51 protein-coding genes and 1 tRNA gene are annotated in these 57671 nt (G+C 44.5%); 30 read left to right on the top strand and 22 right to left on the bottom strand.

Annotated elements, in window-relative coordinates; genetic code table 11:
* The 3 genes from BIZ39_RS06925 to galU all read left to right on the top strand — a co-directional run.
* Window positions 1-727: glycosyltransferase (locus BIZ39_RS06925; protein WP_187446664.1), on the top strand; the 727-nt coding region annotated here is incomplete at its 5' end.
* Window positions 724-1620 (top strand): glycosyltransferase family 2 protein, encoded by an 897-nt coding sequence (locus tag BIZ39_RS06930; protein ID WP_187446665.1) that lies wholly within the window; start codon window positions 724-726, stop codon window positions 1618-1620. The genes BIZ39_RS06925 and BIZ39_RS06930, both read left to right, overlap by 4 nt.
* Window positions 1621-1881: 261 nt before the next feature.
* Window positions 1882-2775 (top strand): UTP--glucose-1-phosphate uridylyltransferase GalU, encoded by an 894-nt coding sequence (gene galU, locus BIZ39_RS06935; RefSeq protein ID WP_014975843.1) that lies wholly within the window; start codon window positions 1882-1884, stop codon window positions 2773-2775.
* Between the two features lie 145 nt (window positions 2776-2920).
* Here the strand turns inward: galU and BIZ39_RS06940 are convergent, their stop codons facing one another.
* The 7 genes from BIZ39_RS06940 to queF form a co-directional block, all read right to left on the bottom strand.
* Window positions 2921-3235: a ComEA family DNA-binding protein gene (locus BIZ39_RS06940; RefSeq protein ID WP_061484972.1), complete on the bottom strand. Its 315-nt coding sequence runs from the start codon at window positions 3233-3235 to the stop codon at window positions 2921-2923.
* Between the two features lie 331 nt (window positions 3236-3566).
* Complete coding sequence (locus BIZ39_RS06945) at window positions 3567-4574, bottom strand: isocitrate dehydrogenase (RefSeq protein ID WP_014948534.1); 1008 nt, start codon at window positions 4572-4574, stop codon at window positions 3567-3569.
* Between the two features lie 230 nt (window positions 4575-4804).
* Window positions 4805-6415 (bottom strand): hypothetical protein, encoded by a 1611-nt coding sequence (locus tag BIZ39_RS06950; protein ID WP_049585971.1) that lies wholly within the window; start codon window positions 6413-6415, stop codon window positions 4805-4807.
* Between the two features lie 11 nt (window positions 6416-6426).
* Window positions 6427-6801, bottom strand: coding sequence for a DUF3192 domain-containing protein (locus BIZ39_RS06955; protein ID WP_014948536.1), 375 nt, complete (start codon window positions 6799-6801; stop codon window positions 6427-6429).
* A 199-nt stretch (window positions 6802-7000) separates the two neighbouring features.
* Complete coding sequence (gene ppnN, locus BIZ39_RS06960) at window positions 7001-8365, bottom strand: nucleotide 5'-monophosphate nucleosidase PpnN (RefSeq protein ID WP_187446666.1); 1365 nt, start codon at window positions 8363-8365, stop codon at window positions 7001-7003.
* A gap of 10 nt (window positions 8366-8375) precedes the next feature.
* On the bottom strand, window positions 8376-9932 hold the full coding sequence (locus tag BIZ39_RS06965) for a GGDEF domain-containing protein (RefSeq protein ID WP_168462598.1): 1557 nt from the start codon (window positions 9930-9932) through the stop codon (window positions 8376-8378).
* Window positions 9933-10005: 73 nt separating this feature from the next.
* Complete coding sequence (gene queF / locus BIZ39_RS06970; protein WP_049585974.1) at window positions 10006-10866, bottom strand: NADPH-dependent 7-cyano-7-deazaguanine reductase QueF; 861 nt, start codon at window positions 10864-10866, stop codon at window positions 10006-10008.
* A gap of 146 nt (window positions 10867-11012) precedes the next feature.
* Here queF and syd point away from each other — a divergent pair, with 146 nt between their 5' ends.
* Window positions 11013-11555, top strand: a complete 543-nt coding sequence (syd, locus tag BIZ39_RS06975; RefSeq protein ID WP_156086041.1) for a SecY-interacting protein — start codon at window positions 11013-11015, stop codon at window positions 11553-11555.
* Window positions 11556-11615: 60 nt separating this feature from the next.
* Here the strand turns inward: syd and BIZ39_RS06980 are convergent, their stop codons facing one another.
* Window positions 11616-11927 (bottom strand): hypothetical protein, encoded by a 312-nt coding sequence (locus BIZ39_RS06980; RefSeq protein ID WP_049585976.1) that lies wholly within the window; start codon window positions 11925-11927, stop codon window positions 11616-11618.
* A 301-nt stretch (window positions 11928-12228) separates the two neighbouring features.
* On the opposite strand from BIZ39_RS06980, the gene BIZ39_RS06985 reads away from it, so the two are divergent.
* The gene (locus BIZ39_RS06985) at window positions 12229-12594 is read left to right on the top strand and encodes a DUF3192 domain-containing protein (protein ID WP_014997556.1); all 366 of its coding nucleotides are present in this window, start codon (window positions 12229-12231) and stop codon (window positions 12592-12594) included.
* Window positions 12595-12815: 221 nt separating this feature from the next.
* On the top strand, window positions 12816-13469 hold the full coding sequence (locus BIZ39_RS06990; RefSeq protein ID WP_044556927.1) for a GNAT family N-acetyltransferase: 654 nt from the start codon (window positions 12816-12818) through the stop codon (window positions 13467-13469).
* An 86-nt stretch (window positions 13470-13555) separates the two neighbouring features.
* Here the strand turns inward: BIZ39_RS06990 and glgC are convergent, their stop codons facing one another.
* From glgC to BIZ39_RS07010, 4 genes are all read right to left on the bottom strand, one after another.
* Complete coding sequence (gene glgC, locus BIZ39_RS06995; RefSeq protein ID WP_168462595.1) at window positions 13556-14929, bottom strand: glucose-1-phosphate adenylyltransferase; 1374 nt, start codon at window positions 14927-14929, stop codon at window positions 13556-13558.
* A 40-nt stretch (window positions 14930-14969) separates the two neighbouring features.
* Window positions 14970-15467 (bottom strand): Hsp20/alpha crystallin family protein, encoded by a 498-nt coding sequence (locus BIZ39_RS07000; protein ID WP_187446667.1) that lies wholly within the window; start codon window positions 15465-15467, stop codon window positions 14970-14972.
* Between the two features lie 1321 nt (window positions 15468-16788).
* Window positions 16789-17091: a DUF3301 domain-containing protein gene (locus BIZ39_RS07005; protein WP_014948544.1), complete on the bottom strand. Its 303-nt coding sequence runs from the start codon at window positions 17089-17091 to the stop codon at window positions 16789-16791.
* Window positions 17092-18141 carry a DUF3549 family protein gene (locus BIZ39_RS07010; protein ID WP_187446668.1) on the bottom strand — a complete coding sequence of 350 codons (1050 nt, stop codon included), beginning with the start codon at window positions 18139-18141 and terminating at the stop codon, window positions 17092-17094.
* A gap of 210 nt (window positions 18142-18351) precedes the next feature.
* Here BIZ39_RS07010 and BIZ39_RS07015 point away from each other — a divergent pair, with 210 nt between their 5' ends.
* The 3 genes from BIZ39_RS07015 (at window position 18352) to BIZ39_RS07025 (ending at window position 20044) form a co-directional block, all read left to right on the top strand.
* The gene (locus tag BIZ39_RS07015) at window positions 18352-18696 is read left to right on the top strand and encodes a YqcC family protein (protein ID WP_316248237.1); all 345 of its coding nucleotides are present in this window, start codon (window positions 18352-18354) and stop codon (window positions 18694-18696) included.
* Window positions 18689-19528 (top strand): tRNA pseudouridine(65) synthase TruC, encoded by an 840-nt coding sequence (gene truC / locus BIZ39_RS07020; protein ID WP_187446680.1) that lies wholly within the window; start codon window positions 18689-18691, stop codon window positions 19526-19528. Before BIZ39_RS07015 ends, truC begins: the two co-directional genes overlap by 8 nt.
* Window positions 19529-19594: 66 nt before the next feature.
* On the top strand, window positions 19595-20044 hold the full coding sequence (locus BIZ39_RS07025) for a flavodoxin domain-containing protein (RefSeq protein WP_039223258.1): 450 nt from the start codon (window positions 19595-19597) through the stop codon (window positions 20042-20044).
* Between the two features lie 130 nt (window positions 20045-20174).
* Here BIZ39_RS07025 and dapD read toward each other — a convergent pair whose 3' ends face one another.
* From dapD to map, 3 genes are all read right to left on the bottom strand, one after another.
* A complete protein-coding gene (gene dapD, locus BIZ39_RS07030) occupies window positions 20175-20999 on the bottom strand; it encodes a 2,3,4,5-tetrahydropyridine-2,6-dicarboxylate N-succinyltransferase (RefSeq protein WP_014948549.1) in 825 nt (274 codons plus the stop codon).
* A complete protein-coding gene (gene glnD, locus BIZ39_RS07035) occupies window positions 20996-23647 on the bottom strand; it encodes a [protein-PII] uridylyltransferase (RefSeq protein WP_168532526.1) in 2652 nt (883 codons plus the stop codon). The genes dapD and glnD overlap by 4 nt, the downstream gene beginning before the upstream one ends.
* A gap of 321 nt (window positions 23648-23968) precedes the next feature.
* Window positions 23969-24763, bottom strand: a complete 795-nt coding sequence (map, locus tag BIZ39_RS07040; protein ID WP_014948551.1) for a type I methionyl aminopeptidase — start codon at window positions 24761-24763, stop codon at window positions 23969-23971.
* A 412-nt stretch (window positions 24764-25175) separates the two neighbouring features.
* Here map and rpsB point away from each other — a divergent pair, with 412 nt between their 5' ends.
* The 17 genes from rpsB to tilS all read left to right on the top strand — a co-directional run bounded on the left by rpsB (window position 25176) and on the right by tilS (window position 45051).
* Window positions 25176-25907, top strand: a complete 732-nt coding sequence (rpsB, locus tag BIZ39_RS07045; protein ID WP_014948552.1) for a 30S ribosomal protein S2 — start codon at window positions 25176-25178, stop codon at window positions 25905-25907.
* A 121-nt stretch (window positions 25908-26028) separates the two neighbouring features.
* Window positions 26029-26901 (top strand): translation elongation factor Ts, encoded by an 873-nt coding sequence (gene tsf / locus BIZ39_RS07050; protein ID WP_049585983.1) that lies wholly within the window; start codon window positions 26029-26031, stop codon window positions 26899-26901.
* 237 nt (window positions 26902-27138) lie between these two features.
* On the top strand, window positions 27139-27876 hold the full coding sequence (gene pyrH, locus BIZ39_RS07055) for a UMP kinase (protein WP_014948554.1): 738 nt from the start codon (window positions 27139-27141) through the stop codon (window positions 27874-27876).
* 23 nt (window positions 27877-27899) lie between these two features.
* The gene (frr, locus tag BIZ39_RS07060; RefSeq protein WP_014948555.1) at window positions 27900-28457 is read left to right on the top strand and encodes a ribosome recycling factor; all 558 of its coding nucleotides are present in this window, start codon (window positions 27900-27902) and stop codon (window positions 28455-28457) included.
* A 9-nt stretch (window positions 28458-28466) separates the two neighbouring features.
* On the top strand, window positions 28467-29249 hold the full coding sequence (gene uppS / locus BIZ39_RS07065) for a polyprenyl diphosphate synthase (RefSeq protein WP_080986374.1): 783 nt from the start codon (window positions 28467-28469) through the stop codon (window positions 29247-29249).
* Window positions 29250-29303: 54 nt separating this feature from the next.
* A complete protein-coding gene (locus tag BIZ39_RS07070) occupies window positions 29304-30167 on the top strand; it encodes a phosphatidate cytidylyltransferase (protein ID WP_014948557.1) in 864 nt (287 codons plus the stop codon).
* Window positions 30167-31354: a 1-deoxy-D-xylulose-5-phosphate reductoisomerase gene (gene ispC, locus BIZ39_RS07075; protein ID WP_187446669.1), complete on the top strand. Its 1188-nt coding sequence runs from the start codon at window positions 30167-30169 to the stop codon at window positions 31352-31354. The genes BIZ39_RS07070 and ispC overlap by 1 nt, the downstream gene beginning before the upstream one ends.
* Complete coding sequence (gene rseP, locus BIZ39_RS07080) at window positions 31348-32700, top strand: sigma E protease regulator RseP (RefSeq protein ID WP_187446670.1); 1353 nt, start codon at window positions 31348-31350, stop codon at window positions 32698-32700. The genes ispC and rseP overlap by 7 nt, the downstream gene beginning before the upstream one ends.
* Before the next feature lie 58 nt (window positions 32701-32758).
* A complete protein-coding gene (gene bamA / locus BIZ39_RS07085) occupies window positions 32759-35236 on the top strand; it encodes an outer membrane protein assembly factor BamA (protein WP_049585986.1) in 2478 nt (825 codons plus the stop codon).
* Window positions 35237-35298: 62 nt separating this feature from the next.
* Window positions 35299-35814 (top strand): OmpH family outer membrane protein, encoded by a 516-nt coding sequence (locus BIZ39_RS07090; protein WP_014948561.1) that lies wholly within the window; start codon window positions 35299-35301, stop codon window positions 35812-35814.
* Window positions 35815-36007: 193 nt separating this feature from the next.
* Window positions 36008-36457 carry a 3-hydroxyacyl-ACP dehydratase FabZ gene (gene fabZ, locus BIZ39_RS07095; protein WP_014948562.1) on the top strand — a complete coding sequence of 150 codons (450 nt, stop codon included), beginning with the start codon at window positions 36008-36010 and terminating at the stop codon, window positions 36455-36457.
* Between the two features lies 1 nt (window position 36458).
* Window positions 36459-37229: an acyl-ACP--UDP-N-acetylglucosamine O-acyltransferase gene (gene lpxA / locus BIZ39_RS07100; protein WP_015066413.1), complete on the top strand. Its 771-nt coding sequence runs from the start codon at window positions 36459-36461 to the stop codon at window positions 37227-37229.
* A gap of 2 nt (window positions 37230-37231) precedes the next feature.
* Entirely contained in the window at window positions 37232-38380 is a 1149-nt protein-coding gene (gene lpxB / locus BIZ39_RS07105) for a lipid-A-disaccharide synthase (RefSeq protein ID WP_049585987.1), read from the top strand.
* A complete protein-coding gene (gene rnhB / locus BIZ39_RS07110) occupies window positions 38373-38945 on the top strand; it encodes a ribonuclease HII (protein WP_080986375.1) in 573 nt (190 codons plus the stop codon). Before lpxB ends, rnhB begins: the two co-directional genes overlap by 8 nt.
* A gap of 4 nt (window positions 38946-38949) precedes the next feature.
* A complete protein-coding gene (dnaE, locus tag BIZ39_RS07115) occupies window positions 38950-42414 on the top strand; it encodes a DNA polymerase III subunit alpha (protein ID WP_075176114.1) in 3465 nt (1154 codons plus the stop codon).
* 68 nt (window positions 42415-42482) lie between these two features.
* Entirely contained in the window at window positions 42483-43439 is a 957-nt protein-coding gene (accA, locus tag BIZ39_RS07120) for an acetyl-CoA carboxylase carboxyl transferase subunit alpha (protein ID WP_049585989.1), read from the top strand.
* 286 nt (window positions 43440-43725) lie between these two features.
* Window positions 43726-45051 (top strand): tRNA lysidine(34) synthetase TilS, encoded by a 1326-nt coding sequence (gene tilS / locus BIZ39_RS22510; protein WP_187446671.1) that lies wholly within the window; start codon window positions 43726-43728, stop codon window positions 45049-45051.
* Window positions 45052-45176: 125 nt separating this feature from the next.
* Here the strand turns inward: tilS and BIZ39_RS22515 are convergent, their stop codons facing one another.
* Window positions 45177-46076, bottom strand: coding sequence for a GGDEF domain-containing protein (locus BIZ39_RS22515; RefSeq protein ID WP_014975856.1), 900 nt, complete (start codon window positions 46074-46076; stop codon window positions 45177-45179).
* Between the two features lie 263 nt (window positions 46077-46339).
* Between BIZ39_RS22515 and BIZ39_RS07135 the strand changes: the two genes are divergently transcribed.
* On the top strand, window positions 46340-48307 hold the full coding sequence (locus BIZ39_RS07135; RefSeq protein ID WP_080986376.1) for a cation:proton antiporter: 1968 nt from the start codon (window positions 46340-46342) through the stop codon (window positions 48305-48307).
* Window positions 48308-48382: 75 nt separating this feature from the next.
* Here BIZ39_RS07135 and BIZ39_RS07140 read toward each other — a convergent pair whose 3' ends face one another.
* Window positions 48383-48610, bottom strand: coding sequence for a hypothetical protein (locus tag BIZ39_RS07140; RefSeq protein ID WP_014975858.1), 228 nt, complete (start codon window positions 48608-48610; stop codon window positions 48383-48385).
* Window positions 48611-48933: 323 nt separating this feature from the next.
* On the opposite strand from BIZ39_RS07140, the gene tadA reads away from it, so the two are divergent.
* Window positions 48934-49557 carry a tRNA adenosine(34) deaminase TadA gene (gene tadA, locus BIZ39_RS07145; protein ID WP_049585992.1) on the top strand — a complete coding sequence of 208 codons (624 nt, stop codon included), beginning with the start codon at window positions 48934-48936 and terminating at the stop codon, window positions 49555-49557.
* Window positions 49558-49658: 101 nt separating this feature from the next.
* Here tadA and BIZ39_RS07150 read toward each other — a convergent pair whose 3' ends face one another.
* Window positions 49659-49814: a hypothetical protein gene (locus BIZ39_RS07150; protein ID WP_014997583.1), complete on the bottom strand. Its 156-nt coding sequence runs from the start codon at window positions 49812-49814 to the stop codon at window positions 49659-49661.
* A 267-nt stretch (window positions 49815-50081) separates the two neighbouring features.
* Complete coding sequence (gene mltF / locus BIZ39_RS07155; protein WP_049585994.1) at window positions 50082-51485, bottom strand: membrane-bound lytic murein transglycosylase MltF; 1404 nt, start codon at window positions 51483-51485, stop codon at window positions 50082-50084.
* 176 nt (window positions 51486-51661) lie between these two features.
* Between mltF and purL the strand changes: the two genes are divergently transcribed.
* Window positions 51662-55549, top strand: coding sequence for a phosphoribosylformylglycinamidine synthase (gene purL, locus BIZ39_RS07160; RefSeq protein ID WP_049585995.1), 3888 nt, complete (start codon window positions 51662-51664; stop codon window positions 55547-55549).
* Between the two features lie 259 nt (window positions 55550-55808).
* Entirely contained in the window at window positions 55809-55949 is a 141-nt protein-coding gene (locus tag BIZ39_RS07165) for a hypothetical protein (protein WP_162889815.1), read from the top strand.
* 169 nt (window positions 55950-56118) lie between these two features.
* On the opposite strand, the gene smrA is transcribed toward BIZ39_RS07165, so the two are convergent.
* The 3 genes from smrA to BIZ39_RS07175 all read right to left on the bottom strand — a co-directional run bounded on the left by smrA (window position 56119) and on the right by BIZ39_RS07175 (window position 57200).
* Window positions 56119-56706 (bottom strand): DNA endonuclease SmrA, encoded by a 588-nt coding sequence (smrA, locus tag BIZ39_RS07170; RefSeq protein WP_014948576.1) that lies wholly within the window; start codon window positions 56704-56706, stop codon window positions 56119-56121.
* Between the two features lie 161 nt (window positions 56707-56867).
* Complete coding sequence (locus BIZ39_RS22220) at window positions 56868-56993, bottom strand: hypothetical protein (RefSeq protein ID WP_262385737.1); 126 nt, start codon at window positions 56991-56993, stop codon at window positions 56868-56870.
* 132 nt (window positions 56994-57125) lie between these two features.
* Window positions 57126-57200: transfer RNA gene (locus BIZ39_RS07175), tRNA-Arg, on the bottom strand.
* Between the last annotated feature and the right edge of the window lie 471 nt (window positions 57201-57671).

Here is a 57671-nt window from a genome sequence, read left to right on the forward strand (position 1 = left end):
CGCCGACGGACCTGTACCTCAACAAATAACTCGCCTACTAGAGGATGTAGCAAGTAAAGACGACAGGGTAATAATAGCGTCGAATAGTCACAATGTGGGGCTAGCAAGTAGCATGAACTCAGTTGCTGACTTCGGTATGCAGTTTAACCCATCGTTTTTCATAAGAATGGATGCGGATGATATTTCTGAAGAAAACCGCCTTTTACGTCAAATCACCTACCTTAAAAAGCACAGCAATATTTCTGTATTAGGATCAGCGCTAACAGAAGTCAACGAAAGTGGTGTTAAAGTTGGCGCGCGAGTAATGCCCGCTTCGCACAGGCAGATCGTTCGTATCTTGCCGAGACGATGCTCGCTTAACCATCCAACAGTAGTTATTCGTTACAATGTATTTAATGATGGGCATCGTTACGACAGTGACTTGTTAAACACACAAGACTATTTTTTCTGGATAACCTTAGCGTCTAAGGGGTATATCTTTAGGAACTTAAAAGATCGACTTTTGAAGTTCAGACGAGTTAATAACTTTTATAAACGTCGAGGCTTAAGTAAGTCGCTCAACGAGTTCAGAGCACGTTTATATGCCATACGTAAATTAAAGCAACTTTCACCCTATAACTTTTTTTACGCTTGTGGTGTCTTAGCATTGAGGTTAATGCCTGGAAAAGTGGTTAAACTTGCCTATAAACTTGATAGACATTTACTGGAAAGGTTTGGTAAACATTGAGCGTCGGCGTTGTTGTTATACTATTTAATCCTGATGTTGAGCACGTGCGTAGTCTCATCGATGCGTTTTGTGCCCCTGACTGGAACGTCATCTTAGTTGATAATTCTCCAAGTCCTCAGCAGGCTCTTTTAACAACTGATGTTACTTATCTTCATTACCCCTCAAATATTGGTATCGCCCACGCTCAGAATGTCGGCTTGAAAGTACTCTTTAATGAGGGAAGCGACTACGCCTTTTTGCTTGATCAAGATAGCTTCTTCTCTCCCGATATTGCTGTTGAGTTAGTGAGGCAATTCCATGACCTTGAGCAACGTTCCCCAATTGCAGCCATAGGCCCTTCGATCTATTGCCAATTTTCAGAGTGTGTCGATCAGGGTGTTCTGCAAAAAGGGAAGCAGGTTTCCGAAAAGTTAAAAACAGTAAAGCAAATCATTGCCTCAGGCATGTTAATTTCCAAACGTGCTTTTGAACGCGTGGGTGAAAAAGAAAATGAGCTCTTTATCGATGGCGTTGATCACGAATGGTGCTGGCGTGCTCGAGCCAAGGGCATGGTTATCTATCAGTCGCTCAGTGCATGTATGCCTCATCGACAAGGCGATGATAGAGTGAAAGTTTGCGGTGTGACATTCAAGCAGGGCGCACCGATAAGGCTCTACTATCAGTTTCGTAACGTACTCATTTTAGCGCGCCGCCATTACGTTCCTCTTTATTGGAAACTTCGTCATGTTTGTGCAATACCTCTGAGGTATCTTGTAAACAGATATTGCTTTGAGCAAGGAAAAACGCGAGGCGCTTTCATGTGGGCAGGACTCAAAGATGGATTAAAACGCAAAACCGGCCCCATAGAGCATGCACTAATTCCAAAAAGTAGTGTGAAAAAAAGCGACACTTGATGTGTAGGAAAGGAAGGACAAATCATAAACGCTTTCACTATTATGGTGCATTAGATATTATTTATCCCTAATTTTGTGCTTTTATCGGTGGTTTTGAGCTGTTTTGCTCATTTTCAATACACAGACGCTCTAAAAAGGTAATTGGAACATCGATTGCATTAGTCTTGCGAACAACAGTGAATATATCTCAGCTTAAGGAATAACAAACGGCTGAAAGTCGTCTTAGGCGTGTATTTAGGATTTTAAAAAAGGATATTAACTATGAGTCAGGTTAAAAAAGCGGTAATCCCTGTAGCGGGCCTTGGGACGAGAATGCTCCCAGCAACGAAAGCTATTCCAAAAGAGATGTTGCCAGTGGTTGATAAGCCATTGATCCAATACGTGGTAAGCGAATGTGTTGCTGCAGGACTAAAAGAAATTATCCTAGTAACGCACGCGAGTAAAAACAGTATTGAAAACCACTTTGATACCTCTTTTGAGCTAGAAGCCACACTAGAAAAGCGTGTAAAACGCCAACTGTTAGAAGAAGTTCAGTCAATCTGTCCAAAAGATGTAACTATCATGCATATTCGCCAAGGCGTTGCGAATGGACTTGGTCACGCAGTACTTTGCGCTCGACCTCTGATTGGCGATGCGCCATTTGCGGTAGTACTACCTGACGTCATTATTGATGATGCAGCAAGTAATCCTAAAAAGGATAACCTTGCAGACATGGTTGCCAAATTTAACACCAGCCGAGTAAGCCAGGTCATGGTTGAGCAGGTTCCAGACGAAGATATCTCTAAATTTGGTATCGCAGACCTAGACGGCGCGGCAATTGCGCCAGGTGAGTCAGCGAAGATTCACAAAATGGTTGAGAAGCCGCCTCGCGACGAAGCACCTTCTGACCTTGCCGTTGTAGGCCGATACGTTCTGTCAGAAAAAATCTGGGATCTGTTAGAGTTCACGCCTCCAGGAGCCGGTGGTGAAGTTCAGCTTACTGATGCTATTGATGCATTGATGAAACTTGAACAAGTTGATGCTTACTACATGAAAGGTAAGAGTCACGATTGCGGTAGTAAGTTGGGTTACATGAAAGCTAACGTTGAATATGCGTTACGTCACCCATCGTTAGGCGACGAATTTAAAGAATACTTAGCTTCTGTTGTTAAATAGTCTTACTAGGGCTTGTTGATCTTTAGTGTAGATGAAAGAACAGCAGGCCTAAGGCAATTAAATAGCTTTAAACGATTAAAAATGCGCCCTTGCGGCGCATTTTTTGTGTGTGGAGCCAGCGTACCGCCTTTTCGCTTTAGTCCTTCTATCTTACCTGTACATAGCCTTCAATTTTATTAAGCATCTTTTCACCGATACCTTTCACTTGAGTTAATTGTGCGACCTCAAGAAACGGGCCTACTTCTTCACGATATTTAATAATAGCTTTCGCTTTAGATTGTCCAACGCCGGGTAGGGTAATTAATTGCTCTACGGTCGCCGAGTTTAAATCGATACGTTGTTGTTGGCTTGTACCTTCATTAGCTTGTGCATTTCCACTATCCGCTGGTTGAGCGTGAACCGCTGGCGTTTGAATGGCTAGTGCAGATAGTACGAGTAAACCTGAGATTAATTTTTTCATCATCTTTCCTTGTATGTTGCTAAGCGCGCCATAAAGCGTTATCGGCGCAATATTTAAGTAAATGGGTTTAAGTCATGTACCAAAGCGCGCTGACTTTTGTAACCTAGATGCAAGCGGAGCAGGCCTCTTCAAAAATTTCCTGTCTTCTGTTGTGACCAAGTTACAAAGCTCAGCACACTTCAACGTGTACAAAGGAAATAATAAAGGTGAACGAGAAAAGCGGTAGTCCAGTTTTAGTACAGTTTAAAGCAGGGGAGTGATTAATAGAGGCATAAAAAAAACGGGCTATTAAGCCCGTTTTGAAATAATTTAAAGGTGTAAGCTAAAATGCTTATAGGCGGTCAAGAAGCGCCTGAGTGAACTCGGTTGTACCTGCTTCACCACCAAGGTCACGTGTTGTGCGATCGCCAGATTCGATCACGTCTTTCAGTGCTGCGCGAATTTTCTCTGCTTTATCGCCCATGTTTAGGTACTCAAGCATTTGCGCTGCTGCCAAGATTACTGACGTCGGGTTAGCTAGGTTCTTACCAGCAATGTCTGGTGCAGAACCGTGAACGGCTTCGAAGATTGCACAATCTTCACCGATGTTTGCACCTGGTGCCATACCAAGACCACCGACAAGACCAGCACATAGGTCAGATAGAATGTCACCGAAAAGGTTAGTCGTAACGATAACGTCAAACTGATGCGGGTTCATCACAAGCTGCATACAGCAGTTATCAACGATCATTTCAGCTGACTCGATGTCAGGATAACGCTCACCAACTTCACGGGCTACTTTAAGGAAAAGACCTGATGTTGACTTAAGGATGTTAGCTTTGTGAACAGCTGTTACTTTCTTACGACCTTCACGGCGCGCTAATTCATAAGCAAAAACAACGATTTTTTCAGCGCCGTCACGAGTGATCTTACTCATTGCTTCAGCTTCGTTACCGTCTTCTGATACAACTTGGCCAAGACCAGAGTACATACCTTGCGTGTTTTCACGAACGGTAATGATATCGATGTCTTCGTAACGTGCTTTTGTGCCTTTGAATGACATCACAGGACGAAGGTTTGCGTACAGTTTGAACTGCTTGCGAAGACTAACGTTGATTGAAGTAAAACCTTCACCAACGGGGGTCGTTAAAGGACCTTTAAGCGCAACTTTGTTTTTTGCGATTAGGTCTAAAGTTTCTTGAGGTAGAAGCTCGCCATGTTCTTCCAGTGCGACTAGGCCAGCATCGGCATAGTCATAGGCAAAGTCACAGCCAACCTTATCTAAAATTTTTGTGGTTGCATCGATAATGTCCGGGCCAATGCCGTCACCGCGAATGACTGTAATACGTTGCTGAGTCATGTGGAGGGATCCTCTGGTAATTCTGTTGTCAAAATCGTTAGGTTTATTCAATTTGTAGCTTGGCGTTTATGAGCCAATTTCTGCCTGCTTACTTATTATAATGGAAAATGTAGGGAAAAAGGGTTAAGCACTGCAAAAGTTGCCGTATTTTATACGATACCTGGCGCAAGTTATAGCCATTCGTAAAGATTAATTAAATAGCCGAGTACGATGTATTGGAGTAAATGGCGTTACTGCGCAAGCGGACAGAACAAAAGTGACCCATTAGCGTCTAGTGCGTTTACCACATCATCTCGTCGAATACCTAGGATATTTAAAAGTGTTTTGATATTGATATCCTGAAGTAATGGATAAATATCCTGATTAAATAAGCATGCTTTGGCGAGAGCGAAGCTCAACACCAGAATTGCTTGTTCCTTTTGAAGTGATTTAGGAACGTCCGTACTTACTTTACTGCATTGGTGTATAACGGCACGCCACGTCGAGCTTTGATGCCAACTTCCAGCAAGTTCAGAAGCGATTGCTAGCCAAGGCGTGTCAGATTTGACCTTGAATGCGCTATTAATGGACACAGCTTTGCTGAGGTCGACGGGTAATGCTCGTGACACTTTAAACCCTGGTAGCGTGAACAAGGGAGTACAAACAAAGGTCATAGTCAATGCGGCAGATTGCGGCGAAAACTTCGAATCGGCGAGTTGTGCGAAATAGCTTGCAAATGAACAAGCCAATAAAGTTAATTGCTTGCACATGCCCATCAGTGGAAATTGGTTTTGCGTTAGCCGTTCTAACAGAGCAAATTGAATAAGCATGTCACCCACACGTTCAATGCCGTAGGTCAAAACCGCCTGTTTAATGCTTTTAACCGGAAGCTGAAGACGGTTGTCCTGACTCGCAGTGTGCATCAAAAAGTGATTAAACGTGGGCACGCTTTCAATTTTTTCGCAAAGTTGTTCAATATCTACATCGCGCTTTTGCAGCTCATCGATAATAGTTATAAGAGCTTTAGGGGGATGCTGAATTGCGAATGTAGAAGGTAAAAATGGTGTGCCGCCATGATTTACTCTCGCAGTGGCGGTATCAGTGTAAAGAGCAACAAAGTGCTCAAACGGCATTGATAGTGAAATGGGAGAGCGTATTGACGATAGAGGCAGCCACTTTCCATCTTCATCGTCTTGACTAAGCATAAATACGTAGCCGTGATTTTGCTGAATGTCGACTAGCGCGCCCGGTACGCCGTTTGCGTAAACCTTTGCGCCAGGTAGCACACCATTAAATAGGTTGATAAGTGGTGCAATAAGGTGACGATGATGTGCTGGAAGGCGTAAAACGATCTGAGTGAAAACCTCACGATAATCTGCTTTTTTTGTTTTAGTAGCGAAAACATTTGCTAGGAGACAAAGCCTTTGAACCATATTAAGCCGAATGTCTGCAACGTAGTTAATGGGCTTGTCTGACCGAAATGCTTTTTGAAGTTTAATGATATCCAGCCAAATCGAGAGATTGTGTTTACGCAAAAAGCGAATGATATTGGCCGTTTGGTCGCTTGGTGTTCCTTTACTTGAAAGCCAGAGGGATGCGAGTAAAGACGCAAGCACATGTTGTAAATAGTGGTCGTTTAATCGGCAAAGCTTGCCAAACAGCGCCAATAATAAAAGATGTTGAGTATCTTTGGGAAGGTCATTATCGATGTGTAACGTTGCTGCAGCAAGCGCTGGATTGGCGTTTACTAAGGTCAGGATCCGTTTAGCGATTTTCAACCAATGGTTTATACGCTGCTCGACAGAAAGTTCAGTGTTACCTAACTGAACCAGGCGTTTAAGTGTGGAAATGATGTCGCTCACTCCCCATCCTTCTAACTTTTTTGGTAACTGGAGTAAGCCCCTTCACCCCATGCAATAAGTTTGTCGTTTTCAAAAAGTAACGGTGTACATTCATCTTGCGTGGTTAAGCCGTCAGCGCGCACATGTTGTGTCCTGAAAAACATAACCTGTATCGCCGTTGCTCCTTGTCGCTTAGCTTCTGTAATGTCAGGTGAGCCTAACAAAGCCAAAACCTCTTCTCTTGTACTGCCCAACTTCAACTTGGTAATTTGCACACGGTTATATTCTTCACGGTCTTTCCAATCCATATTTTCTGGCTTATCGGGATAGAACGCGATAACCATAAAAACAAACACCGCATAAAGGGCGATGCCAGCTAAAATTAGACGAATAACCTTGGTATTCATGACCGTTACTTCTCGTTTTTCTTTACTTTAATGTTAGTGTTAATCACGAGTGGGACGCATTTCCATCACGTTGAGAGAAAGCTTGATGCTTTAATGCGTAAAACAATACTCTTTAGTAGTGTAACGCAAAACGTCTGCCAAGCATAAGTAGTAAACGTAAGCAAATGCGTCTTATCACGGTTATCGGTTATTCATTACCTTATTTTTCATTCTTCACAACGTAACACGGTTCATATGCCGTCCCCGGGAGCTTCATTCGGTGCTGTTTTACAAAGGATTCTAGCAGCGTATCGACTTTTTCCATCAGTGCACTGTCACCAGTAAGTTCAAACGGACCATGTTTTTTAATTTGGGCAATACCCTCTGCTTTAACGTTTCCTGCGACAATACCCGAAAACGCTTTTCGCAAATTAGCGGCAAGGTCACTTTTGCTTTGATCCAAATGAAGCTGAAGTGCAGCCATGCTTTCATGAGTTGGAATGAAGGGTTGTTGAAAATCTTGCTCTATCTTTAACGACCAGTTGAAGCTAAAAGCGTCACCCATGGCACATCTAAACTGCTTCACTTTTTCAAGCTGCTTCTTCATAGTGCGGGCAACTTCTTCCGGGTCGTTCACAATAATTTGATATTTTGATTGCGCTTGTGAACCAAGCGTTGCACCGACAAAGGCGTCAATAGCCTCGAAATACTCTTCGCTACCAGCAGGGCCAGTCAATATAAAAGGGAAGGGCTGCTGTGCATTTCGTTCATTCATCAAGATGCCAAGCAGGTAAAGCAGTTCTTCTGCTGTACCAACACCTCCTGGGAACACGACGATACCATGGCCCAATCTAACGAACGCTTCTAGGCGTTTTTCGATATCCGGCATGATAATGAGCTCGTTTACTATGGCATTCGGTGGCTCAGCAGCAATGATATTCGGCTCTGATATACCAATGTAACGCCCGGTTTTATGGCGCTGCTTAGCATGACCAATGGTAGCGCCTTTCATTGGGCCTTTCATTGCCCCAGGGCCGCATCCGGTACAAATATTCATATCACGTAAGCCAAGTTGATAGCCTACTTCTTTAGTGTATTTATACTCAACCTGATTTATAGAGTGGCCACCCCAGCAAACAATAGTGTTTACGCCGTCGTTACCCTCAAGTGCTTTGGCATGGCGTAGCATGTCAAAAACCATATCGGTAATGTCGTTACCTTCCGCTGGAGCGGTTTGGTGAAGAAATGCATACTTATTACCCATGTAAAGCAAGTCGCGCAGTACAGCGAAAAGATGTTCGTGTACACCACGTACGAGTTGCTCATCTACGAACGCTACCTCGGGCGGATTGACGAGCTCAATTTTTACGCCTCGTTCACGACGTATGAGCTTAATTTCAAAATTCTCATAGGGGGCGAATAGCGCTTCGAAATTGTCTTCATCAACGCCGCTGTTCAATACAGCAAGGCAGCAGTTTCTGAACATAGCGAAAAGCTCGCTATTAGTGGCATCTTGAAGGCGAGAAACTTCTACTTGCGACAGTTGGCTCATCCAGCCAACAGGGTTAAGCTGCACTTTCTTCATACTTTACTTCCTATAAGTCAGTGCTTAAATCAGTGACTACGAGATTGCGGCCGTTACGTTTCGCTTTATAAAGGTATTCATCGGCGCGCTCGAAAACCGTTTCTGTAGTATCATTTTCACCGAAACAGGTTGCGCCGAAAGAAGCGGTAATTTTTACTTTTTCTTGCTTAAATTTGAACGGCATAGCAGCGAGCTTTGTTCTAACTTCATTAAGCTTTTTATCAATATCTGCCATCTGCGTGTTAGGCAGCAGCATAACGAACTCTTCTCCCCCCCATCTGGCAACAAAATCATTTTCTGACAGGCTTTGTTTCAGAAACTTGCTCACCACTTGCAGAGTTTTGTCTCCTGCAGCGTGACCAAACCTATCGTTGATCGATTTAAAATGATCAATATCAACAACGGCAACTGCCAGAGTATCCCCACTAGATTTAAAGTGAGCATACGCTGCGTCTAATTTTTCGTTATATGCTTGTCTATTAGGAAGGCGTGTTAGCGGATCGGTTCGACTCTGCATTGCTTGCTCGGCGAGTTTCTTTTTATAAACGCTGGTTTGTTGCTGAAGCGTATCTATGCGCGACTGCATTGAAGACAGCAATGCCATTAGCGCTTCTTGGCCTTGCTGATCGTTGCTTTGCTGCTCGCTTAAGGTGCTTACAAGCTTTTCAACCCGAAACTGGGTCTGCTCTTTAAGGGCTTCTAAGGAGCTGCTTTCTGATACAGCTTCTTCTATGTGGCTAATCTCACGCTTAAGCTGTTCATTGCCCGCTTGGCGTTGCTCGAATTGGGCTTGACTCCCCTGAATGGTATTGTTTACATCGTTGCTTACTTCACCTAGCGAACGGTGTAGGCTCTGAATGACTTTCCCTGTCAGGCTAGCCTCTGACATGGCGTCTTGCACAATCATCCGCAAAATTACAACGCAGCTTTTCAGTAACTGGTCTTCATCCATGCCGTCATCGAGACGTTGCTTTATGTCATTGAGCTGAGGATCATTCGGTTTTTTCTGCGCGTATGAAGTAATCAAATGATTAAGTTCAACTAATATAGAGCGGTAGTGAGGATTGTCATCTTTAAGCGAGCGAGTGGTCGAATTTTCTTGCTTGTTCGATGGCGCCTCAACCGACCCGGTTGGTTCGAGGCCTACCATTTTCTTGTTAAGTGCAATGCGGTGAAGGGCAATGGCTTTTGCGTATAGTTTATAAATACTAAATATATCGCCCACAGGCTGATTCAATTTAATCAACTCTTGTGTTGTCAGCCCTTTCAACTCACTGTCTTGAAAAACAATTTTCTGCAGCTGTTTCATCGCATCTTCTAGCGAAGATACAGTATCAACGCTGTATTTTCTCAGAGTTATTTCTTGGTGCTGTAGAGATTTATTAAGCTTTTCAATACTGACCGCCGCTAGGCTGAAATTTGGTGTGCCAGATAGATGGCCACGCAATACCTTGAGTTCAGTATCTATTTTATCGGAGAAGCCCTCGTAAAATGCTGAGAGCTTCACAATAAACTGGCAAAGAAGCGCATTATTTTGTTTTAAAGTTTGTAGTTGTTTTGCTTCCATAATCTCGTCTTAGTTCTAATTCACTGTTACCGCCGCGGCTGTGTTAGCTTTAGGGGTGTACTTCACCGTAATATTACTGACGTGCTTGACGATGATTGGCATAAGGCGCTTCATAATTCGAACGGAAGGGGTTGATGTCTAAACCGCCTCTTCGTGTATAACGAGCGCACACCGTTAACTTATCTGGCTGACAATGTTGCATTATGTCGTTGTAGATGCGCTCAACACACTGCTCATGGAACTCATTGTGTTGCCTAAAGCTAATCAGATATTTCAAAAGCCCTTCATGTTCAATAGCTTTTCCTTCATACCTAATTTGAATACTAGCCCAATCTGGCTGACTTGTGATTAAACAATTAGATTTAAGTAAGTGGGAAATAAGCGTCTCTTTTACTTCTGCACCACTCTTAGCCAGAGCTAAAAACTGGGTGTTGGGGGAGTATTGTTCGATTTCTACATCAAGACTATCTAACAATGTCCCTTCAAATTCTTTAAATTGCAAAGAGGTAAACTGCTCGGGAAGAATTAGCTTTACCTCAACAGTCTCGCCTGCACATGCTGATAAATCAGCCTGTAGCACCTGTCGTACGTCCTCTGCCGAGGCAAACTTTGTCTGATTGAAGCTATTTAAATAGAGCTTAAATGATTTTGATTCAATTAAGTTTTCTGAGGTGATAGGGACATGGCATTCTAAAATAGCAACATTGGGCTTACCTTTTAAATTAAGCCAAGAAAGTTCGTATCCAGTCCAGGTATCTATACCGTCGAAAGGTAGACTAGAGTTAGCGAGATCCAATGTGTCGCGGCTTAAACTGCGCGGGACGCCTTGCAACAAGCCGGGGTTATATTCAAATTCGTAGTCAACCTGTTTACCCAAAGAGAGGTCATCAGGTGCAGTGATAGTAATTTTTTGAGGTGAATTGTCAGTCGACATGTGAACCTTTTATCCATCTACGTGGGGTTTGAATAAGAGAACCGCAGTGGCGAACTAATGTCGTGCAGTATAGTCGAAACAACCCCAGTATTGACTTAACTGTTTAGTTGTATAGTGTACCCCAAAAATACGCAGGTAACGTCATAATGGCTCTAACAATTTCCGCACAATTAGATAAATTTGTATCATCTTATGTCGAACACACCAAGGGAGAAGGGTTAAAGATCGTATATGATAGCGAGTGGCCCTCGCCGTGCTATGAAAAGACGGCGCAAGATGGGGAGTTTGTTAGATGGACACCAACACTGCAGTCGCCCCCGCAGTCTTTCAATAACGTTGAAGAGGCGCTATCGCTAAAGCTAAATCCAGAATACTGTGAATACTTCACTCGTTACTACAGCGATAATTTAAGGGCTGCCGCCCCTCAAGGTCGCTGCGAGCTTCTACAAGTTTTCAATAGCGAAGACTTTGAGCGACTACAACAGAACTTGATTGGCCATTTGCTAATGAAGCAGAGGCTGGGGCAAGCGCCAACGTTGTTCTTTGGGTTGACTGATGAAGAAGATTTTATCTTAACGGTTGTCAATGAAAGCGGTGAAGTTGCACTCGAGCAGGTAGGTAAAGAGCCTTCTCAAATTCTTGCTCCGTCTCTTGCGGCATTTTTGGAGCAACTTACGCCCACTATGTAAGCTGTTTATTTAATTACATTGTCTGGCAGGTATAAAGTAGCCTGCCGGCAAAAGTCATTACTACTTTGCGCTAATTACCTCATTTAGCACACGTTTTAGTTCTGCCACTTCTTTTTCTAACGTCTCTACTCGTGCTTGCAGACTACTAACTTGCCCCGCGCTATTAGTTGAATTTTGTTGCGAGTCTTCTTTTTCGCTTGGCACATCTAATTTAGGTTTATGCGCGTTAAATCGCTTAATTGCCTCAATGGCTTCGGTTACCGATACTTTAAAAGGAGCCCTAGCACGTAAAATCCCCACCGACGGTGTTTTACCTTCTTTATGCATTTGAAGGCATAAAATATGGAGCTGCTGTAAATTAGAATTACTCATAATTCGAAAATGATTCAATGTCGTCAAAGTTAGCAGTGTAGCTTGTGTGTATAGTCAATTTCACTAATAAGTTACTTATCTCACTACTTTTTTTTAAGAGTTCAATACTGGTGAAACTATAATTTATATAAATATCAGTATCTTATATTTTGGCCTTATTCTTGTTTATTCAGTCCTAAATTACGTTATCACTTGTGCATACAATGGTTACTTTTCTCGCGTATTTATGTCTATTCAGTGTCGGTTCACAAAGTAGACGTAGTATCAAATAAAAACAACACACATAATTTAAGGAATACACATGAAAACGGTTCTTCTTTCTTTAGCTTTAGCATCTTCAGTTTTACTTTCAGGCTGTGTGGTATCTGTAGGTGGAGGGTCAGATAGTCACTATGGTGCCGATTGGGAAGATAGAGAGTTTAATAATCGCAAACACATTGCGAATCTTGAGACAGGGACAAGCTACGAAACTGTGCTGAGAAAAATGGGTGTTGCTGACTTTAACGAATTGTTCGAAAAGCAAGACGGCACTTATCGCGTACTTTACTACCGTACTCAAAAAACAATGGGCGACGGTATAACTACAAAAGACGAGTGCACCCCATTAGTTTTCAGAAACGGCAATTTGGTAGGTTGGGGTGACAGCGCCTATAGCTTGATGCACTAAACACGCTTCAATTTTAGTGACTAAATATAAAAGCAGAATTTATCTTTACTTTTAAATGTTAATAAAAAGTTAACATGTGAGGGGTTTTCGAGTAGGCTAAAGTTTGAACAGCTTGTGAGGTGGTTGGCGCAATGTTAAATGCGGCCGCATTTTTATCCACCTTGCCCATCTTATTTGAATGGGCATTTGCAACTAACAACTTTGCGTACAAGGAGCCCCTGATGAATACCGATGCGATTAATAACGCAATAGCCCCCTTGCAAGATACGGTTAAAGCTATCTACTTATCTGTTGATGACCTGAAAGTTGCTGCCTCCATTCTTTACAATGCATACGTAGACGACCCCCTTTTCATCGACATTTTTCAAGCAGAGAAAGAAGGCTATGAAAGCCGCCTTCGTTCTGCGATTCGCGAAGAACTCAACGCATTCTGGGTTGCAGAACAACCCATGATAGGTCTGTTTGATGACGACAGGCTTATCGCTGTGGCGTGTTTAACCGCACCCGATGCGGCATTTGGTTCAGGACGTTACTGGCATTGGAGATTGCGAATGCTTTTGACGGCCGGATTATTTGGTACTAAGCAAATGTTAGAAAAAGAAGAAAAAGTACGCGCCTTAGTACCCGCCGACAATTTCCATATGTTGAGCTTTATCGCAGTACATCCTGATTATCAGCACCATGGTCTTGGACATATTTTATTAGGTGCAATTGACAGCGTTGTAGAAGAAGACGCCAAAAGCGAAGGCATCGCGGTTTTTGTCACCGTGCCTTCCCATCGTCACTTCTTTAACGACGACAATTATCAAATCGTTAGTCAACTTCATTTGTCACATATAGACGGCGATATAATGTTTAGGAAAAAACAAAACTAGTATATTGCCAGGACACCTATACTGAGGTTCTAAAATGGGTTCTAATTTAATGCGTTCAGAATTGAACGCATTAAACAAAACACTGTTTACCTTTCGGACAGTACGTAATCGCGGAACTCGTGACTTTTCGGAGTTACAATTCTCGCCGGTAAAGGGCCGGTATAACTCGATTTCATAAATCTTTGTATATTATCGATATCCGCTAACGAGCCGTTGATTCGATCGATAACTTTTTGAGTGACTAAAATGACACCTTCTCGGGTAACTGTGAAGCCTTGTTGTTTTGCTATAGCGGTATCAGCAATTACGAAGTTAGGCGGGATGTTTACCCCTTTATCAACAATTACATTAGCTAACCTGGCTTCACTGCCTACATTTACCTCGGGTAGCAACACGCTTTTATCTATTATTGACCCTGTGCCAATACTAACATTTGATGACAAAACTGACTGACTCACAGAGCAACTGTTTAACTTACAGCCTGAACCCACTAATACTTGTTTAAGTTCACAGCAGGTCGAGTGGCTACCATTAGTAATTTCGGTGGGCGCCCGTGAAAAAGAGCTTCCCCAAATAGGCCACGTGGGATCGGATAGGTTTAATAAACTTGAGTTATTCAGCAAGTCCATATGAGCTTGCCAATAGCTGTCCAAGGTGCCCACATCTCGCCAATAGGGAATTTGCGCACCATTGGGGCTACGAAAGCGATGAGCGAAAACTCGATGCTGAGCAATAATTGAAGGGATGACGTCTTTGCCGAAATCATGCTCAGAGTTAAGCGAGCCAGCATCTTCGGTGAGTAATTTGAACAATACATCAGCGTTAACTACATAATTACCCATGGAAGCCAAACAATAGTCAGGAGCATCGACCAGTGCATGGGGAACGCGGGGCTTCTCATCAAATGCGGTAATTTGACTATTGCAATCAACCTTTAACACCCCCAACTGATTCGCGGCTAACTCAGTAGGCACTTCGATGCATGACACTGTCATTTCAGCATTACTCTTCACATGGGTAGTTAAGAGTTTACGGTAGTCCATGTTATAGACATGATCTCCTGAAAGAATCAAAACGTATTTCGGAACCACCGACTTAATATAACCCATGTTCTGATAGCACGCGTCTGCCGTTCCCTGATACCAGCTTTCAGACCGTTGTTGTGATGCCGCTAAAATATCCAATCGACCGCCAAAGCTGTTGTTCAACGGGCTCCAATGCTGCATCAAATGGCGAATTAAACACTGTGACTTATACTGAGTCAGCACGGCAATTTGCTTTAGACCTGAATTAACACAGTTCGATAATGGAAAATCTATAATACGACAGTGGCTCCCAAACTCTAGTACAGGCTTAGCGCGCATTTTGGTTAATTCTTTCAACCTTGAGCCCTGGCCACCGGCCAAGACTAAAACTAAGGTATCTTTCATTATCTGGTAAATATCTGTTTCAGCATTCATATCAGGCTCCGAATTCAGCCGTCCCTGGCGCTATTTGTATCTAGTCTGTTATCTCAATCTTACGCTGTAATTCCTGTGCTTTAGCCGATTTAGGAAGAAGTATCTTGAGTACTTCTTTCTTAAAATTTGCGTTAATAGCATCTTGCTCTACGCTCACAGGTAACCTGAAACTACGCTGAAAACTGCCGTAACTACGTTCCATCACGTGTATGTTGTCTTCTTTATCTTCATCGCTTTCATACTTCTTCTCCCCGCTTATAGTGAGAATGTCGTCTGACAGCGATAGTTTTATGTCCTTACTCTCTAACCCCGGTAATTCCGCAGTCAATTCATAGCTTTTTTTACGCTCAACAATATCGACCTTGGGCGTAACGAAATCTAGTTTGGTGTCTATAAGACCGGAGGACTCTTTTGAAAAGGGAAAATGACTAGAAAAATCTTGAAAGAAGTTATCAAGGGCCTTTTGTCCAAAGAAGCTAGACAAGAAGCTGTTTGATTTACTGTCACTGGAACGATTAGTTATGGGTAAATTACTCATAATAAGTCTCCTATCGCAATAATAAGTAGATTATGGTGAGCCGAACTACCTAAGCTTTGACTTATCAGCTGCTAATAGTTAACAAGATTTAATCGCTAATGATATTGATCCCAGTCAATATAAGAATAGTTTATTTTTTTAATCGATAGTGGAAAAGGTATTGCAAATTTTCACCGCGCTTTAGACAAGCGTAAACGGAGCACGATTAGATATTCGCTCTTATATGCTTATAACTAATATGTCGTCTGCATTGCTATGCCATTGAGGAAAAGTACCGTCCATTAAACTTGTAGTCACAAGCTTAGCTTTCAAAGTAACTCAAGATGTAGGTAAACTTTGTTAACGCTTTCTTGGTTGTCCTCTCGTTTCCTAGCATATTTACAAAAATGCATTTTTGCCTCATTCGCTTGTAAGACATTTCCTACAAACTCTGTGAGTGATCTTACCTAAATTCTGAAAGAAAAAATTATACTAAAGTATAAAGTCTTTGATTCTATTGCATATTTTTAAAAGTAGTCGAAAGTCGTACAAAAAACTTTCTTAAATCCCTGTAATTCAATATGGCGGTAATAATTGGAAGGGATACTATGAACATGTCACAAGGAAACACGACGAGTCACGGATTGAGTAAGGAATCATCAACGGAATAAGTTAGGACAACTTAAGGATGAGACTCTCACAAGGCAGTGAGTAAAGGGAAGAGAAAGCAGATAGGATGCTGCATTAAACGGACGTTGAAAACGGATTTGATAGGGAATAAAGGAATTCAAGGACGAGAAACGTGATAGGACATCACAAACAGGACGTTGCAGGGATAAAGGGACTAAAGCTAGCAAGGAGCTAGAGGCAAGGAGCCAACGGCAGGAGAGCCATCAAGGAATTTCTAGTTTGCATGGACGAGCAAACCAAGGATGAAAGAAGGACATGCTAAAGGATTAGCAAAGCTGTAGCAGGATGTGCAGCGAAAAATGGAACGAAGGAAGGGATCGTCAGCGGAGCCTGACAAGGACAGCCTCAGGATGAGGAACACTGCATGTAGGATGTGCAGTAATTTAGGAAAAAAGGAAAGGGACCTACGCATGGAAGTGTAGCTCGCACAGGAAGGCGCGAGAGTAGATGGAAAGGGGCGTATACGGATTTTAATCGGGAAGATTTTAGTCGCAAAGGATCGCGGAGAAGGATACTCAAAATTCCAGGAAAAAGGGGAGCCGCTAGGTTCCCCTTTTTTTGCGTTGTTTATTACCAATCCGTATGCACTTGTTATGTAAAACCTGATCTGAATGGTGAATTAAGAACCGCTCACGCTCTTTGACATAGAAGCTTAAACCCTATGCGGCGGCACCTCTGTTCGCATAACCCTTACACCTATTAATTCAACTTCCCCAGTATATCGGTCCTCACCATTACTCGAGAACTCAAAGTTGAATACACTGTGCCAGTCTGGCTTACCATATTTAAACGAGAACCGAGTTTTTGCTCTTGCCACGCTCAACAACTGCAAACCATGTTTATCGCAGTATTGTTTTAGGTAAGCGTTTGTTCGTTCAGAAATAGCCCGTATGCGCCAAAACTGATAGCCAGTAAACCCAATAACCATCCACACCACTAACTCAAGTAACGTCATTTACTTTCTCGCTTGTGCAAACAATTGTTGAAATGCATTACTGAGAATCTGAGGGTTGGCTTTGGAATGCAGAAGTGTTAGCACTTGTCTGCGTAACTTCGGGATTTGAACTAAATCCGAAAAGAAGCCTGCGAATAAGGTGCCCTTATGACCCTCTTTTTCATCAACGTTTGCCGCCTGCTCTAAAAAGGCACTAAGCAGTAGTGGTTCCATTTGCTCGAAATGACGTGCTGCAATAACGCTTAAAATATCAAGTCTCTGCGACTTTTCGCTTTTTAATAGTTCGAGTAGTTTGTTGTTAATGGTCGGGTTAAAGGTACCCTCTGACGTGCCTCTTAACGCCGCTAAATTGATGTCGTCACTTTTATCTATCTCAATTAAATACGCCGCTAATAAATTTTCAGGCAGAGAAACGCTTTCACTCATTTCCATCAATGTGTTAAGGAAAACGTCCGAGTAAAGTGAGGTGTTGGTTTTAATTGCCTGCGCTAATACATCTTGTTTGGGGTGATGGCTTAGGCTATGTACAAAGTCGGCCACGCTCTGCATGGATATTTGCTGCCAATCAACAAGTTGCGGGGCTTGAACGTAGGCCTCAACTTTTTGCGCCTCTTCACTTAAAGGTTGGCTTAGGGTGCGTTTAACTAGTGCGTTAAATTGAGCAAGCTGCGATTGATTGGGAACAAACGAATAAGGATTGTCAGGCAGTGTTTGTGCGTTTTCAGTATCTTCAGCAACCGACTGACCTAATGCCTCAACAATAATCTCTAGAAAGTGATTCCTTGCAGCGGCCACCACTAAGCCTTGCTCATCAAGCGGCAGTTTCACAAACCAAATATAGTGTTGTGTGGAGGCATTTTTATTCCAAAAGACGATGCCGAACCACGCATGCTGCTGACGAGGGTAGGGCGCGTAAGCACTGCCGTTTTCTATTTCTAGAAAGGTTTGACTATCGGTGGGTTCAAGGCGACGACCTAAATCAAAAACCTGATATTCAGTGCCTGCATGTAACAAAAACTCGCTGATAGAATTAATACCGTTAGCGCTCATAACTCGTTCCAAAATACTGCTTTAATCAAAATTTGCCAGGCTGTCACATCTATTCAAAGGGGCACATCGATGAGATACCGCCAACAAAGACGGGTAATGGTATCACAGCAGAAGAAATTCAACGATAAGACACGCGGACTTATGTTGACCTTTAGCTCCTGATATACTGCGCGCTTCGAAATAGAAGCGTTTTTGAATTGCGGAGAGGATGTGATTAAAACGAATAGCACTCATCACATAGCATTAAGTAAAGCATTGATACAATTAGAAACAGACATGTATCAGGATGGTATTTGGCCAAATGAAGAGCCTTCGGAACAAGACCTAAATAATGCTATGGAAAGTGCAGTTCCTTTTGCGGTCGACTGTTTAGCGTTTGAGAGTTGGTTGGCTTTTATTTTCATTCCCAAAATGCGCGTTTTGTTGACGCAGGAAATGCCTCTGCCGCCTATGCAAATTGCGCCCGCAGCAGAAATATACCTGTCATCGGGGCATCAGCGCACTCTGTCCCAGCTTCAGGTTATTGATAACATTGCCAATGGAGACATTGATTGAGCAAACACAACGCATTACGAAGAACGATTTAAAAGGCCAATTAACTGTGCATTCAGATGAGCAAACAATAGGAAAGGTAGACGTTGGAGAGGAAGAGAGTGTTAATGCTCTTCATTTACCTGTGTTGTACCAAGATGAACACATCATCGCGATTGAGAAACCGCCAGGCCTACTAGTACACAGAAGCCCGATTGATAGACATGAAACGGTGTTCGCAGTACAGACACTTAGAGACCAAATAGGCCAGCACGTCTATCCTGCTCATCGTTTAGACCGACCCACTTCAGGTGTGCTGGTGTTTAGCTTTAGCTCAGATATTGCGGCAAAGCTTGGACAGCAGATGATGGATAAGCAGGTAGTAAAAACGTATCACGCTATAGTTCGCGGTTTCGTGCATCACACAGGGTATATCGATTACGCCCTAAAATACCGCTACGACAAAATAGCCGACAAGCATAAGCGCCCGCAGCAGCCGCCACAACCAGCATCAACTATGTATCAGTCAGTGGCAAAATTCGAAGTGCCTGAGCCTGTGGGCAAATACCAAAGTGCACGATATTCGCTAGTTAAGCTTTCTCCTAGTACCGGTCGTAAACATCAGCTTCGTCGGCACATGGTTCATATTCGTCACCCCATTATCGGCGATACTACCCATGGGGACGGCAAACAAAACAAATTCGCCAAGCAGCACTTTAAGTTTAACAATTTGGCCTTAAGTTGTACTCAAATGGGCTTTTCTCATCCTATCACTGGAAAGTGGGTAACGATTAATTCACAGATGCACGGTGAAATGCGACTATGGCTCGAAAAACTAGCGCCGTTTTGCGTTTAGGTTGATAAAATAGTAAGAATTTCCGCCTGTCGACAAAGGCGACGATCATTGGTTTATGAGGTAAAAATGGCAACATTGAAAATTATTGCGGGTACAGTTTACGGCAATGCGCAACACGTAGCTGAGCAGGTGGAAGAGAACTTAGCTGAACAGGGCGTGGATTGCTCACTAGAAAGCGACCCGTCGGTTGCAGATTTTACTGATGCTGACGCACTTTTGATCATTACCTCTACAACAGGGCAGGGCGATGTACCACCAAACCTTGAGTTTGTGTTTTCAGATCTGAAAGACGAATCGCCTATGCTAACCGGCAAGCCATTCGCGGTGGCAGCCCTAGGCGATAGCAGCTATGGCGAAAGTTTCTGTGGTGCAGGTAAACAGTTTCATGCGTTGCTTACCGAGCTACAAGGTAACGCAGTTGCCGATATGTTAGAGGTTGACGCGATTGAAACCCTAGAGCCCGAAAAAGACGTAGTTGAGTGGGTCAACACCATTAAAGACAAGCTGTTGGCTTAATTCTTAGAGATGTTCTGATTACGAAAAGAAAGAGGCGCATAAGCGCCTCTTTTAATTTGTGAGTCTTTCAGCATGTGGCTCGGCTAATTGAAATTAACCCGAGCCGTTAGCGATAAGCCAGAAGTACTGCTTATTCTACGCCGCGAAGTAGCGCGTTGATACCTACTTTCGCGCGGGTCTTCGCATCTACTTTCTTCACGATGATAGCGGCGTAAAGGCTGTATTTACCATCTGCGCTTGGCAGGTTGCCCGCCACTACTACTGAACCTGCTGGTACACGGCCATAGTGAACTTCACCGGTTTCGCGGTCATAAATACGAGTGCTCTGACCGATGTAAACGCCCATTGAGATAACAGAACCTTCTTCAACAATCACGCCTTCTACGATTTCAGAACGCGCGCCGATAAAGCAGTTATCTTCAATAATGGTGGGGTTAGCCTGAAGTGGTTCTAATACGCCGCCAATACCCACGCCACCTGAAAGGTGAACATTCTTACCAATTTGCGCGCACGAGCCTACTGTCGCCCATGTATCAACCATAGTACCTTCATCAACAAACGCACCAATGTTTACGTAAGAAGGCATAACAACCGCGTTCTTACCTACGAATGTACCCGTACGTACCGCTGCTGGTGGAACAATACGCGCGCCGTCAGCCGCAAACTGTTCAGCAGTATAGTTTGTATACTTAAGCGGTACTTTGTCATAAAATTTACTTTCGGCGCCTTCAATCACATCGTTGTTGTGAAGACGGAAGAAAAGTAGAACAGCTTTTTTAAGCCATTGATGTACTACCCATTCGCCAGCAATTTTTTCTGCAACGCGCGCTTTACCTGTGTTTAAAAGGTCAATAGCTTGTGCTACTGCATCTCTTACTTCATCAGGTGCAGATGAAGGGCTAATGCTATCGCGATTTTCGAAGGCGTCTTCAATGATGGCTTTCAATTCATTCATGGTATTGTGATATCTTCAAGTTGGTCGAGTTTGAACAGGATACGCTTTTTAAGGTTCACCTGTTGTTCTTGGGTTAATGCTTTGCCAGCCTCATTGCTGACGATAAAAATATCTTCGGCTCGCTCGCCAATGGTGGCAATTTTCGCAAGCTTAAGCGTCATATTAGTATCAACGAATGCGTGACCAATTTTAGCTAAAATGCCCGGAGCGTCTAGGGCTTCTAACTCAATAAGCGTGGCTTCATCGTTGATATTGAAAAAGCGTACCTTAGTAGGCACGTCAAGTTGTTTCATTTGCCGAGGCAATTTACGCTTATTTTCGTGCGAACGCCCCGGCTTTTCAAGTTGGGCAGAAATAGCATTTTCAATGGACGCAATGCGAGACTCTGAGCTTATACGACTGCCGTCATTTTCAAGAATAAGCATGCTATCGAACACATAGCCATCTCTGGTCACGGTAACGTGGGCGTCGTGAATTGAACAGTTGCGACTGTCCAGCACTGACGCGACTTGCGCAAACAATGCTTTTCTATCTTTGCCGTAAACAAACACCTCAGTGCCACCTTTCGCACTGTTGTCATTTGCTTTTACTAACAGGCCATCGTGCTCTGGTGTAAGCCATTCATTCTGAGCTTTAATAATTTCGTCAGTATGCCACGCGATTTGAGTAGGCTTAAAGCGAACAAAGTAATCGTCGTCCAGGCGGGCCCACAATGCATCAATAGCAACAGGCTCAATAGCGCGCTCTTGCAAAATTTGCCTTGCTTGGTGTTTGTGAGTAGTTACTCGCTCGTTCAATGTTACTTGACACTGTAGTCCATTATCCAATGCCTTTTGCGTCATTAAATATAATTCGCGAAGTAAAGATGCTTTCCAGTCGTTCCAAAGATTGTCATTGGTGGCACGAATATCGGCAAGGGTGAGCGTATAAAGCAAATTAAGGTGATTGTGGCTTCTTACCGCGCCAGCAAACTCGCTTATAACGTCAGGGTCATAAATATCGCGGCGTTGGGCTACCACTGACATCAGTAGGTGGTTTTCTACAAGCCATGCAATCATTTCAGCATCGTCGCTGGGAACATCGTGTTGCTGACAGAACTTTGCTACATCTTGGGCGCCTAATGTGGAATGATCGCCATTTCTACCTTTGGCGATATCGTGGAAAATAGCAGCGATGTAAAGCACTTCTGGTTTATCAAGGTTTCTGCAAATTCTGCCGCAGCGTGGGAAGTCTTTATTTGCCTTTGAGAAAAAGTAGTTAACATGCTTCACTAATCGGTGAGTGTGTTCGTCCACCGTGTAGGCGTGAAACAGGTCGAACTGCATCATACCAACAATGGCATCCCATTCAGGAAGGTAAGCTTGTAAAATGCCGTATTGATGCATGATGTCCCATGCTAAATCAAAGAACTCAGGCTGTTTCATTAAGCGCATGAATTTCTCGCGGCACAGCGGGCGCTCAACATAGTATTCTGCTTCAAAAGCGCGGTGAGCGTTGCGCAGCTGACGTATGCAAATCGTACTGAGGCCTTGTACTTCTGGCGTGTTAGCCACCAAATGCAGAAAGTCCAAGATTGCTTCGGGAGAGGAGAACACGGTTTCGTCTCGTGGCGATATCATGTTATCGAGCAGTTCGAAATCTTCGTTTATGATCACGCTTTTCTGAACGCTTTGGTTCAGCATGTCGTACTTGAAGCGCTGAAGCAGCATTTGGTTTAGCTCAGACACCCGCGCCACGGTACGGAAAAAGTCCCGCATCATTTTCTCGACAGATGATTTGCCTTCTTCACCATATCCCATCATTTTTGCGACGTCAGGTTGGTAATCAAACAGCAGTCGGTTTTCGCTTCTGCCTGCAATCAGATGCAGTGCACAGCGCATTTTCCAAAGGTGCATGCGACAAGCAATTAACTCACTGTGCTCTTGCTCGGTAAAGTAGCCGTGGCCAACTAAGTTCCAGCCGTCGTATTCTTTAAAATGCTTTTTCGCGACCCAGCCAATAGACTGAATATCTCGCAAACACCCTGGGTTTTCTTTGATGTTAGGTTCAAGGTTATAAGCGGTACCGTTGAATTTGGCGTGGCGTTTTTTTTGCTCGTCATACTTGGCTGAGAAAAACGCTTTGCTCGACCATGAGTTTCGACCGTTAACTTCATCCCACAATTTATCAAAGGTGGCTTCACTGCCGCAAAGTAATCGGCTTTCCACTAAATTGGTCGCAATCGTAATATCGTCTTTTGCTAGCTTAACCGTTTCTTTGATAGTGCGAACTGACTGGCCAACATCTAATTTGATATCCCATAAAAGGGTGATGAACATGCCAATTTTTTCTTGTACATCGGGCTTAAGTTTCTTTTTACTAACTATGAGTAAATCGATGTCTGAATGAGGTTGCAGATGACCACGGCCGTAACCACCAACGGCGCAAAGCGATAATTCATCGACGGTATCTAAACCATAAAGTTGCCAAAGATGACAAAGCAATGCATCGACGAACTGTGCACGACCGGTAACGAGTTGATTAACCGGCGTAGCGTCGAAGGACTCCGTTATCCAGGCATAACTGGCTTCCACGCACGATTTAATGGCGGGAATTTCATCAACAGAGCTAATTGTGTCGATATTCTTTATCAGTGATTGCAGCGTCAAAATACACCTTTGAAATAGCCTTCTTTTTAGACGCTAAGAACAATAGCATGAATTGCTAGTAGTTCGCAGTAGCAAATTAATGCATAAGTTAGGTTGAATTGTGAATATTTATGGTTTTTTGTTATAGGTGTGTAGCGCAGTAAATATGAGGGGAGTGGGCACACGATGCCGAACTTTGATAGTTGGAATTTGAGCTAACGAGCCAATAAAAAAGCAGCCGCGAATTCAACGGCTGCTTTGCATAATTCGATAGACTCAATCTTCTGAAATCATATTTTTAACGCGATTATTCAAAACGTTATCAATATTGTCGAAGTCGATTTATCCGTGAGAAATGATGCGTTCCAAGGTTTCTTCTTCGCGAAGCGTAAGAATCTCAACGCCGGTTTCAGTGACCAATAGGGTGTGCTCCCATTGGGCGCTTAAACTTCTGTCTTTAGTTACCACAGTCCATTGGTCTGGTAGCACTTTTGAGTAGCGCTTGCCTGCGTTTACCATAGGTTCGATGGTAAAGCACATGCCTGGCTCTAACACATCACCCGTCCCTGGCTTACCGTAGTGAACAATTTGTGGTTCTTCGTGGAAACTAGCGCCAATACCGTGGCCGCAGTATTCACGAACTATTGAATAGTTATGCGCTTCAGCATGGGTTTGACAAATATGACCGATATCGCCAAGACGCATGCCCGGTTTCACTTGCTCAATAGCTTTGTACAAGCATTCTTGGGTAACGCGAATTAGGCGTTCTGCAAGAATAGAAGGCTTACCCACCACAAACATTTTTGACGTATCGCCATGATAGCCATCTTTAATAACTGTGACGTCGATATTAATGATGTCGCCATCTTTCAGTTTCTTGTCAGAAGGAATACCGTGGCAAATACAGTGGTTTACCGACGTACAGATAGACTTTGGAAAAGGCGGGTGGCCGTAGTTTAAGGGCGCAGGTACCGCTTTTTGCTCATTTACAATGTAGTCGTGGCAAATAGTATTTAGCTCATCAGTGGTAACGCCTTTCTTTACGTAAGGCCCTATCATAGTAAGCACTTCGGCTGCCAATTTACCGGCTACGCGCATTTTTTCGATTTCTTCTGGGGTTTTGATAATAGCTGTCACAGCGCCTCTCAAATCGTTTGAAACTAGTTTGATGAAGAATTTTGATTACTTACGCATTATAACACTATTCAGGTCATTCTTAGTAAGGTGATGATATTGTTGGTTTTTATCTGCTAAAGGCAGAGGTGGAAAGCGAGCTCATTAAGGGTTCTATACTTTCTTTAACCTAGATACTTCAAATTGTCGCTTTTTACCCTCAAAACTTGAGGCTTAGGTGGTATTGTGGTATAAAGCGCGCGCCCTGACGGAAAGCTCATTTTGCCACGTGCATTTGGCACCGTTTTAGAGGGTAAATTTATTTTATTAAAACACACATATACCGACACTTCGTATCGGGGTGTTCAGTTCAATTTAGGTTGGTCTGAATCGATACAAGGGGTATATGGAGGCCTAACCCCAAGAGGAAAATAAAATGGCTAATGTTTCTATGCGTGACATGCTGAAAGCAGGTGTGCATTTCGGTCACCAAACTCGTTACTGGAACCCAAAGATGAAGCCTTTCATCTTCGGCGCTCGTAACAAAGTTCATATCATCAACCTTGAAAAAACGGTTCCACTTTTCAACAACGCACTTAACTACCTTTCAGGTGTTGCGTCTAAGAAAGGTAAAATCCTTTTCGTTGGTACTAAGCGCGCAGCTGGCGAAGCAGTTAAAGATGCTGCTCTTAAGTGCGACCAGTACTACGTAAACAAGCGTTGGTTAGGTGGTATGCTGACTAACTGGAAAACAGTACGTCAGTCAATCAAGCGTCTTAAAGATCTTGAGCAGCAAAGCCAAGACGGTACGTTTGAGAAGCTAACTAAGAAAGAAGCACTTATGCTTCAGCGCGAAATGGACAAGCTTGAAAACAGCCTTGGCGGTATCAAAGACATGGGCGGTCTTCCAGACGCGATCTTTGTTATCGACGCAGATCACGAGCACATTGCTGTAACAGAAGCTCGTAACCTAGGTATTCCTGTTGTTGGTGTTGTTGATACTAACTCTAACCCAGACGGTGTTGATTACATCATCCCTGGTAACGACGATGCTATCCGCGCTATCCAACTTTACTTGGATGCTGCTGCAAACGCTATCAACTCAGGTCGCGAAAGCAACCTTGAAGTACAAGCTGAGCAAGACGACTTCGTAGAAGCAGCAGAGTAATTCTGATTGCTTACTGTCATATCTTAATAATATGGCAGTACTACAATACGAAACGTATTGAGAGGGGCGACATCGCCCCTTTTACCTAACGAATTTATATTTAATGCTGAGGAATTGAAAAATGGCAGTGACTGCAGCACTAGTTAAAGAACTGCGCGAACGTACTGGCGCAGGTATGCTGGATTGTAAAAAAGCCCTGGTTGAAACGGATGGTGACATTGAGTTAGCCATTGAAAACATGCGTAAATCAGGCCAAGCGAAAGCGGCTAAAAAAGCAGGCCGTATCGCAGCTGAAGGTGTAATCCTTACTAAGGTTGAAGCGGGTCGCGCGACTATGCTTGAACTAAACTGTGAAACTGACTTCGTAGCACGTGACGAAGGTTTCCTTAAATTTGGTAACGAGCTTCTAGAAGTAGCAGCTGCTAACAACATCAACGACATCGAAGCGCTTAACGATGCAGAACTTAACGGTTCTAAAGTAAGCGAAGTTCGTGACGCACTTGTTGCTAAAATCGGCGAAAACATCTCTCCTCGTCGCGTTATCAACGTTGAAGGCGATACACTAGGCGCGTATGTACACGGCAGCCGTATTGGTGTTATCTCTATTCTTACTGGCGGTGACGAAGAGCTTGCGAAAGACGTTGCAATGCACGTTGCAGCTGCAAGCCCGCAGTTCGTTAAGCCTGAAAACGTTCCAGCAGAAGTTGTTGAGAAAGAGAAAGAAATCCAAATCGAAATCGCTATCCAGTCTGGTAAGCCAGCTGATATCGCTGAGAAAATGGTTGCAGGCCGCATGAAGAAGTTCACTGGCGAAGTGAGCTTGACTGGTCAGCCTTTCGTTAAAGATCCTTCAATCTCTGTTGCTGAGCTTCTTAAGAACAACAGCGCAGACGTAATCAACTTCGTACGTTTCGAAGTTGGTGAAGGTATCGAGAAGAAGACTGAAGACTTCGCTGCTGAAGTAGCTGCTCAAATGGCTGCTGCTAAGAAATAATTGAGTGTTTATCTTTTGCATTAAGCAATAGTTAGATAAACTACAAAGCACCTCTTAGGAGGTGCTTTTTTATAGCTGAACGTCTTTAGTGTTGCCATTGCAATGCGTAAGTGTGAAGCTAGGCGAGATTAAGTACGCGCCTGCCTGACAATCGAAAGCGCTTTGTCCTATGTTTTTTACAACAGTGGCTTGTCGAAAGACATAGGACAAAACGGGTTTACGAGGACAATTCAAACTATGAGTATCACACCAAAATCAGCATACCGACGCATTTTGTTAAAGCTTAGTGGTGAAGCCCTAATGGGGGCGGAAGGCTTTGGCATAGACCCTAAAGTGCTAGATAGAATGGCGCAAGAAATTAAAGAGCTGGTTGAACTTGGTGTTCAAGTTGGTCTTGTTATCGGTGGTGGTAACTTGTTCCGTGGCGAAGGCTTAGCAAAAGCGGGAATGAACCGCGTTGTTGGCGATCACATGGGAATGCTGGCTACCGTAATGAATGGCTTAGCCATGCGCGATGCGCTTCATCGTGCATTTGTAAATGCGCGAATGATGTCAGCAATACCGCTAAACGGTGTTTGCGATGCCTACAACTGGGCAGAAGCCATTAGCCTTCTTAAGTCAGGCCGTGTTGTTATCTTCTCTGCCGGTACAGGCAACCCTTTCTTCACCACAGACTCAGCGGCTTGTTTACGCGGTATCGAAATTGAAGCCGATGCGGTATTGAAAGCGACAAAAGTTGATGGTGTTTATAGTGATGATCCGGTGAAAAACCCAGAAGCAACGCTTTACGAAGAACTGACTTATCAAGAAGTACTAGAAAAAGAACTTAAAGTGATGGACTTGTCAGCGTTTACTTTGGCGCGCGATCACAGCTTGCCAATTCGCGTATTCAACATGAATAAGCCAGGTTGCCTGAAGCGTGTTGTGATGGGCGAAAAAGAAGGTACTGTTATTCGCCACGCTGACAACGATTAATTAAGAACAATAGGATACAAATCGTGATTGATGAAATTGAATTAGATGCGCAAGAGCGCATGGAAAAAAGCCTAGTTTCTCTTAAGGGCCAATTCAGCAAAATCCGCACAGGTCGTGCGCATCCAAGCCTTCTAGATGGCATCATGGTACCTTATTACGGCGTAGACACGCCGCTAAAGCAAGTGGCTAACGTCGTAGCAGAAGACAGTCGTACCCTAGCGTTAACTGTGTTTGATAAAAGCGCCATTCAAGCGGTAGAAAAAGCCATTATGCAGTCTGATTTGGGTTTAAACCCAATGAGTGCAGGTGGTTCAATTCGTATTCCACTTCCTCCTCTTACTGAAGAGCGTCGTAAAGACCTTATCCGCGTTGTTCGCAATGAAGCGGAAGGTGGTCGTGTCGCTATCCGTAACATCCGTCGTGACGCGAACGGTGACATCAAAGATCTTCTTAAAGAAAAAGAAATCAGTGAAGATGAGAGCCGCGCTGCTGAAGAGAACATTCAATCTATTACTAACGATTTCATTAAGAAAGTTGACAGCATGCTTGCTGACAAAGAAAAAGAACTAATGGAAGTATAAGTAAGTATTATGATTGGAAAGCGTTTAAGCGCAGCCAAATCGACAAAAGCAGAGGTGCCAGCAGAATCTGCTGGCCCGAAGCATGTTGCAATCATTATGGATGGCAATGGTCGATGGGCGCAAAAGAAAGGGAAAATTCGTACCTTTGGTCATAAAGCCGGGGTAGAGTCTGTTCGTTCTGTTGTGCGCTTTGCACGTCAAAACGATATTGAATCACTTACGCTATTCGCGTTTTCAAGTGAGAACTGGAAACGTCCTGAGGAAGAAGTCAGTGTCTTAATGGAGCTGTTCAATCTTGTCCTCAATAGCGAAGCAAAAAGACTACACAAAAATGGTGTACGTCTACAGGTTATTGGTGATGTTGAGGCGTTTGATGCCAAGCTTGTCGAAAAAATTCGCAAAGCTGAAGACATGACCAAAGACAACAAAGATTTGGTCTTGAATATCGCCGCAAATTACGGTGGGAGATGGGACATTGTAAACGCGGCTAAGCAGCTTGCTACGCAAGTGAAAAGCGGCGAACTTGATGTGGAAAGCATCTGTGAAGACGCACTGAATGCGCACATTTCAACAGCTAACCTTCCTGAGTTAGACCTTCTTATTCGCACAGGTGGCGAACACCGTATTAGTAACTTCTTGCTGTGGCAATGTGCCTATGCAGAGTTGTACTTTACCGACGTACTATGGCCCGACTTCAACGAAGACGTGTTTCAATTGGCCGTAGACGATTTTAACGTTCGCCAACGTCGCTTCGGTTTAACCGGTGAACAGGTAGTCACAGCCGATGGTTAACACCATACAGGCAATTATCAGGCTTGCCCTGGTAACGATAGCCAAGGGCAAATTATGCTAAAACAACGAATAATAACTGCATTAATCCTCGCGCCACTGGCGCTTTACGCTATTCTTTTTCTTCCTATTTTTTGGTTTGAAATAGCCATTGCTGGTGTTGTCGGCATCGGCGCTTATGAATGGGCGAATATGTCGGGCGTATGTGAACGTCCTAAAAAGCTCATTTATATGGCAGGTGCCTTTGCCATATGTATAGCCTTGTCTCTTATTGTTGATGCCAGCACGATTTGGTATCAAGGCCAATTACATGGTTTATACCGTGCCATATTAACGGTTGCCGTATTATGGTGGATAGCGTCTTTATTTATGGTGCTAGCCTATCCCAAATATTCCAAGTTCTGGAAAGACAGTCGCAGCGTTAGAACCCTATTTGGGGCACTTACGCTTATACCTACATGGGTAGCGGTTGTTGCACTTCGCACGAGCTTGCACGATGTTGATCCTTTCTACGGCGCTTCACTCATCTTTTATGTGCTGGGGATTGTTTGGGCTGCAGATATTGGTGCATTCTTTGTTGGCGTAAAATTCGGACGCCACAAGTTACGCCCTAACGTATCGCCAGGTAAAAGTTTAGAAGGCTTGTTAGGCGGTATTGCAGCTTCATTCGCTATTATCGCTTTTGCGGCCCTTCACTATCAGGTAGAGCCTTCGCGTATTTGGCTTCACCTTGCTATTGGCGGTATTACGGTGGCTGTTTCCGCCCTTGGCGATTTAAACGAAAGCATGCTTAAGCGTTGTGCGGGCATTAAAGACAGCGGCAAAATTCTCCCTGGACACGGTGGTGTACTCGATAGAATCGACAGCTTAACCGCGGCATTCCCTGTTTTTGCGTTCTGCTATGTAACCTGGATGGCGTAATGCAAACAGTAACAGTGTTAGGGGCCACAGGCTCCATTGGTTGTAATACACTCGACGTAATAAACCGCCACCCAGACAAGTATCGTGTATTTGCTATTACTGGCAACTCACAGCTTGAATTGCTTATGGAGCAGGCCCAAAAATGCGCGCCGCGCTATGTGGTAATTGCTGATGACGCAAACTACAAACTAGCCTGTGAGTTAGCATCCCAGTACGGTGTGGATGCAGAAATTCTCGCTGGTGTTAAGGCGCTGGAAGAAGTATCCAGCGCGCCTGAAGTTGATGCTGTAATGGCAGCCATTGTGGGTGCAGCAGGGCTTTTACCCACAATGGCAGCAGTAAAAGCGGGTAAAAGGGTTTTGCTTGCCAATAAAGAAGCGTTAGTCATGTCTGGTGCTTTATTTATCGAGGCTGCGAACCAAAGCGGCGCTGAAATTCTTCCTATCGACAGCGAACACAACGCCATATTCCAGTGCCTCCCGCACGATTATGAATACGGTAACTTTGCTGCATCCGGCATTCGTAAAATTCTCTTAACCGGTTCTGGTGGTCCGTTTAGAGAAAGGCCACTTGATAGCTTCTCATCAATTACAATCGATGAAGCCAGTACACACCCTAACTGGTCGATGGGCAGAAAAATTACAATCGACTCTGCAACTATGATGAACAAGGGGCTGGAGTTTATTGAAGCCTGTTGGCTGTTCGGTGCTGGCGCAGATGATATTGATGTGGTTATTCACCCGCAAAGTATTATTCATTCCATGGTGCAATATATTGATGGCTCGGTGATCGCACAAATGGGTAATCCTGATATGCGTACCCCTATTGCCTATGGTTTGGCGCATCCTAAGCGAATCGAAGCTGGCGTGACGCCGCTCGACTTTTCTGACATTGGCAATTTCAATTTTCAAACCCCTTGTTTTGAGCGTTATCCGAATTTGAAGCTGGCTATTGATGCGTGTAAAGAAGGGCAATGTGCAACAACGCGAGTGAATGCGTCAAATGAAGTGGCTGTCGAAGCCTTTCTAGAAGGCAAGATTGAGTTTTGCGATATTGCTAAAGTAAATGACGCCACGCTTAATGCTATGCCCAATGTGTCGGTGAATTCTATTCAGCAAATACTAGAGCAAGACAGCCTTGCAAGAGCAAAAGCTAACGAGATTATTCGAGGTAAATTCCAGTGCTAGCATTTTTATGGAGCCTTGGTGCATTCATTGTAGCCTTAGGTATTTTGGTTGCTGTACATGAATGGGGGCACTTTTATGTGGCTCGTAAATGCGGTGTGCAGGTAGAGCGCTTCTCAATTGGTTTTGGAAAGCCTATATGGCGTAAAACAAGTAAATCAGGCACAGAATATGTCATCGCTATGATCCCATTAGGTGGATACGTTCGCATGCTCGATGGACGCATTGATGACGTACCGCCTGAGTTAGAAGACAAAGCGTTTAACAATAAACCCGTTTTGCAGCGCATGGCGGTTATTGCTGCTGGCCCTGGCGTTAACTTTATTTTTGCGTTTTTCGCATTGTGGTTGATGTATTTAGTAGGCTTAGAAACCGTGAAACCTGTGGTTAAAAGCGTTGAACCAGAGAGCATCGCAGCCATTGCTGGTGTACAACCTGGCGATGAAATTATCAAAGTAGGCGACAGGAATACGCCTGATTGGGAAGCGGTAAATCTGGAAATAGTTTCTAATATTGGTGCCGAAAAAGCCAATGTCACGGTTAAAAATTCGTCAAATGTTGAAAAAGAACTGACTTTTACACTGGGTTCTTGGAACTTTGACCCAGATAGTGAGTCTCCTTTAAGCAGCTTAGGGTTAACCCCTTATCGTCCAGATGCAACGTTAACCGTTGGGTTTGTAGGTGAAGGAAGCGCGGCTCAGCAAGCGGGTTTAAAACCCGGTGATGAGCTTCTTGCATTAAATGGCGCTAAGTTGTCATCGTGGGAGCGATTAGTTGACGTTATTGTTGAAAGTCCCGGCGAGAATATCTCGCTTGATATACAAAGGGATGGACAACAACTGACGTTAGATGCCACGATAGCGCGCCGCGATACACCACAAGGGCAAAGTGGATATCTCGGTGTAAGCCCAACATTTGAGCCTTGGCCAGAAGGGTATGTGTTTACGCATCAATATGGCATTATAGAGGCTATTGGGAAGGCGCTAGATAAAACATGGCGTCTTATGACACTCAGTGTCGAAATGATAGGTAAGCTCATCACGGGCGACGTGTCAGTGAAGAATTTGAGTGGGCCTATCTCAATTGCTCAAGGTGCGGGAACAAGTGCTGGGTATGGACTTGCGTACTTTTTGAGTTTTCTTGCCTTAATAAGCGTAAATTTAGGCATAATAAATTTATTACCCTTGCCCATGCTTGACGGTGGTCACCTCATGTTTTTTATCGTGGAGTGGATCACAGGCAAACCTGTGCCTGAAGCGGTGCAGGAATGGGGTTACAGAATAGGTGGCGTGCTTCTGTTTATGATCATGGGTATCGCAATTTTTAACGATATCGCTCGCATAACCTGATACAAATCAGGAAGTACAAAACAGCTAATACAAAACGCGGCCAGGAAAAGAAAAATAGATGAAGTTAAAACAGTTAGTAGCAGCCGGAGCCATTCTTTCCAGTGCTAGCTTTGCCAATGCTGCGGCGCAAGACAGTGAATTTGTCGTTGAAGACATTCGCGTAGAAGGTTTGCAACGAGTTGCACTTGGTGCAGCCTTAACCTACTTGCCCGTTCAAGTTGGCGACGAGCTTAATACATTCAGGGTAACGCAGCTTATTCGCTCGTTGTACTCTTCAACTCACTTTGAAAATGTTGAAATTCTTCGTGATGGCAATACGCTTGTCGTGCGTGTCGCTGAGCGTCCTACCATTAGTAATATCATCTTTGAAGGCAACGATGATATTAAAGATGAGCAACTTCAGGAAAGCTTAGACGGAAACGGCGTTCGTATTGGTGAGCCGCTCGATAAGACCGTACTAACCTCTATCGAGAATGGCCTGAAAGACTTCTTTTACAGCATAGGTAAATATAATGCTGACGTGACGGCTATTATAACGCCGCTACCGCGTAACCGTGTTGACTTGAAATTACTTTTCGAAGAGGGCGACGCGGCTGAAATTGAACAAATCAATATTGTAGGTAACGAAATCTTCTCAGACGAAGAGCTGATGGAGGCTTTCGAGCTACAATACGACACGCCTTGGTGGGATTTCCTGTCGGAAACTCGCTACCAGCAGCAAACGTTGCAAGGGGATATGGAGACCCTGCGTAATCACTACCTTAACCGTGGCTACCTTCGTTTTAATGTTGACTCTACCCAAGTATCAATGACACCCGAAAAGTCGGGCATCTACATTGCTATGAATGTAACCGAAGGTGAGCAGTACACTATTTCAGAAGTTGAATTAGTAGGTGATGTACTTGGCCATGAAGAATATATTGAGCGCGTGCTTCCGCTGACAGAAGGTGAGCTATATAACCAAGCCGAAGTAACCTATACAGAAGAGTTCATCAGTAAATATCTTGGTCGTTTCGGATATGCTTATCCAACGGTTACTACCGTTCCTGAAATTAATGACGAAGACAAAACAGTTAAGTTGACGTTATCTGTTGATCCGGGCAAGCGTATTTATGTTAACCGCATTAAATTTAACGGCAACGTAGTAACTGCCGATAGTGTTCTGCGTCAAAATGTCAGCCAGATGGAAGGCACGTGGCTTTCAAATAACTTGCTAGAGTCTTCCAAGAACCAGCTTTCTCGACTTACTTATATGGAAGAAGTAGAGTATGAAACTGTACGTATTCCTGGCTCTGAAGATAAGGTTGACGTTAATTATAACGTTAAAGAGCAGCCTTCTGGCTCATTTAATGCGGGTATCGGCTATGGTGACAGAACCAAGTTAAGCCTACAGGCGGGTATCCAGCAAGATAACTTCTTGGGTACAGGTAAACGAGTTGGCCTTAACCTAAGCACAGTTTCATATCAGCGCAGCGCACAGATTACTTATAACGATCCTTACTTCACGATTGACGGGATTAGCTTGGGTGGTAGTTTAGGTTACAGTGAGTTTGACGGCTCAGACTTTAACGTTATCCAGTACAATTCTAAGCGTTGGTCAATTGGTGCGAATGTTGGTTATCCAATAAACGAATTCAACCGCATTAATTTTGGCTTAACCTATAGTAACGTTGAGCTATACAACCGTGGTTACTACGAGCAAACTGAGCAGTTTTATAACCAGTTTACGAACGGTGAAGACCCAGATGCAGCGATTAAATACGATAGTTACCTGGCAAGCATAAGCTGGAGTCGAAGTACGCTAAACCGTGGTTTGTTCCCAACGGCGGGTTCATCTCAACGAGCGTCATTTAGCATTACCACACCAAACTCAGATGTTAACTATTTTAAAACGGTATTTGACGGTAAGTGGTACTTCCCATTATCTCGTAACCAGCGCTGGTCTTTCCTAGCGCGCGTACGTCTTGGCTACGGGAATGGTTACGGTGATATTAACGGCAATGAGCAAATATTACCGTTTACAGAGAACTTTACAGCAGGTGGTTCTGATTCACTACGAGGATTCGAGAATAACACGGTAGGTCCTCGCGGTGTATTCCTAGGCAATACGGGTACTATAGTTGGGCCTGATGGTGAAGTGTTCCCAGGCGATCCAGCTGATGCGCAGCTGTCTTGGTCAACGCGAAGCCTAGGTGGTAACGCGATGGCACTTGGCGGTATCGAGCTTATTGTTCCTACGCCATTTGTTGAAGAAGAAATGGATAACTCAGTTCGTACAAGTTTGTTTGTGGATGTGGGTAACGTGTGGGATACTGAGTTCGACTATGACTATTACCGTCAGTTTGACATAGCATCTACACAACGCGGTGAGCTATTGGACTATTCTGATTGGAGCCTGTATCGTAGCTCGGCAGGTATATCGGTCCAATGGGTATCACCAATGGGACCGATGGTATTCAGCTTCTCGAAAGCGATACAGCAACGTGATGGTGACGATGCGAGATTCTTCACTTTCAACATTGGTCAAACTTTCTAAGACATTAAAGCGAGCGCGTTTTTAGGCGCGCTCTATAATAAGATTCACAAAAGGAGTTCCCTTTGAAACAGTTGGTTAAACATATCGTTGCAGGAGCAATGTTGGGTAGCGCTTTAGTTAGTACATCTGTAATGGCTGAGCAGAAAGTTGCAGTTGTCGATGTGCAAGGTATTTTCCAAGCGATGCCTCAAGCGGCTGAAATTCAAAACGCTATTCAGGCTGAATTTAAAGATCAGCTTGAAGAAGTGAATCAACTGCAGCGTGATGGTCAGTTCTACGCAGAACGTCTTCAGCGCGACGCAGCGACAATGAGCGATGCAGAGAAGAAAGAACTAGAACAAAAAATCTTGTCAGTACGTGAAGAGCTAGCTAAGAAAGGTCAACCTTTGCAGCAAAACATTCAACGTCGCAGCAACGAAGAGCGCAACAAGCTTCTTGGACTAATCAAGCAAGCTATTGACTCTGTTGCAGCAAAGCAAGGTTATGACCTAGTGCTTAACGCTGGTGCGGTTGCGTTTGCAAAAGAAGAGCACGACTTATCTGAGCAAGTTCTTCAGCAAGTAAGCAAAACTAACTAATAACTGCACTAGTCAGTTGTAAAATTTATCAGACCAACTCCCCAAAGGTGTTGGTCTGATTTGTTTTTTGCGCTTAACAGCGTATGGTTGCCGCCGTTTTTAGTTTTTACGGCGAGTTTGACCAGAATGCCAATCAATCATCTGTATTGGTATAAAATAGTTGTAGGTCATGCTTGTATACAGGAGAAAGTTTTTGGCCAATTCACTTAATACCATCGAAATTCAGGAAATATTGGAACTGTTACCTCATCGGTATCCATTCCTACTTGTTGATCGTGTAACAGACTATGTTCTGGGTGAGTCTGTAAAGGCTTATAAGAATATCACTATCAATGAGCCGTGTTTCATGGGGCACTTCCCTGAACAGCCAATTTTCCCAGGGGTATTAATTCTTGAAGCAATGGCACAAGCTGCCGGTGTTTTAGGATTTAAGACAATGGGTAACAATGATAAGTTATACTTGTATGCAGGGATTGATAACGCACGCTTTAAGCGTCCTGTTGTTCCAGGTGACAGGCTTGAGTTTGATGTTGCTCTAGTTAAAGAGCGCAGAGGGATTTGGAAATTTAAAGGCACTGCAAGCGTTGATGGCGATATCGCTTGTGTTGCAGAGTTTATGTGTGCGATGAGAGAGATAGCTTAACGTGATCCATCCAACTGCGGTAATTTCAGAAAGTGCAACGATTGGTGAAAATGTCACCATTGGTCCATTTTGTGTGGTAGACGACAACGTCACCATAGGTGATGGCTGTATTCTGAAATCACATGTGGTGGTACGCGGCCCAACGCGTATCGGTAAAAACAATAAATTTTATCAGTTTTCTTCAATTGGTGAAGACTGCCAAGATAAGAAGTATGCGGGCGAGCCTACTGAACTTGTCATCGGTGACGATAATGAGTTTAGGGAAGGGGTAACCGTTCACCGAGGCACTATTCAAGACAACAGCATTACTATTATCGGCTCTCGCTGTTTATTTATGGCCAACTCTCATGTTGCCCATGATTGTGTTCTTGGCAACGACATTATTATTGCAAACAGTGTTGCGATTGCTGGCCATGTTCACATGGACGACCACGTCATTGTTGGCGGTGCCGCAGGTATTCACCAGTTCTGTAAGATTGGTGCCCATTCGTTCTTGGGGGCTGGCGGCATTATTCTGCGCGACGTGCCTCCTTTTGTTATGGTCAGCGGTCAGAAAAATATTCCTCAGGGTATTAATTCTGAAGGACTTAAGCGTCGTGGCTTCAGCAAAGAAGAAGTTATGGCCATTAAACGCGCTTACAAAGCCATATACCGTGAAGGCAATACCGTCGACGAAGCCATTGAAAAACTTGCCGAACCCGCACAGGAGTTCCCTGGTGTGGCCCTTATGGTGAAGTTCTTACAAGACTCTAAGCGAGGCATTATTCGCTAATTATGTCTACGCCTATCCGTATCGGCATGGTTGCCGGAGAGCCCTCTGGTGACGTGCTTGCCGCCGGAATGGTTGCAGAGTTAAAACGCCAATACCCTGATGCTGTTATTGAAGGGATTGGCGGTCCAAATATGATAAACGCGGGTTTTCATAGTCTTTTCGATATGGAAACCTTGTCGGTTATGGGACTTGTCGAAGTCCTCTCCCATCTACCTGCCATCTTGAAAGTTAAAAAGCAGCTTCTTGCTCACTTTGAGCAAAATCCGCCAGATATTTTTGTGGGTATTGATGCGCCTGATTTTAATCTAAGAGTAGAAAAAGCGCTTAAAGCACGCGGTATCAAAACCATGCACTATGTGAGTCCTACTGTGTGGGCGTGGCGTGAAAAGCGCATCCATAAAATAGCGAAAGCGACTAATCGCGTGTTGGGTTTATTTCCTTTCGAGCAGCAGGTTTACGATAAATACCACGTTCCCTATACCTTTGTGGGACACACAATGGCTGATGCTATAGCAATTGAGCCCGACCAAAACGCGGCGCGCCAAGAATTAGGTGTAGATGGTAATGCTTCCGTATTGGCTGTACTTCCCGGCTCACGCAGAGGCGAAGTAGAAACGCTACTTCCAGTATTTCTGGAGACCATAGAAGCTATTCATGCTAAACGCAGTGACATTCAATTTCTTATCCCGGCTGCTAATGAACATCGTCTTGCACAAATAAAAGGGATATTGCTTGAAGCTGATAATGCAGAAGAACGCTTACCCATTCAGGTAACGCAAGGCACATCGCGAGATGCGATGATAGCTAGCGATGTTATCTTACTTGCTTCAGGCACGGCTACCTTAGAGGCCATGTTATGTAAGCGCCCCATGGTGGCCGCTTATTTACTTGCACCACTCACGTATAAAATTATGCAGCGCCTGTATAAAGCGCCTTTCTTCACGTTGCCAAATCTATTGGCTAATGAAGCTATTATTCCTGAATTACTGCAAGAAGAAGTAAATGCAGAGAATATGAGCAATCAGCTACTCAACTTCTTCGAAAGTGATAATTCAACCCTTATTTCCCGTTTCACCGACCTCCACCATACGCTAAAATGCAACGCTGATAAAACAGCAGCAAAAGCTGTCGTGGAGGAATTGTTTGCATAAGTTAATTGCCGGCGTTGATGAAGTAGGTCGTGGCCCGTTAGTCGGTGATGTGGTCACCGCCGCGGTCATTCTCGACCCTGAAAATCCCATTGAAGGGCTAACCGACTCTAAAAAACTGAGTGAAAAAAAGCGCGTAGCGCTTGCCCAAGAAATTCGTGAAAAAGCACTCTACTGGAATATTGGCAGAGCGAGCCCAGAAGAAATAGACAAGCTTAATATACTGCACGCTACCATGCTCGCCATGATCCGCGCAGTGGAAGGTTTACCTGTAAAGCCTGACTTTGTGCGTGTAGACGGCAACCGGGTTCCGGCGTGGAATTTTGAGTCTGAAGCGGTAGTGAAAGGCGATAGCCTGCACGCAGAAATTTCCGCGGCTTCCATTATTGCCAAAGTAGAGCGAGATAACGATATGATTTTGCTTCACGAGGTCTACCCGCAATATAACTTTGCCGGGCACAAAGGTTACCCCACAAAAGCACACTTTGAAGCCATCGCTGAATATGGCATCTTAGATTGCTATCGAAAAAGTTTTAAACCTGTAAAAGCGCTACTCGAAGAGAAATAACATCATGTCATCGCCATTTATTCATTTACGTGTTCACAGCGACTTTTCGATGATGGACGGCCTGAATAAGGTTAAACCTATTCTAGGTAAAGTGGCCGCGCTTGGCATGCCTGCCGTGGCGATCACCGACCAAATGAATATGTGTGGCTTGGTAAAGTTTTATTCCGAGGCACATAACTTAGGTATTAAGCCCATCATCGGCACTGATTTTTGGGTTACTAATGAAGTCTTTGGCGATGAACCTTTCAGACTAACCCTTATTGCAATGAACAATGAGGGATATAAGAACATTACTATTCTTATCTCCAAGGCCTATCTTCGCGGGCACCTCTCACACCGAGCGGTCATTGATCAAGAATGGTTGGCAGAGCACAGCGAAGGTGTGATTGCGTTATCGGGTGCACAGCATGGTGATGTTGGTGTGGGTTTAATGAAAAACAACGCCAAAATTCTCGATAGTGCCCTTGAGTTTTATCAAACTCATTTTCCCGACCGCTTTTATTTAGAGCTTATCAGAACCGGTAGGCAAGGTGAGGAAGATTACTTGCACCTTGCCGTGGAGCTTGCTGAGCAGCGCGGCTTACCCGTGGTTGCCACCAATGAAGTGTGCTTTATTGACCGTGAAGGCTTTGATGCTCACGAAATTCGTGTATGTATTCACGATGGCTACACGCTTGATGATAACCGCCGCCCTAAACGATACAGTGACCAGCAATATCTGCGCACTGCGGAGGAAATGGTTGAGTTATTTAGCGATATTCCTGAAGCCATAGAAAATACGGTTGAAATTGCCAAGCGCTGTAACGTTACCGTACGGTTAAACGAGTACTTCTTGCCGCAATTTCCAACCGGCGGCATGACCACCGAAGACTTCTTGGTTAAGGTGTCTGAAGAGGGGTTGGAAGAACGTCTAGAATTTCTATTTCCCGATGAAGAAGTGCGCAAAGCGAAACGTCCAGAGTACGATGACCGACTTCGCATTGAGCTTGAAGTTATCAACCAAATGGGTTTCCCAGGCTACTTCCTTATTGTAATGGAGTTCATTCAGTGGAGTAAGGATAACGGAATTCCGGTAGGGCCAGGGCGGGGTTCTGGTGCGGGCTCATTAGTGGCCTATGCCCTAAAAATTACCGACCTAGACCCGCTTGAATTCGACTTGCTATTCGAACGTTTCTTGAACCCAGAGCGTGTATCCATGCCCGACTTCGACGTCGACTTCTGTATGGATAGACGAGACGAGGTAATCGATCACGTTGCTGAGCTTTACGGGCGTCAGGCGGTATCGCAGATCATTACGTTTGGTACTATGGCGGCAAAAGCGGTAGTGCGCGACGTAGGCCGCGTACTTGGTCACCCATACGGCTTTGTAGACAGGATCTCAAAGCTTATTCCACCAGATCCAGGCATGACGCTTGAAAAGGCGTTTAAAGCAGAGCCACAGCTACCAGAAGTGTATGAAAGCGATGAGGAAGTGAAAGACCTTATCGATATGGCGCGAATACTTGAAGGGGTTACCAGAAACGCTGGTAAACACGCCGGTGGTGTTGTTATTGCGCCAACCACAATCACAGATTTCTCGCCTTTGTATTGTGATGACGAAGGTAAAAACCCCGTAACCCAGTTCGACAAAAACGACGTTGAAACGGCGGGCTTGGTAAAATTCGACTTCTTAGGTCTTCGTACGCTGACTATTATTCAGTGGGCAATAGATATGATCAAAGAAGGGAAAAACGTTGATGTCGATATCAGCGCTATTCCTCTTGAAGATCCTAAGAGTTTCAGAACCCTTCAAAACGCCGAGACAACTGCGGTATTCCAGCTGGAATCTCGCGGTATGAAAGAACTAATTAAGCGCCTTAAACCTGACTGCTTCGAAGATATTATCGCACTGGTGGCCCTGTTCCGTCCGGGCCCGCTGCAATCAGGCATGGTAGATAACTTTATTGATCGTAAGCACGGACGTGAAGAAATTTCCTACCCCGATGCTGAATATCAGCACGAGTGCTTGAAAGAAATTCTAGAGCCTACCTATGGCATTATCTTGTATCAGGAACAGGTAATGCAGATAGCCCAGGAAATGGCGGGCTACTCACTGGGCGGCGCTGACTTGCTTCGTCGTGCTATGGGTAAGAAAAAGCCTGAAGAAATGGCGAAGCAGCGCGGCACGTTCGCCGAGGGTGCGAAGGGCAATAATATTGACCCGGACCTTGCGATGAAAATCTTCGACTTGGTAGAAAAGTTCGCGGGTTACGGTTTTAACAAATCTCACTCTGCCGCTTATGCCTTGGTGTCTTACCAAACCCTGTGGCTGAAAGTGCATTATCCTGCGGAATTCATGGCTGCGGTAATGTCGGCGGATATGGATAACACCGATAAAATCGTGACGCTTGTCGATGAATGTGAGCGCATGGGCATCGAAATACTGCCGCCAGATTTAAATGCGGGTAAATACAAATTTACCGTTGATAGCGAAGGTCGCATTGTTTACGGTATCGGTGCGATTAAAGGGGTAGGTGAAGGCCCGATTGAAGCGATTATTGAAGCGCGGGAGACCCAAGGGGCATTTAAAGATCTTTTTGATTTCTGCGCCAAGATAGACATTAAACGGGTAAACAAGCGAGTGCTAGAAAAGCTAGTACTAGCGGGGGCAATGGACAACTTAGGTCCGCATCGCGCCAGCCTTATGGCGAGCTTACCCGAAGCCCTTGCCGCCGCTGGACAGCACGCAAAAGCCGAGTCTTTTGGTCAGTCAGACATGTTTGGCCTACTGACTACCGAGCCAGAAGACGTGAAGCAAGCGTTTGCCGATGTCCCTGAGTGGCCTGAAAAAGTATGGCTAGAAGGTGAAAAAGACACGCTAGGCTTGTACTTAACCGGCCACCCCATCAATCAGTACGCGGAAGAACTGCGTTACTACACCGACGGTCGATTAGTTGATTTAAAACCAACCAACAAAGACCAAATGGCCAGTGCAGTAGGACTGGTGCTTGGCGTGCGTGTTATGACGAACAAGCGGGGGCGTCGCTGGGCCATAGTGACACTGGATGATAAGAGTGCCAGAATAGACGTACGTTTCTTCCCCGATATGTACGAACAGTTCGAAAGTGTGTTAGAAACTGACAGAATATTGCTTATAAAGGGACAGGTCAGCTTTGATGATTTCTCTGGGGGCAATACAATCACCGCCCGTGATGTAATGGACATTGTTCAGGCACGAGAGAAAAACGCGAGAGCGCTGGCACTTAATATTGATACCCAGCTGCTTGAACCGAAGAAAATGAGTCAGATGCAATCTATCCTGCAGGCATTTAACGGTGGAAGTTGTCCTGTTCAGTTAGCGGTAACCCATCCAGACGCTGAAGTAATCTTAGCGTGTGGTGCAAGATGGTACGTTACCCCTGAAGACCAACTTTTGCACGATCTCAAACAATGTTTGGGAGACAAAGCCGTTTCAATTCTCTACCATTAAGGGTAAGAGTTCGATAGATTGGACATCTCGCGTTTGCATAGACGAGCGTAGTACGAATAGGACATGAAATGAGTATACAGTTTTTGGACTTTGAACAGCCAATAGCCGAACTAGAAGCAAAAATTGAAGAGCTTAGGTTGGTGAATCAAGGTGGCGAGTTTGACGTTGGTATTGAAGAAGAAATCAATAAGCTTCGCGGTAAAAGCGCAGAGCTGACCAAAAAGATCTTTTCTGATCTTGGCGCATGGCAAGTTTCCCAACTTGCACGTCACCCAATGCGTCCATACACGTTAGATTACATTCCTCGTATTTTTACAGAATTCGACGAGCTTGCTGGTGATCGCGCATTTGCTGACGATAAAGCGATTGTTGGTGGCCCAGCAATGCTAGATGATCAGCCGGTGATGATTATTGGTCATCAGAAAGGGCGTGACACCAACGAAAAAATTAAGCGTAACTTCGGTATGCCTAAACCAGAAGGCTACCGTAAAGCCTTGCGTCTTATGAAGATGGCTGAGCGCTTTAACATGCCTATCATCACTTTTATCGATACGCCCGGAGCGTATCCAGGTGTTGGTGCTGAAGAGCGCGGCCAAAGTGAAGCAATCGCGAAAAATTTATTCGAAATGGCTGAGCTTACTGTTCCAATCGTGTGTACCGTAATCGGTGAAGGTGGTTCAGGTGGTGCACTAGCGATTGGTGTTGGCGATCGCGTTAATATGCTTCAATATTCTACGTACTCGGTTATTTCACCAGAAGGTTGTGCGTCTATTTTGTGGAAAAGCGCAGAAAAAGCCCCACTCGCTGCTGAAGCCATGGGTGTAAGTGCACCACAAATTAAAGAGCTAGGCCTGATTAACAGTATTGTTGAAGAGCCTCTAGGTGGCGCCCATCGCGACCATAATGGTATGGCGGCTAATTTGAAGGCCGTGATTAAGCAGCAGCTTAACCAGCTTAAAGAACTAGATAAAACTAAATTGATGGAAGAGCGTTACCAGCGTTTACTGTCGTTCGGTTATTGCTAAGCTCATTAAGAAAACTAGCATCAAAGGTGCATTTAGTCGTTATGTACAGCTGCGTTCTATCAGTTTAGACGCTTGATATAAAATTTCACGAGCGGCGGCTTAATTCATGTCGGTCATGTAATGCCGTATACGAACATGGGGGTTGTTTACCATAGGTAACCAACCCCTTTGTCTTATTAAAAAGTGTCTTATTAAAAAGTGTGTTATTAGAAAGCCAGTGCTTAGCCAAATACAAAGTTAAACCTCAGTAAAATATAGCGTTGAAAGAATAAGGTATTACCGGTCTGTGACCCCTCTACAATCCCCAACAATCGAACATATCGTCAACCGCATAGCGACATCTCTCACTGATGTAAAGCTACCACTTCAAACGCCACTCGTCGTTGCTTACAGCGGTGGTGTGGATTCGACCGTTCTGCTCCAAGCCGTTATTGCGTATAGGGAACAGTTTGATAGCCCAATTCATGCTGTACATGTACATCACGGTTTAAGTGATAATGCCGAACAGTGGGCAAAGCACTGCGAATTACAGTGTCGTCTTGAAGATGTAGCATTTCATTTGTATCGAGTTGATGTTGACACGGGGTCGAGAAAAAGCCTGGAAGCAGAAGCGCGTAAGGTTCGATACAACGCATTGTTAGAGGTGTGTGACCAAATAGGCGGTGTACTGTTATTGGGACAACATGCAGAAGATCAGCTTGAAACCGTATTGCTTCAGTTTAAACGCGGTGCTGGTCCTCAGGGCTTAGCGGGTATGGGAGAAGTTCAGTACCGAGGTGACACCGTGATAATGCGCCCTATGCTAGCACTAGAGAAAGCCGAGATTGTGGCTTATGCCGAAGAGGAAATGTTGCAGTGGGTTGAGGATGAATCTAATCAGCAAAATAGTTTTGATAGGAACTTCTTAAGGAACGAAATTATACCTCACTTGCTGGCGCGATGGCCTAAGTTAACCAAAACCGTGGGGCGCAGCGCTGAGCTTTGTGCTGAGCAAAGTGCACTAGTCAGCGATTCTGCCCAAAAATATTTTGAAGATTGTAAACGTTCAGATTTAAGGCTCGACGGGCAACAACTCGCTTCATTGTCGTTACCGTGGCAGGCTATGGTCATTCGCGCGTGGTTTCGAGCTAAAGGCGAGTTGTCGCCCTCAAAAGCGCAGACAGACCAAGTACTTGCTATGTTAAAAGCAAAGCAAGATGCAACGCCTGAAGTGAACTTTAAATGGGGCAGGGTAATACGGTTTGACCAAGACCTTTATTGGGTGGTGAACGTTACTCATGAAGTACCGCAAAACCTAAAATTGGTGCCCAACCAAAATATCGCGCTTCCTTGGCTTAGAGGCCATATTCGAATTGCAGTACCAAAGGCGCGAGAAGAAGATACCGTTTCTCTGCAAACCAATGCTCGCAACCTTAAAGTAAAGCCAGAAAATGCGAACGTATCTAAGTTGCTGAAAGAATGGTTTAAGGTATGGCGCGTGCCAAGATGGGAGCGAAACGGCGTGCCGGCAATCTTGATTAACGACGAGCCTGTCGCACTGATTGTTGAAGGACGTTGTGTGTATCTGCAGCCCAAAGCGCCAGATATAGAAATAACCTTTAGTCTCGACTGAATCTATGTAGCACTAAAAGTGCCTTTTTTTGAAAGGGCTAGATACTTTTGTTTATGGTATCCATGGCAATAATGTGAAAAAGCGGCATTGCTTTGCCGCCATCCTGATAAATTCAAATCGCGACGTTACGCTGCGTGATAGCTATTTTTGCCAGAATTTTTCACGCGATACAGGGCGTTGTCAGCACGGTCAAATAGGCTACTCATCGTATCGCCGTCGCGATAAATCGCGCCGCCAAGGCTGGTTGATACGCCTAAACGAGATAAGTAGCTAGAGCTATTGATACTCATTTGAATACGCTGGGCTGCACAAGCTAGTTGCTGTTGCGACTGACAGTCTAGCAAACAACAAAACTCATCGCCGCCATAGCGAAATGCTTCGTCTTCATCCCGCAGAACATTAGATAAATGTGATGCCACATGGACAAGTACTTTGTCACCTTCGCCATGACCAAAATTATCATTCACATACTTAAAGTTGTCTAAGTCGATCACCAAAAGTGCGAAAGGATCATCGTGTCTTTGCGCCCAGCCGAGTTGTCTTGTCATTGACTGCTCAAAGCCCGCTCGGTTACCTAAGCCAGTTAACACATCTTTAGTCGCCATCTGTTGCACACGCATTAATGAAAGAGCGTGCTTTACTTGTTTTCCAAATAAATCATGCAGTTGGAATAGACTCTCCCGTTGCGATAACGACAAGGGTGAACTAATGTAATAATAGACATGAGCTTGATCGCCATTAACGGCATTGGCACCTTGTAGTGGTAAATCAATGAGTGTTGACGATATCTTTGCATTACCATACACCCAACGCGAGTCAAAGTCAGACAAGCTAAACCCGACAATAGGTAACAACGTGTTCAGCTGCTGAAAATACACGCCACCTAACTCTTGTAGTTCAAGAGTAGAAAGTAGCTGCGTGATAAAGCCTGATAATTCACTAAAAGAGAGTGATTTACCTGTGCTCTCAGCAGGGTAAAAATTGTTATGTTGTGTGCTATCGTAGACTGACGTTGAAAAATCCACAGTAGTGCCCCTATACAAAATGCGTTGATATGCAAAGAAACAAGTGTCAAAGCCCTGACGTTTCTGTGGCCACATCTGCATTTTCGCGGAATTTATGGCGATCACAGCGGCAAAACTTGCCGGATCTGCATTTACACAGGGGATTTTGCAAACTAGATGCCAACAAAGTGTTTCGGGCACTAGTCTTTAGTTTAAAGCGTAAAATCGCGTGATTTATCGCGCTTGTTTTACAAATGGAAGTTTATGTAGCTTTAGGAGGTAGTGTGGGGACGAGCTTTTTAAATATCGTGATATTGATGTTCATATCGGTATGCGCGGTCGCATTATTTAAACGCATCCATCTTCCTCCTATTCTTGCTTATCTGTTTGCCGGCGTACTCGCGGGTCCACAACTATTATCTGTGTTTGCCCACCCAGAAGAAATGCACCTGCTCGCTGAAGTGGGCATAGTGTTTTTGCTCTTTTCACTTGGTCTTGAGTTCTCGTTACCTAAATTGTTGGCAATGCGCTCTTTAGTATTCGGTGTAGGATTAGGGCAAATGGTGTTTACCACGGCAGTGTTTACCTGTGTTCCTCTATTTCTCGGTATTCCAATAAGTGCGTCCATCATTATTGGTGGTACGCTGGCGTTAAGCTCAACCGCTATTGTAATTAAGCAAGCAACCGAAATGGGCATTCTTAATAACAGGCGTACACAATTAGCGGTGAGTATCTTACTCTTTCAAGACTTAGCGGTGGTTCCGTTCCTAATTGCTATTCCTCTTTTAGCCCAGACTGGTGAGGTAAGTATTGCGCTAGCTTTAGGCGAGGCGTTGCTTAAAGGCGTGTTTGTCATTGCGTTTCTAATGTCAGTGGGTAAGTGGTTACTACCTTGGGTGTTTAGAGAGGTAGCAAGAACAAGGACTGACGAGCTGTTTGTTCTGACCACTATATTAATTGCCCTATTGGCAGGAGGGCTAACTTATTACTTCGGGCTGTCCATGGCGCTAGGCGCTTTCTTGGCGGGTATGATGTTGGGGGAAAGCCAATACAAGTATCAACTTGAAGCCGACATTCGTCCATTTCGAGATATTTTAATGGGGTTATTCTTTGTTACCGTGGGTATGCAGTTAGAACTCACTGTACTGTGGAACAGTCTGTTTGAGATTGTTTTTGGCGTTTTTGCCTTGATGATAGTTAAAGTCATTTTAGTAAGAGGTGCATCTCTATTAGTTAAAACCGAAGCAATAGATGGCTGGTCTGCAGGGGTTAAACTTTGTCAGATTGGCGAGTTTAGTTTTGTAATTGCTGCGCTTGCTACGACACACGGCGTGTTAACGTCAGAGCAGTCATCGCTGATTGTGTGTATGGGTGTAATCAGTATGGCGTTAACCCCGTGGCTTATGAATAACAGCGTCACTATAGCAAGGCGCATTGTTAACAAGGATATTTCGTTCGATGACAATGTGAGCTTTGGTAATGCAGAGCCGTTAACCAACCACGTAATTATTTGTGGGTTTGGCCGCGTTGGACAGTCGGTAGCACGCATGCTTAAAATGGAAGGCATTCATTTTGTTGCCATAGATATGGATCCTGTCAGAGTACACGAGAGTCGAAACGCGGGAGAGCCCGTCATCTTCGGTGATGCGAGTCAAAAAGATATATTGATTAATGCCAATGCAGAAGGTGCCAAGCTTGTGCTTGTTACGTTTGATCAAGTCGATAAGGCCAAGCAGGTGATAACGCAGACCCGAAGCATTACGAGCACGACAGATGTTATGGTGCGTACTAAACGAGACTACCAACTTGAAAGCCTATACAGCGCGGGTGCCAATCAAGTCGTGCCAGAGCTGCAAGAGGGGAGCTTGATGTTGGTATCGCAGGTGCTGCATTACGCCGGCGTACCGATGTCTCGCATTTTGAAACGGGTTCGTGCTGAGAGAAAAGGTCGCTATGATCATATGCACGGTTTTTACCCGGGAGAAACAACAGAGATCACCTATGGCACAGAAGACAAGTTAGAGTTTATCCATGCTGTGGTGTTGTCCGAACACGCTTCCTGTATTGGCAAGACCATAAAAGATATCGATTTTTCGAGAATGCGAGTAGCGATTAAGGGCCTAAGGCGGGATGGAAATGAAGTTAAAGACCCAGACCAAGACGCTATTTTGCAAGCCCATGACGTGCTAGTGATTGCGGGTAAACCCCGTCGCGTAGAGCGGGCGGAACGCAAACTATTAGAAGGGAGCTAGCGCGCAGTTAAACGTAGCGTTGTTTAATCTAGCGCGCTTGCCATGGAACGTGTGTTGAATTACGTGAGTTCAAGCCTACGCTACGCGGTCGCTTTCTAAGTCTGCAAATTGCTTTTTTAGGTCGTAGCGCTCGTCTGTCACTATCTTCTCAAGCACAGAAACTCGTTCCTTAAGCTCTGCAATTTCGGCTTTATAAGCATCGGTTTCTTTGCTGCTAAGTTTCTTCTTACTTTTGTCTTTTGCACTTTCGACAATGGTAACTAAGGCCCAGGCACAAATGGCTACTATTGCAATCGCGGTCATATTCACGGTGGTATCCCTCACAAATGGCTTTAAAACAGTGTAGGTGAAAATTTGGCCTGTTGCCTAATTCACCCCGTATTTAGTTAAATACTTATCGGTAAAATTACTGCTTCGCTTCAGGTACTATAGCGGTTATCTAACATACTTTTTAGTAAAAAATGTAACCTGTTAAGTCCATCACACTAGCAGTGTTATAATGAGAGATTGCAAGTAGGTTGCCAAGTGACAAAAGTCATTACTTTCTAAGAAGTTAGAATGTTTACCTAAGCTAATACAAAATAAATGTTAATGAATTTCACCAACTAAAGTAGCAAAATTGACGAATGAGTGACCAAAATAGCAACCGTCCAACACCAAACTTCGACCTTGCAAACAAGCAAACGCAAGAAAAAGAGGCTGTGCAGGAGCCGTTGACTGAAATCGCAATGGAAGACATCGCGACAGAAGAAGACATAATGTGGATGAGGCATGCGTTAACGCTTGCCGATAAGGCTGAGTCGATTGGTGAGGTGCCAGTCGGCGCCTGCGTAGTATTAAACGGTGAGCTTATCGGTGAAGGCTTCAATACGCCGATAACGGATAATGACCCATCTGCGCATGCAGAGCTACGCGCTGTTAAAGAAGCAGCAGCTGCGGTGCAAAACTACCGACTTATTGATGCTACGTTGTATGTGACATTAGAGCCCTGCTCTATGTGCGCAGGTATGCTGGTACATGCACGGGTAAAGCGGGTGGTGTTTGGCGCAAAGGATGCGAAGACAGGCGCTGCGGGCTCGGTCATGAACCTATTGCAACATCCTGCGCTTAATCATCAACTTGAGGTTGTATCTGGCGTATTAGCTGACGAATGTGCTAACAAATTGTCAGATTTTTTTCGCAAGCGCAGGAAAGAAATAAAGGCTGCCAAAAAGGCGAAAAGACTGCTAGAGGGGGATGCTTCAAACTAGTGTTTTATGGTACCGCTTGAAGATGTGCTTAGTAGAGTAATTCGCCTAATTGATTTATCGTTTGCAGGTTTAATCAGTGAACCCTAAAGCTTTATAGCTATTTAGCTAGGCGTACGGGTTAACTGAGTGAACATATCGCTGGTAACAAATAGCTTGCGGCGCTGAAGTACTTTTTGGTGACAACGCTTGAGCATAAGTCTGCGTCTGTTGTTGTTTTTCAATTTTATTCCTTTTTTCATAAATCGATTTTTTTTCATTTGTTCTCCTTTCTCGCGTTGTGGCCACTTTATGTTTTTCGTGACCACTTTTCTTCCTTCGTGCGCAGCTCTCTTTATTTGAACAAGTCTCACGTTATTCGAGAGATGTTGTCATTTAAGAGCTGCAGCTCTTCTAGAGCTTGTCATCGTTGAGAAAATAATTATTACTGAGAAAGTAAGTCAGTGTCTGACTAACTTCTTTTTAGGGTACAGTACAAAGATGACATCGAAATGACAGTTTTCAAGAGAGAAGCAAGGTGAACTGCGTCAAATTTTTCCTTGTTCGTCCAACCATACTAAGCTGTCATAATAACGACGAATATTTTCTACATACTGTAACGCTTCATCGCCTCTTGCATAGCCATAGCGAGTAGTACGGTAATATTTCTTTTGCCTAAGCTGTGGCAAGCGACGCTTTACATCTACCCAAAGGTCTGGATTGCCACCTTGTTGCTCGGTAAGAATGCGTGCGTCTTCTAAATGGCCCATACCTATATTATACGACGCCATAGCCATCCAGGTTCTATCTGGCTCGCTAATTCGCGCAGGTATGCGATTGAGCAAACTGGCAAAATAACGAGAGCCTCCGCGAATGCTTTGTTCAGGATCGGTTCTGTCATCTACGTTCCAGTCACTTGCCGTATCCATGGTGAGCATCATTAGACCGCGAACGCCAGTTCTTGAAATAGCGTCACTGTCCCAGTGACTTTCTTGATAACTCATGGCCGCAAGCAGTCGCCAGTCTAATTCACCTGCATACTGTTGAAATAAGGGTTTGTATTGGGCAAGTGCTGTCTCGGCGGCATAATTAAACGCACGACTATCGACGTAATCAAACTGGCGAATATGGCCAAAGTACTTGTCTTCTAACACCGTAAACCAGCCTGACTGATGTACAGTACCAAAATATTCAATCAGCGCTGCTTTCACTGAGTCATCTTGATGTAATGGGAGTGCCCACGCCATCGGCATATCTTCATTAAGGGTTTTTGCCACGGCTAAGTTAGGATATCGCCTGCGCTGAAGGGCTAGACGGTTGCTGTCTGCTACCGTATAAGCAATGTCGCCATTGGCAACTTGTTGCAACAGTTCTTCAGAGTCAGAATCTTCGGTGGTAACAAGTTGGGTTTTTATTACTGGGCTTTCACTATCACTTGTTTGGTCGGTTACCTCGTCTAATAAATTAGACAGTAAGTGAGCTTGGCTGCTACCTGCCACAGTAACAATAGGGGCATCAAGTTCTAATAAGTCTCTAGGTCTCGATGTCCCTGCTTGGAAGACGAGCTCTTGTTGAACGTGTTGATAGGCTGGGCCGTAAGCAAAACGACTTTTAAGTGAAGGCGTTACCGCATCGCCTGTCGCGACAATGTCCAGATTACCTTCTTCTAACTGTTCTAACATGACTTCATAGCTGTAGAATGGGTAAAGGTCGAGAGTCACGCCAAGGTAATCGGCAAATCCTGCCAGCAGTTCATATTCAAAACCCTGCGGCCCCTCTGCGCCGTTATAAAATGTTCCTGCACCATAAACGGTTCCCACGCGGATCGATTCTCGTTCCAATAATGAAGACAAGGCAGTGGGAACGGAAGGAACGCCACAACTCATAACAGCAATAGATAATATGATTATTAATTGTAGTTTTAATCGTTTTTTATAGTCTTGTGACTGCATAGACCTTTACTTGTTGTCATTAAACCATCTAAGTTTAAAAAAAAGTTCATGTAAGCGCGTTATGAGGTTACTTACTGCGCATAATTACTCTATAATCCGCGCCGAAATACTCATCAATCCAAGAGGCAACGCGTCGCATTGGTGGTCGTTGTTTCTAACAAACCAGGTAAATCAATATGTTGGTCCTTCGAGGCGCTCCTGCACTATCAGAGTTTAACCAAACTAAACTGATTGCAAAGCTGGGTCAATCCGGCGTTAGGGTTAAAAACCTATATAGCGAATATGTTCACCTAGTCGATTCCCAAGGTGATTTGTCTAAGCAGCAAATAGAGATACTCGAGAAGCTGCTCACTTACGGCCCCGCGAGGCAAGCACAAACCCCTTCTGGAACCTTCTTCCTCATTACTCCTCGCCCCGGCACTATCTCTCCCTGGTCTTCTAAAGCCACCGACATCGCTCACAACTGCAGTCTAAAAAATATCAACCGCATAGAACGTGGTTGTGCGTTTTATATAGAAACAGAAAACGGTGTGAGTGAAGATGATTTTGCGCTTATCGCTAGTTTCTTACACGACAGAATGACCGAATCAGTGTTCACCAATACTGATGAAGCTGCGGTACTCTTTTCACATACCGAAGCCAATACTTTTACCAGTGTAGATGTATTAGGCGAAGGCAAAGACGCGCTAGTTAATGCAAATGTGTCGTTAGGCCTTGCTTTAGCTGATGATGAGATTGACTACCTGTTTGATAGCTTTACTAAGCTAGGCAGAAACCCGACTGACGTTGAACTTTATATGTTTGCGCAAGCAAACTCTGAACACTGTCGCCACAAAATTTTTAACGCTAGCTGGACCATTGACGGCGAGGACCAAGAAAAGTCGCTGTTTAAAATGATCAAAAACACCTACGAGTTGTTACCTGATCATGTGTATTCAGCTTACAAAGATAACGCAGCGGTAATGGAAGGGTGGCGAGCAGGTCGTTTCTTCCCGAACCCGCAGTCACACCAATACGAATACCATCATGAAAATATTGATATTTTGATGAAGGTAGAAACCCATAATCACCCAACGGCAATTTCACCTTTCCCAGGTGCGGCAACAGGCTCTGGTGGTGAAATCCGTGATGAAGGTGCTACTGGTCGTGGTTCAAAACCTAAAGCGGGTTTGGTTGGTTTTACCGTATCTAACTTACGTATTCCTGGTGCTGAACAGCCGTGGGAATTCGAATACGGCAAGCCACAGCGCATTGTAAGCGCCCTTGATATTATGCTTGAAGGCCCACTAGGTGGCGCAGCGTTTAACAACGAATTTGGTCGTCCTGCGCTACTGGGTTATTTCCGTACCTTTGAACAAGAAGTCAATAGCTTCAACGGTGTTGAAGTGCGCGGCTATCACAAACCTATTATGTTAGCTGGTGGTTTAGGTAATATTCGTCGCGAGCATATTGAAAAAGGCGAAATTACGGTAGGCGCTAAGCTTATTGTGCTTGGCGGCCCTGCAATGAACATTGGTCTTGGCGGCGGTGCAGCCTCATCAATGGCATCTGGCCAGTCAAACGAAGATTTAGACTTCGCTTCAGTACAGCGAGACAACCCTGAAATGGAGCGTCGCTGTCAGGAAGTGATTGATGCATGTTGGCAGCTAGGGGATAACAACCCTATTCAGTTTATCCACGATGTGGGCGCAGGTGGTCTTTCAAATGCACTGCCTGAGCTGGTTAATGACGGTGGCCGCGGCGGTAACTTTGAACTTAGAAAAGTATTGTCAGATGAGCCAGGTATGACACCTCTGGAGCTATGGTGTAACGAATCTCAAGAGCGCTATGTTTTATCTGTCGCGCCTGAAAATATGCCAGTGTTCGAAGCAATTTGTGCCCGCGAACGCGCGCCGTTTGCTGTGGTTGGTGAAGCCACTGTCGAGCAGCACCTCAACCTGAACGACAGCCAGTTTGACAACAAACCTATCGATATGCCTCTTGATGTACTTTTAGGCAAGCCGCCTAAAATGCACCGCGACGTAAGCTCGACCAAGGTTAGCTCGCCAGCGCTAAACGAGGCAGGCATTACCTTAAGTGATGCAGCAAATCGCATTTTATCTTTGCCTACCGTGGCAGAGAAAACCTTCCTTATCACCATTGGCGACCGTTCGGTTACCGGCCTTGTAAGTCGCGATCAAATGGTAGGCCCATGGCAGGTGCCAGTGGCAGATATGGCGGTTACTGCAACAGCGTTTGACACCTACCACGGTGAAGCGATGTCGATGGGTGAGCGTACGCCTGTCGCGTTACTATCGCACGGCGCGTCTGCACGTCTTGCTGTGGGTGAAGCGTTAACCAATATTGCCGCAGCAAACATCGGCGATATTAAGCGCATTAAACTGTCAGCAAACTGGATGGCAGCAGCTGGACACCCAGGTGAAGATGCGGGTCTTTATGAAGCGGTTAAAGCAGTGGGTGAGGAGCTTTGCCCAGAGCTAGGCCTAACCATTCCTGTGGGTAAAGACTCTATGTCTATGAAAACGGCATGGAATGACAACGGTGAAGATAAAGCGGTGACTTCTCCGCTGTCACTGGTTATTTCAGCGTTTGGTGCAGTAAAAGATATTCGCAAAACCCTAACGCCTCAGCTACGTACAGACAAAGGCGCAAGTCGCTTGCTGCTACTCGATTTGGGCGAAGGTAAAAACCGCTTGGGCGCGAGTTGTTTAGCACAAGTCTATACACAGCTTGGTGATAGCCCAGCTGATGTGGTCTCTGCAACTCGCCTTAAAGCCTTCTTTGACGCAATGCAGACGTTAATTGAAAAAGGTTTGGTGTGTGCATATCACGACCGTTCAGACGGTGGCCTGTTTACCACCGTTGCTGAAATGGCCTTTGCTGGTAAAACAGGTGTAAGCATTAACCTTGATAGCCTAGTTGGAAACGACATTGCCGTATTGTTCAATGAAGAACTAGGTGGCGTAATCCAAGTGCTTGAAAGCGATATGGATGCCGTTAACGCAGTACTGACTGAATTCGGTTTAACTGAATTGACTCACGATATCGGTACGCTTAATAGCACCGACATGATTGAGTTTAGTCGCGGTGGCGTTGCTGTACTTGCAGATAGCCGCGTATCAATGCGTACAACGTGGGCACAAACCACGTTTGAAATGCAGAAACTGCGTGATAACCCTGAGTGTGCTGAACAAGAACACGCGGCAAAGCAAGATGCTGCCGACCCAGGTTTGCATGCTGCGTTGTCTTATGATGTAAACGAAGACGTAGCAGCGCCCTATATTGCCAAAGGCGTTAAGCCAAAAGTGGCGATATTAAGAGAGCAGGGCGTAAACTCGCATCTAGAAATGGCGGCTGCATTTACCCGTGCAGGCTTTGATGCTATCGATGTGCACATGAGTGACGTGTTGGCTGGTCGCATTACCCTTGAACAGTTTGCGGGCCTTGCGGCTTGTGGCGGTTTCTCTTACGGCGATGTATTAGGTGCAGGTGAAGGTTGGGCGAAATCTATATTGTTCAACAGCATGGCTCGCGACCAGTTTGAAGGCTTCTTCAACCGTAACGATACGTTCAGCTTAGGTGTGTGTAACGGCTGTCAGATGCTATCGAACCTTAAATCACTGATTCCAGGTACTGAGCATTGGCCACATTTCGTGACCAACCAGTCGGCGCGATTTGAAGCTCGTGTTGCAATGGTCGAAGTGATGGAGTCTAAGTCTGTGCTGCTTGATGGCATGGCAGGTTCGCGTATGCCTATTGCTGTGTCGCACGGTGAAGGTCAGGCTGAATTTGCCAATGACAACGCGCTGTCACAAGTAGGCGCGCAGGTGGCGATGCGTTACGTAGACAACTACGGCAAGCCAACCATGCAATATCCGGCAAACCCGAATGGTTCACCGCAGGGAATCACAGGTCTAACTTCACTAGACGGACGCAGCACCATCATGATGCCGCACCCTGAACGTGTATTCAGAGCCGTGGCAAACTCGTGGCGTCCAGACGATTGGCAAGAAGATGGTGCGTGGATGCGTATCTTCAGAAATGCCCGTAAATTTGTTGGGTAACAAAGCACTGTTAGTTCGATAAAAACAGGGGGAAACCCCTGTTTATCTTTCGAAAAAATACTGTTTAATAAACGTTCATACCATAGATAGGTGTCAAAGCTTTGGCAAAGTGTCAAAAATCTGATTTTTGCCCTTGTCATCAGTTTGTCACTGATCTATTGTAGTGCAAGCAAGGAATGCAATTAGGTTACAGGAGTTGAGTTAGGGTTGTACCAGTGAAAGGCATGTGCCGGCTGGTTTAAATAATAAGAGACGACCGATGAATCGTTCTTCTAAAGGGTTTGGCTTAACCGGAGTGGCTGTAGCTGTAGTGCTGATGTTCGTAACTGCTGTTTTTAGCACATCTGCGAAGTCTGCCGAAGCTCCAACAACGCTAAGTGTGCAGTCTTCAGTTAAGTAGTCTGAAAGAAAAATTCTAACGCCCGTATCAAGTTGCTTGATACGGGCGTTAATCATTAGGGGGTAATAAAAACGTTCAGCATATAGCGCTTCATGAGAAAGCCTAAAAGTTACACCTAAAGACAAGCCCAAAAAAGCAAAGCTGACTCAACGAGTTCTTGCCTCTCATTTTATCCTTTCTTATTTTTTTCTCTGTTAATTAATTTCTGCTGCGGATGCTTTTTCAAAAGCACATATGTAGCACCAAAGCCTCCGTGCATCGGTTGAGCCGTATGGTAGGCAATGACTTCGTCTAGTTCTCTTAGCCAATGGTTAACATAACTTTTTTTCAAAGCGGGAAAGGGTTTACTATTTTCACCTGTTCCATGTTTTATGAGCAGTGCACGAACCCCGCGTTCGTGACTAGATTTAATGGTGCTATAAACCAGGTCTCGGCTTTGTTCTAAGGTTTTCCCTGAAAGTGTTACGTTGGCCTCTAGAGGGTATTTACCAAGGCGAAGTTTTTTAAAAACGCCGTCTTGAATACCGGGCTGCTGGAAGTGTATGAAATCATCAGGGGGTACCGGCTTTACACCTTCCATGCTCAGTGGATTAGCGAGTTTTTCGCGGACGCTTAACTGCCTAGCCGCTCGTTTTTGTTTTTCAGCGAGCGCCTTTTCAGGATCGTGTAATAAAGCCTTATCATCTGAAGCGATTGGTTTTACATCTTGCATTTCTGCAAAAAACGAATCGATATCGTCGTTTTCAAATTGGCTCATATTAATCCCCGTATAAGCTACTTCTCTATCTTTTATACGCTATTTCTGCCCCGTTGGTCTATGGAGCATAACCGCTCGATATATCACCGGGCGCAACGAACAGCAGCACCGCCGATTGCAGTGTAATTATAAAGTGGGGATTAAATTCCAAAAATCATCGTTTAGTAAATGGCACCGGGTTCCGCTAAAGCTTCAATAGCGTCCCACTCTTCTTCAGAAAATGGGCACTGCTCAGCTGTTTCGGAACAACTATCAGCGTTATCAGGTGGGGGAAAATCGAAAGTCATAATGCTCTCCTGTTTTGAAGAGTATTACTTAAATTGGCTAAATTACAACCAAAGTATAATGAATTCTTCAATATTACAGGCGACGGTGTGTATAAGCATCTTTACTAAAAAGCAGAACCGTTGCGCAATTAATGGCGTCCCCAGCTGGAATCGAACCAACATCTAAGCCTTAGGAGGGCCTTGTTTTATCCATTAAACTATGGGGACCTAATGCGTAGGGAGTTTTATTATACGTAGTTCGGGAAAATACGAAACCCTTTGTCAACAAGGTGCAGCGCTATGAGAAGAATGTCTCTGTCATTGACGTGAAAGTAATGAGCCCGTGGCCTGGTTTTCTAATGCATATAAAAAGCCCTCGTAGATACGAGGGCTTTGGCTATGGTCAGCGTATTTTTAAATATTAAAGTGTACCGCTAGTCTCGTAAATCTAAAGAGCAGTGTATGGGGATTGTTCAATTTGATAATTTTATATGCCGCTGTTGGATAAAACAGCATGTTTTGTTGAACAAAATCCCTATGATAGTTTGGATTCTAACAAAAACGAATTGAAGTAAAAGATTATAGTTACACTTTATTCAATGCTTGAAGTAATTGATGTTCGATACATTTCCAAAAGCAATTATTTCACTTAGATGACGAAAGTACTATATAAACTGGGAACTCTAAACTGTTTAAGGC

It is taken from the genome of Alteromonas sp. BZK5, assembly GCF_014349115.1.
In the GTDB taxonomy this organism is placed as follows: Bacteria; Pseudomonadota; Gammaproteobacteria; order Enterobacterales; family Alteromonadaceae; genus Alteromonas; species Alteromonas macleodii.

Bases quoted from the DNA above. Each gene is read 5' to 3' on its own strand.
- accA (WP_049585989.1), top strand. From the start codon at position 42,483: ATGAGTATACAGTTTTTGGACTTTGAACAGCCAATAGCCGAACTAGAA.
- BIZ39_RS07140 (WP_014975858.1), bottom strand. From the start codon at position 48,610: ATGACCGCGATTGCAATAGTAGCCATTTGTGCCTGGGCCTTAGTTACC.
- bamA (WP_049585986.1), top strand. From the start codon at position 32,759: ATGAAGTTAAAACAGTTAGTAGCAGCCGGAGCCATTCTTTCCAGTGCT.
- queF (WP_049585974.1), bottom strand. From the start codon at position 10,866: ATGTCGACTGACAATTCACCTCAAAAAATTACTATCACTGCACCTGAT.
- rpsB (WP_014948552.1), top strand. From the start codon at position 25,176: ATGGCTAATGTTTCTATGCGTGACATGCTGAAAGCAGGTGTGCATTTC.
- BIZ39_RS06980 (WP_049585976.1), bottom strand. From the start codon at position 11,927: ATGAGTAATTCTAATTTACAGCAGCTCCATATTTTATGCCTTCAAATG.
- glgC (WP_168462595.1), bottom strand. From the start codon at position 14,929: ATGAATGCTGAAACAGATATTTACCAGATAATGAAAGATACCTTAGTT.
- BIZ39_RS07165 (WP_162889815.1), top strand. From the start codon at position 55,809: ATGAATCGTTCTTCTAAAGGGTTTGGCTTAACCGGAGTGGCTGTAGCT.
- uppS (WP_080986374.1), top strand. From the start codon at position 28,467: ATGATTGGAAAGCGTTTAAGCGCAGCCAAATCGACAAAAGCAGAGGTG.
- BIZ39_RS07000 (WP_187446667.1), bottom strand. From the start codon at position 15,467: ATGAGTAATTTACCCATAACTAATCGTTCCAGTGACAGTAAATCAAAC.
- BIZ39_RS07070 (WP_014948557.1), top strand. From the start codon at position 29,304: ATGCTAAAACAACGAATAATAACTGCATTAATCCTCGCGCCACTGGCG.
- dnaE (WP_075176114.1), top strand. From the start codon at position 38,950: ATGTCATCGCCATTTATTCATTTACGTGTTCACAGCGACTTTTCGATG.
- lpxB (WP_049585987.1), top strand. From the start codon at position 37,232: ATGTCTACGCCTATCCGTATCGGCATGGTTGCCGGAGAGCCCTCTGGT.
- tadA (WP_049585992.1), top strand. From the start codon at position 48,934: ATGAGTGACCAAAATAGCAACCGTCCAACACCAAACTTCGACCTTGCA.
- tsf (WP_049585983.1), top strand. From the start codon at position 26,029: ATGGCAGTGACTGCAGCACTAGTTAAAGAACTGCGCGAACGTACTGGC.
- BIZ39_RS07025 (WP_039223258.1), top strand. From the start codon at position 19,595: ATGGCAACATTGAAAATTATTGCGGGTACAGTTTACGGCAATGCGCAA.
- BIZ39_RS06940 (WP_061484972.1), bottom strand. From the start codon at position 3,235: ATGAAAAAATTAATCTCAGGTTTACTCGTACTATCTGCACTAGCCATT.
- BIZ39_RS22220 (WP_262385737.1), bottom strand. From the start codon at position 56,993: ATGACTTTCGATTTTCCCCCACCTGATAACGCTGATAGTTGTTCCGAA.
- dapD (WP_014948549.1), bottom strand. From the start codon at position 20,999: ATGAATGAATTGAAAGCCATCATTGAAGACGCCTTCGAAAATCGCGAT.
- BIZ39_RS06965 (WP_168462598.1), bottom strand. From the start codon at position 9,932: ATGGAAGCAAAACAACTACAAACTTTAAAACAAAATAATGCGCTTCTT.
- BIZ39_RS06985 (WP_014997556.1), top strand. From the start codon at position 12,229: ATGAAAACGGTTCTTCTTTCTTTAGCTTTAGCATCTTCAGTTTTACTT.
- syd (WP_156086041.1), top strand. From the start codon at position 11,013: ATGGCTCTAACAATTTCCGCACAATTAGATAAATTTGTATCATCTTAT.
- smrA (WP_014948576.1), bottom strand. From the start codon at position 56,706: ATGAGCCAATTTGAAAACGACGATATCGATTCGTTTTTTGCAGAAATG.
- mltF (WP_049585994.1), bottom strand. From the start codon at position 51,485: ATGCAGTCACAAGACTATAAAAAACGATTAAAACTACAATTAATAATC.
- BIZ39_RS07150 (WP_014997583.1), bottom strand. From the start codon at position 49,814: ATGAAAAAAAATCGATTTATGAAAAAAGGAATAAAATTGAAAAACAAC.
- galU (WP_014975843.1), top strand. From the start codon at position 1,882: ATGAGTCAGGTTAAAAAAGCGGTAATCCCTGTAGCGGGCCTTGGGACG.
- pyrH (WP_014948554.1), top strand. From the start codon at position 27,139: ATGAGTATCACACCAAAATCAGCATACCGACGCATTTTGTTAAAGCTT.
- ispC (WP_187446669.1), top strand. From the start codon at position 30,167: ATGCAAACAGTAACAGTGTTAGGGGCCACAGGCTCCATTGGTTGTAAT.
- BIZ39_RS07005 (WP_014948544.1), bottom strand. From the start codon at position 17,091: ATGACGTTACTTGAGTTAGTGGTGTGGATGGTTATTGGGTTTACTGGC.
- ppnN (WP_187446666.1), bottom strand. From the start codon at position 8,365: ATGAAGAAAGTGCAGCTTAACCCTGTTGGCTGGATGAGCCAACTGTCG.
- BIZ39_RS06955 (WP_014948536.1), bottom strand. From the start codon at position 6,801: ATGAATACCAAGGTTATTCGTCTAATTTTAGCTGGCATCGCCCTTTAT.
- BIZ39_RS06945 (WP_014948534.1), bottom strand. From the start codon at position 4,574: ATGACTCAGCAACGTATTACAGTCATTCGCGGTGACGGCATTGGCCCG.
- BIZ39_RS06990 (WP_044556927.1), top strand. From the start codon at position 12,816: ATGAATACCGATGCGATTAATAACGCAATAGCCCCCTTGCAAGATACG.
- purL (WP_049585995.1), top strand. From the start codon at position 51,662: ATGTTGGTCCTTCGAGGCGCTCCTGCACTATCAGAGTTTAACCAAACT.
- BIZ39_RS07010 (WP_187446668.1), bottom strand. From the start codon at position 18,141: ATGAGCGCTAACGGTATTAATTCTATCAGCGAGTTTTTGTTACATGCA.